This window comes from Stenotrophomonas lactitubi, assembly GCF_002803515.1.
Taxonomy (GTDB): Bacteria; Pseudomonadota; Gammaproteobacteria; order Xanthomonadales; family Xanthomonadaceae; genus Stenotrophomonas; species Stenotrophomonas lactitubi.
Genome location: NZ_PHQX01000002.1, coordinates 286,851 through 343,508, shown reverse-complemented (window position 1 = coordinate 343,508; position 56,658 = coordinate 286,851). Strand labels below are relative to the sequence as shown.

The following is a 56,658-nucleotide window of genomic DNA, read 5'->3' as shown; positions in this document are numbered from 1 at the left end:
GCGCGCCGTACTTGCGCAGCACGGGTTCATGCACGGCGATTGCAGCGCCGAATGACTCGGCCGTCGGCAGTCCCGCGCAGACCTTGTCTTCGATGTCGCGGATCAGGGTGTTGGCCTGGGCGCGACTGTCTGCCCAGACCGTCAGCTGCACGCGAGCGTGTTTCTGTCCGGGAATGGAACCTTCGTTGAACCACACGGACTGTCCACCCACCTGCTGGTAGACAGCACACGGGTAGATGACCGGTTCCGGCGGAACATCGGGATGCAGCCGGCCCTGCAGCAGGGGGCCCAGCAACGCATGCAGCTGTGCTTCGTAACTCATCGCAGTGTCCTGGTTGGCGTCACTCAGGCCGTGCCTGAAGACTGTTCGGTGAACAGCACCGTGGTCTGGCGCCGACTGAAGTCCGGGGCAACACCGGTGATGTCGAAGACCCTGCCGTCGTGCACGATGCGCATGCCAGCCTGGATGCCGGCCTGCCGCGCGGCCGCAAGGCGGACATGGAACCGCTGGCGGCGGATCGTTGCCGGCAGTCGGCTCTCAAGCGTCAGCCGCTGCACGCTGTCGGTGGCATCGGCGGTGATGGCGGTCCATAGTTCCGCCACCGCTTGCCAGGCATCCAGCGGCTGTCCCCACGCATCTACGCGCCCATCCTGGCGCTCGATGCGGATGCGACGGTTGAAGTGACCGGCGTTCATGGGGTCGCCGCCAGTCGGTAGGGATCGAGCAGCGCGGCGACGCCGAACGGCAGCGCCATCGCGATGGCGACACTGCCAATCGGCACGTCGATGGCGGATGTGGAAACCACCACCGCTTCCCGATGCGCATACAGGTGGCCCAGCAGCAGGCGCACTGCAGCGCGGATGCTGTCGTTGGCCGGCAGGCCCTGCAGCAACTTCGCGCTGCGCTCGGTGGCCACGGCCAAGCGGCGATCAGCAACGTCGCGCATGGCCTTTGCCTTGGCCGCGTTGGTCTCGGCATTGGCGGCGGCAACCGCGGCTTCATGCCCGGTCACCGCCGCCGCCATGTCCTGCGGCAACTGGTCAAGCGCCAGGTCCAGTGCCGGCTGGTCGGCAAACAGCGTCCGTCCCAGGTAGGCCGACGCCGCGTCGGTTGCGGCCGCCAGCAGGTCGCCCAGGATCGCGTCGTCGTAGTCGCCGTCGATACGGCAGTGCGTGCGGCACTGCTCAAGTGTCAGCAGGGGCATCGAATCCTCCTTCGTTGATGGATGTTGGATGCCCCGACCCTGCGCACGCGGCTACGCCGCACGCTGTCATCTAGGACGGCGCGAAAAGGGGCAGGGTCGGGGCGGAAACAGAAACGGCCCCACCAGGAATGGCAGGGCCGCAAGCACGATGACAAGGCGCCGCGGGCGGCATAAACGCAAAAAGCCCCCGGCGGTCGCCAGAGGCTTGTATGTCATCGTGGTTGAAAAGATACGCTGCAGGTGTGCACCCGTCAATCCGTAAACCGTCACCAGTCTGGTGACTTTTCCGGGGCCTGCGTCAGTGCGGTCACAGAGGCGTGCGGTCGTCTGGATAGAATGGTGTAGCGCCGCTTCCGCAGCGCGTTCACCGCTGGATTCCCGCATGCCTGCCACCACCGAACGCTATTTCGATACACGCACCGAACAGGGCGTGCTGCGCCTGTCCATCGTCGGCTCGCTGCTGTTGGCTGCAGCGGCGGTGGTGTTCGGCCTGCTGGCCAATTCTTCGCTGATCATCTTCGATGGCATCTACGGCCTGATCGACGTGGTGATGACCTGGCTGTCGCTGCTGGTCGCGCGGCTGATCGCGCTGTCCACCCAGACCGACGCCCTGCAGTCGCGCCTCAACCAGCGCTTCACCATGGGGTTCTGGCACCTGGAACCGATCGTGCTGGGAGTGAGCGGTACGTTGATGATTGGTGCAGCGCTGTATGCACTGGTCAATGCGATCGATGCGCTGATGTCCGGTGGGCGGCAGATCGCGCTTGGCCCCGCGATCATTTTCGCGGCGCTGTCGATCGTGGCCGAGAGCGCGCTGGCCTGGTTCGTGCTGCGTGCGAACCGGCGCATCGGCTCGGAGTTCATCGCGCTGGATGCGAAGAACTGGGTGATCGCCGCGAGCATGTCGGCCTGCTACCTGGCGGCCTTCCTCGGCGGTGTGCTGGTGCACGGCACGTCGTGGGCATGGGTCGGACCGTACATCGATCCGGCCATCCTGGCATTCGTCTGCGTGCTGGTGATGATCGCGCCGCTGGGCACGGTGCGGCGCGCGCTGGCCGGCATCCTGCTGGTCACGCCGCCGGAACTGCAGGCGCACGTGGATGCGGTGGCGCGGGCGATCGTTGCAAAGCACGGCTTCGTCGAACACCGCAGCTATGTGGCGCAGGTAGGCCGTGGTGAACAGATCGAGCTGTTCTTCGTGGTGCGCGAGGACGACCCACCGCGGCCCCTGCTGGAGTGGGACCACCTGCGCGACGAAATCGGTGATGCGCTGGGCGAATCGTCGCCGGACCGCTGGCTGACCATCATGTTCACCACTGACCGGGAATGGACGATCTAGGCTGGCAGGACGTTCAATCAAATTTTTCGGACTTGTTGTAACCCAACGTGTGCAGAATCCGGGCAAAGTAGCCTCCAACGCACCACCCACCCACTGACCAGGAGCATCCCGATGTCCATCGAAAAGGTTCTGTACACCGCCCAGGCCACCTCCACCGGCGGCCGCGAAGGCCGTTCCGTGTCCTCCGACAACGTGCTGGACATCCAGCTGTCGACCCCGCGCGAGCTGGGCGGCGCTGGCGGCCCCGGCACCAATCCGGAACAGCTGTTCGCTGCGGGCTATTCGGCCTGCTTCCTCGGCGCACTGAAGTTCGTCGCCGGCCAGGCCAAGGTCGCACTGCCGGCCGACACCACCGTGACCGGCAAGGTCGGCATCGGCCAGATCCCGACCGGTTTCGGCATCGAAGCCGAGCTGACCATCAACGTGCCGGGCGTGCCGCGCGAGCAGGTGGAAGAGCTGGTGCAGAAGGCGCACATCGTCTGCCCGTACTCCAACGCTACCCGCGGCAACATCGACGTGACGCTGATCGTTGCCTGATGCGGTGATGCCGGCCAGCGGCCGGCACTACCAAACGACTGGGCAAAAAAATGGGCGGATGCCGGTCGAAACCGTGCATCCGCCCATCCCACCTTCGCTGTCCCGCAAGGGGGCATGAGGTTGCCGGCCAGCGGCCGGTACTACCAGGTCACTTCTCGCTCGTAATGAGCTGCACGACGCTGGAGAAATCCAGCTTGCCGCGGCCGGCCTGGTGATTCATCGAATACAGATTGCGGGCCACTTCGCCCAGCGGGATCGAGGCGCCGACGCTCATCGCCGCTTCCACCGCCAGGCCCATGTCCTTCAGCATCAGGTCGCTGCCGAAGCCGCCGCTGTAGCCGCGCGACGCCGGTGCGTTTTCCAGCACGCCCGGCCAGGGGTTGCACACTTCGGTAGCCCAGCTGCGGCCAGTGCTGACCGCCATCATCTGCGACAGCACCTTGGGGTCCAGCCCGTGCGCCACGCCAAGCGCGATGGCTTCGCCGGTGACGGCCATGATCACACCCAACGCCATGTTGTTGCAAAGCTTGGCAACCTGGCCGGCGCCACTGGCGCCCACATGGAAGATGTTCTTGCCCATTGCCTGCAGCACCGGGCGGGCGCGTTCCAGCGCGTCCTCCTCACCACCGACGATGAAGGTCAGCGTGCCAGCCTGCGCGCCAGCAGTGCCGCCGGACACCGGCGCGTCGATCATCTGCAGGCCTCGTGCGGCGGCCGCTTCGGAAACCTTGCGCGCGCTGGCCGGGGCGATCGTGCTGCAGTCGATGACCAGCGCACCGGCGGGAATCGCGGCAAGGATGCCGTCGTCGCCCAGGTACACGCCTTCGACGTGGCGACTGGCCGGCAGCATCGAGATCACCACCTCGGCGTCAGCCAGGGTTTCGCGTGCCGATGCAGAAGCACTGGCGCCCGCGTCGACTGCGGCCTGTACAGCAGCCGGCACCAGATCGAACACGCGCACGGTGTGGCCGTTCTTGACCAGATTGGCGGCCATCGGGCCACCCATGTTGCCCAACCCAATGAATGCAATGCGGCTCATGCCAGGCTCCTTTCAGCGACAGGGGTACCCAGGTCGGCCAGCGGATGCGCGGCATCGGCCCAGGGAGAAGCGAAGAACGTATCGGCCCATGCGCGGCTGGCATCGACCAACGTGGCCGGGTTCCACGATGGAGTGCGGTCCTTGTCGATCAGCAGCGCGCGGATGCCTTCGGCAAAATTGCCATGCGCAGCACAATGCAGGGCCGTGATGTATTCCAGCCGGTACACGCTCGCCAGGTCCTGACCAGCACTGCGGCGCTGCAGTTCGAAGGCCAGCCGTGCCGAACCCGGCGCACCGGCAGCCAGCGTCTTCTGTGCGGCCTGCAACCAGGCGTCATCGGTCTGCAGGGTGCTGATGCGTTCGACGATGGCGGCGAGATCATCGCCTTCGCACAGCGCATCGACCTGCGCGGCATTGGCCAGCAGCGGGCCGGTAGCCGCGTCGCTGGCGAACGACAGCAGCAGCTGCGACAGGCGCTCGTGGTTGCGTGCGGCATCGGCCGACCACGCGACCTGCAGCAGCGCATCGAACACCGCGCTGCGGCGCTCCTCGGCCACATGCACGTCGGCCAAACCTGCATAGATCGCATCGCCGGGGTTGAGCAGCGCACCGGTCAGGGCCAGGAACAGGCCGCCGTTGCCCGGCACACGCGGCAGCAGCCAGCTGCCACCCACGTCAGGGAACAGGCCGACCGTGATTTCCGGGAAGGCCAGCTTGGAACGCTCGCTGACCACGCGATGGCTGGCGCCGGACATCAGGCCGATGCCGCCGCCCATCACGATGCCATGGCCCCAGCACAGGATCGGCTTGGCGTAGGTATGGATCAGGTAGTCGACGCGGTACTCGACGTCGAAGAACTCGGCGGCGTAGTCGTTCTCGCGGATGTCCGTGTGGCCGGCCTCGCGGTAGGCGAGCATGCTCTGGTACAGGCTGTGCAGATCACCGCCGGCACAGAATGCCTTTTCGCCCGCGCCCTGCAGCACCACCAGCGCGATGCCGTCGTCGTCGGCCCAGGCGTTGAGCTGCTTCAGCAGCAGGTGCGCCATCGGCAGCGAGAAGCCATTGAGCGTACGCGGTGCGTTGAGCGTGGCGATGCCGATGCGCGTGCCGTTGCCAGCGGCGCGTTCTTCGAACAGTACCGGTGCTTCGGCAACGTTCGTGTCAACCGCGGTCATGCGTTCTTCCACTGCGCGGCGCGCTTTTCAAGGAAGGCACTCACGCCCTCGACCTGATCGGCGGTGTCGAACAGATCGACGAAGGCCTCGCGCTCGGCCACCAGTGCTGAAGCATGGGTGCCGGTGCGGGTGGACTGCACCAGGGTCTTGCAGGCGGCGATGCTGGTCGGGCTCTGCTTGCCAGCCTTCTTCGCCCATTCCAGTGCCAGCGCCTTGGATTCGCCCTTGCCGACCTTTTCTTCGGCAAGACCAATCCGCACCGCTGTCTCAGCGTTGATGCGCTCGCCGAGCAGGATCATGCGCTTGGCCCAGCCCTCGCCGACCAGGCGCGGCAGGTTCTGGGTGCCACCGGCGCACGGCAGCAGGCCAACGGTGGCCTCCGGCAGCGCGACCTGGGCATGGTCTTCGATGATGCGCAGATCGCAGGCCAGCGCGCATTCCAGGCCGCCGCCCATGGCGTAGCCGTTGATCGCGGCAATCGATACGCCACGGAACGCGGACAGCGCCTCGAAGGCTTCACCGAAACGGCGCGCCGCTTCGCGTGCGGCCGCCTTGTCGCCGGAGGCAAACTGGTTGAGGTCGGCACCGGCGGAGAAGAACTTCTCGCCGTCACCGGTGATCACCAGCGCGTAGATGTCGCGGTCTGCGTTGAGCGCGCCCACCAGGTCGCGCAGCGCCGACAGGCTGTGCACGGTCCAGGTATGCGCTGGCGGGTTGTTCAGGGTGACCACGGCGGTGTGGCCATCGGCCTCGACCTTCAGGCCCACGTGCTCCTGGGTACGCCAATCCTTCATCGCAGTTCCTCTTCGGTGTTGAGCAGGTGACGGGCAACGATCACCCGCATGATCTCGTTGGTGCCTTCCAGGATCTGGTGCACGCGGCTGTCGCGCAGCAGGCGCTCGATCGGATATTCGCGGATGTAGCCATAGCCACCGTGGATCTGCAGGGCTTCGTTGCAGATGTTGAAGCCGGCATCGGTGGCGAAACGCTTGGCCATCGCGCACCACACGTTGGCATCGCTGGCACCGGCATCGAGCTTGCGCGCAGCGGTATGCACCATCTGCCGCGCCGCGACCAGCTCGATGGCCATGTCGGCCAGCTTGAACTGCAGTGCCTGGAATTCGGACAACGCCTTGCCGAACTGGCGGCGCTCGCCCATGTAGCGGCGCGCTGCATCCAGCGCACCCTGCGCAGCACCCAGCGAGCAGGCGGCGATGTTGATGCGGCCACCATCGAGCCCCTTCATCGCCAGCTTGAAGCCGCCGCCTTCCTCTCCCAGAAGATGGCTGACCGGCACGCGGACGTTTTCGAAGGTGATGCCGCGGGTGGGCTGGCTGTTCCAGCCCATCTTCTCTTCCTTGCGGCCGTAGCTGATGCCCGGCAGGTCGGCTGGCACGGCGATCGCGCTGACCCCGCCTGCACCAGCACCGCCGGTGCGTGCCATCACCACCAGCAGTTCGGTGGCACCGGCGCCGGAAATGAAGGCCTTGGAGCCATTCAACACGTAGAAATCGCCATCGCGCACGGCGCTGGTCTTCAGCGAGGCCGCATCCGAACCGGCACCCGGCTCGGTCAGGCAGTACGAGGCCAGCTTGCTGCCCGATGACAGGTCATTGCCCCATGCATCGCGCAGGGCCGGCTGGCCCCACTTGGACACCATCCACGAGGCCATGTTGTGGATGCTGATGTAGGCCGCGGTCGACGGATCGACGTTGGCGAGCTCCTCGATGACGACGGCGGCGTCCAGTCGGCTCAGGCCGCTGCCACCTACTTCCGGGTCCATGTACAGACCGCAGAAGCCCAGTTCACCGGCCTTGGCGATCGCCTCGCGCGGAAAGATGCCCTCCGCATCCCATCGCGCGGCGTGCGGCGCCAGTTCGGCCTGTGCGAAGTCGCGCGCCGCTTCGCGGTACGCCTGCTGCGCTTCTTCCTGTTCCGTCGTCATCGAGTGGCTCATGGCTGCTCCCTGCTGTTACTTCAGGCTGATCGTGGTGTTGACGCCGTGGCTCAGCGTCTCGTCGTCGAACCAGCGCGCGGTGACGGTCTTGGTCTGCGTGTAGAACAGCACCACCTGCTTGCCGTACGGGCCCAGGTCGCCGAGCTTGGAAGCGCGCGAACCGGTGAACGAGAACAGCGGCACCGGCACCGGGATCGGCACGTTGATGCCGACCTGGCCGACGTCGATGTCTTCCTGGAACCGGCGTGCGGCTGCACCGCTCTGGGTGAACAGCGCGGTGCCGTTGCCGTTCGGGTTGCTGTTGACCATGGCGATGGCCTCATCCAGCGTTTCCGCTTCGAGGATGACCAGCACCGGCCCGAAGATTTCATCCTGGTAGATGCGCATGTCGGTGGTGACACCGGCAAAGATGGTCGGGCCGACGAAGTTGCCCTTCTCGAACCCATCGACCTGCGGCTTGCGGCCATCGAGCACCAGCTTGGCGCCCTGCTCCACACCCGACGCGATCAGGCCTTCGACACGCTCACGGGCGCTGCAGGAAATGACCGGACCGACGTCGGTGCCGGCGACCGTGCCACCACTGACCTTCAGGGTCTTGGCCTTCTCGACCAGGTCCTGCACCCAACCGCGCGCTTCACCGACCAGCACCAGGGTCGAGGCGGCCATGCAGCGCTGGCCAGCCGCACCAAAAGCGGCGCCGACCATCGCGTTGAGGGTCTGCTCCTTGTTGGCGTCCGGCAAGACCACGGCGTGGTTCTTGGCGCCCATCATGCACTGCACGCGCTTGCCGGCCAGCGAGGCGCGGTTGTACACGTGGGTGCCGACGCGGGTGGAACCGACGAACGAAACGGCCTTGATGTCGGGGTGGTCGCAGATGGCGTTGACCACTTCTTCGCCACCGTGGACGACATTCAGCACGCCCTTCGGAATGCCCGCTTCCAAGGCAAGCTCGACCAGGCGCATGGTGACCATCGGGTCCTGCTCGGACGGCTTGAGGATGAAGGTGTTGCCGGTGGCGATGGCCATCGGGAACATCCACAGCGGGATCATCGCCGGGAAGTTGAACGGGGTGATGCCTGCGCACACGCCCAGCGGCTGCATGATCGAGTAGGTGTCCACGCCGTTGGCCACGTTGTTGGCCAGTTCGCCCAGCTGCAGGTTGCCGATGGCGGCTGCATGCTCGACCACTTCCAGTCCGCGGAACACATCGCCTTCGGCGTCCGGCAGGGTCTTGCCCTGTTCGGCGGTGAGGATGTGCGCCAGCTCGCTCATGTTTTCGCGGATCAGCTGCTGGTACTTCAGGAAGATGCGCGCGCGGGTACCGATCGGGGTCTTGCGCCAGGTCTTGAAGGCTTCCTTGGCGGCGGCCACGGCCGCGTCGACTTCACCCGTGGTGGCGAACGGCACCTGGGCCAGCACGTCCTGGGTGGCCGGATTGATCACGTCCTGCCAGTGGGAGGTGGCCGATTCTACGAACTGGCCATCGATCAGCATGCGGATACGGGGCGCTGCAACAGTCATGACGACAATCCACGGGGTGCGAAAGATGCTTGGCATTATTCACAGCACCCGCCTCGATTTCCGGGCTGAATCCGCTTAATCTGGCCAATGCCCGCCACGATTACTGTTAATTCTGTGAATTATTCAGCCCCCCAGCGCCAACTCGGTCTGCGTCTGCTGCGCCTGCGCGAGCAGCGCGGCTATAGCCAGGCCGACCTTGCCCGCGCACTGGGGCTGTCGGCCAGCTACCTGAACCAGATCGAGCGCAACAAGCGCCCGCTGACGCCTGCGGTGCAGAAGAAGCTGGGCGAGGTGTTGGGCGATGTTTCCGCCCTGTTCGACGACAATGAGCCCGCCGCGCTGCAGGAGTCGCTGGGTGAGACCCTGCGCGACCTGGGCCTGGCCGACGTCAGCGCCACCGAACTGCGGGCGCTGGCCGGCAACCTGCCGCAGGTCAGCCGCGCGTTGCTGGACCTGCACCGCCGCCACCTGGCGCTGCGCGAACATGCCGCCGCGCTGGAATTCCAGTTGGGCGAGCCAGGCGCCGGCAGCACGCTGCCGGCCGGTGACCAAGTGCGCGAGTTCTTCAACCGCATGCACAACCACATCCCCGAACTGGATGAACTGGCCGAGCAGCTGTTCGCCGAATGGGGGCTGGCGCCGGGACACGTGGCACCCCGGCTGCGCCAGTTGCTGGCCGATCGCCACGGTGTGCTGGTGGAAGTGGCCGCGCTGCAGGCCGGCCGGGAGAAGCGCCAGTACGATGCCGGCAGCCGCACGTTGTGGCTGCCCGATTACCTGGAGCCGGGCCAGCAGGCGTTCCAGATGGCGGTCGAGCTCGCACTGCGCGGTTATCTGCCGCAGATCGACGCGGTGATCGCGCGCACCGGCTTCACCGACGAGGCCCGCATCGCGCAGGCACGCGTCGGCCTGTCCAATTACTTCGCCGGCGCGCTGGTGATGCCGTACATGCGCTTTCTGCGCGCGGCCGAGGCCAGCAGCTATGACATCGAGCTGCTGGCGCACCAGTTCGGCGTGGGATTCGAGGCGGTCTGCCATCGCTTGAGCACGCTGGCACGCCGCAGCGCGCCGGGCCTGCCGTTCTTCTTCATCCGCGTGGACCGCGCCGGCAACGTGTCCAAGCGCCACTCGGCCACCGATTTCCACTTCTCGCAGGTGGGCGGTTCGTGCCCGTTGTGGATCGTCTACGAGGCGTTCAACCAGCCCGGACGCATCCTCACCCAGACCGCGCGCATGCCCGATGGCCGCCGTCATTTCTGGCTGGCACGGCAGGTCAGCAGCGGCCCGGTGGGCCACGGCCAGCCACGCAAGACCTTCGCGGTGGCACTGGGCTGTGACCTGCAGCATGCCGACAGGCTGGTGTATTCGCTGGGGCTGGACGTGCAGAGCCCGGGTAATTCAGTGTCGATCGGGCCGGGCTGCCGGGTGTGCCCGCGCGAGGACTGCATGCAGCGCGCGTTTACCCAGTTGCCGGGAAGGTAGGGGTTGGTTCGGCAGGGCTGCGCCCTGCACCCGCCGAAGCGGTAGTGCCGGCTGCTGGCCGGCAACCTCAACAGCAACAGCGGGGATTCCGTGGGATGGCGGGGTGGGTCCGGTTGCGGGGGACGCCGTAAACCCATCCCTGGGGGCTTGGCCGCGGCATCCATGCCGCGGACACCCCCGTAACCGGACCCGCCCCGCCTTCGACAGGTTCCCGCCGCTGTTGGTGGGTGTCGACCTTGGTCGACACAGTAGATCCACGCCATGCGTGGATGCTCTTCGATGAATTGTCGACTATTCGATTTCGATGGAGATTCATCCACGCATGGCGTGGATCTACTAATCCCAGAACACGGTCAGCACGCGATTGCCCGCAGACGGCACCGGTGCATCGATGTGCTGTCCATATGGCCAACCTTCGCCGACGCCATCGCATTCCAAGCCCTGCAGCCAACCTTCCACGGTTGCCGTGTCGGTGCTGGTCAGCACGTGCACGTTCTCCGCCGCAGGCCATTCGCTGTCGTCTTCCAGCGCACTGCCCCAATCCTGGTGCAAGCCCACGTAGACACCTTCCACTTCGGGCATTGCGGCAATCGCGGCCAGGCGTGCGTATAGCTCGGCGATCGGCGGGCGGCCGTAGCCCCACTGGTTAGGTGCGATGCACTCTTCGAAATCGTTGCCTTCGAAGTACGTGACCAGCGGCACCACCGGCAGGTGTTCCGGGTCACGGGCGTCGAGACGTTCGAGCAGATCCAGCAGTTGCTGACGGGCGGACATCGGGCGTTCCTTGCAGAGGGGCAGTGATTGTATCGATCGCACTCAATAGATCGGCGTCACCTTCATCTGCGGCAACGGCCGTGGCGAGCCGTCGGTGAGGTCGGGACCGAGGTCATCCCAACTGCGTCCCTGCTCCACCATCAACCCCCACAGCTGCTGCGACGCCAACCGCTTGTCTTCCGAGCCCAACTTGTAGGAGGGCGGCGGCGGCGCGCCGGTGGCCACCATCGCATAGGCCGCGCGATAGGCCAGCACCTGCTGCGCCGGATCGTCGGTGCGCGAAATCTCCAGCGTGTAGCGCTGGTAGGCCGAGGCCAGGTTGCGCCAACGGATCCAGTAATGGTTCTCGAACGAGAACGAACAGAAGCGTGCGCCGGCCAGGCTGCCCTTGTCGGCGATGCGGGTCAGCACCTCCTGTGGCATGTCCAGGTTCATGCCGCCCTCGTCGCCCTGCAGGCTCACATGCACGATGCGGTCGCGATAACCGGGCGCACGCGCCTGCAGCAGGTCGCGCCAGTTCTGCATGGTGGCCACCACCGCAAACAGGAAGCGCCCCAGTTCGCCGGCAGCCAGTGGCGTGGCAATGGACTGGTAATGCCGCTGCCATCCATGACGGTTCTCGGTGGGCAGGAATACCGAGCGTTCCAGCGCCTGGCGGCTGTCGCTCTCGCGCATCACCGGCTCGGGGCGTTGCGGGTAAACCAGGTTGATGGCGAAGGTCGGCCAGCGCGGCAGCGCCGCATCGAACAGGTGGATCGGGAAGTTGCTGCTGATGCCGCCATCGGAGAACCAGCACACCCGGAACGCGGTGATCACCGGACCGCAGGCCTGCCCGGCGCTGGTCAGGCCCTCCATGCTGTCGGCCACGTTGTGCCCGGCCTCACCTCCCGCAGTCGACGTCGGCTCGCAGCGACGCTCGCGACGCGAGGGCTCATGCAGCGGCACCGCGCTGATCAGCAGCGGGAAGCTGAGGCTCATCCGCGTGGCCACCAGTACCGGCAGCGACGCGCCCTGCGGCAGGTGGTAATAGCTGCGGCCTTCAACCTCGCGCGGTGGACCAGCATGGTCGACCATCCACTGCACCACGCTGGCCGGAAACAGCTGCTCGAATTCCTCGCGCAGGAACCAGAACTGCGCGCCGCCCAGCGGCAATGTACGCGGTTCATTGTGCGACACGCAGGTGGTGATCATCTGCAGCGTGATCGCATGCGGGCTGTCCGGCTCGCCCGCATAACGCGGCGCGTCGTGCAGATCGGCGAAGGTCAGCGGTGCATCCATCGGTTTGCCTGACAACTGCTGCAGGCTTTCATGCAGCCACTCGGTCAGCGCCGGCGTGCCTGTGTCCCGGCTCAGTCCACTGCACAGCCCCAGCAGGTTGCGTCGCGCCACCCGTGCCACGCGCAGCGCCGCCCCGGCTACACCTGCACCATAGGCACACAACAGCGACGGCAGCAGGGTCGCCGCCACGCCGCTCCAACCACCGCCCCACCAGCCCAGGCCAAGCAGCAGTGCAAGCGACACCAGCACTTCCAGCGGCGCGATCTGGAACACCGCGATAGCCAGGCACAGCAGCTTGCGCGGCCAGCCGGCGTTGCCGGTCAGCACCACCAGCAGCCGATACGCTGCGCGCGCGCCAGCGGCGGGTTGGAACAGGCTGTAGATGAATCCACGCCGCGACAGCTGTGCCGACACCGCCGACAGGCCGCCATATCCCGCATCGCCCGGCAGGTGTTCGCCCAGTTGCTGGCGGCGGTCGCCGTATGCCGCAGCGGCCGCCACGGCAGCGGCGATCGCACCGGCCGAGGTGCCGCCGATGCTCTTGAAACGGTATTCGCGGGCCAGTGCGAGCACCGCGTTGGGATACACGATGCCGCTGGTGATGCCGCCTTTCATGACCAGATCGCAGTACTTGTCTGCCACTACCCTTCCTCCGCTTGCCAACGGCGCGCCGCAGCGCGTACTGCCATCCCTGGACCGGTGAGACCTGCCTGTCATTGCCATAGCGCTTGGGCGCGGGGCACGGGAACGTGTGAAAGGCTCCCATCCAACGCCAGGAATGCAGTATGACGTGGAGCCCTCTCACCGCCTGAGACCACCGCCGCAGTTGTGCAGGCACGTCGCCGGCAGGCAGCCACCACACCGTGCTGGCAGCTGTCTGGCACCACTGGCGGATACTTGACCGGCGGCACCGAAGGCGTAGCATCTGCAGCAAGCCAAGGGACAGACCCTTCGCTGCCACAACGACATGAGGGATTCTCATGGAATTCGACTATCTCGTCTTCATCGGGCGTTTCGAGCCCTTCCACAACGGCCATGCCGCCGTTGCCCGCCTTGCCCTGAGCAGGGCCCGCAAGCTGATCTTCCTGGTCGGCTCTGCCGATACCCCCCGCAGCCTGCGCAATCCCTGGACCGTGGCCGAACGCGCCGTGATGATCCAGGCCGCCCTCGATGGCAACGCCGATCGCCTGCTGATCCAGCCACTGCGTGACCACCTGTACAACGAAGCCCAGTGGATCGCCAGCGTGCAGCGTCATGTGGCCGAAGCCCTGCGCAACGATGGTGCCGCACCCGATGCGAAGGTCGGCCTGATCGGCATGGACAAGGATGCTTCCAGCTACTACCTGCGGGAGTTCCCGCAATGGCCGCTGGTCGACGTGCAGCACACTGCTACCTTGTCGGCCACCGAGCTGCGTCGTTACCTGTTCGAAGCCGGCGACGTGGATTTCCACGGTGCACTGCTTATGCTGCGCGGTAATGTGCCGGCACCGGTGTACGAGATGCTCGAGGCGTTCCGCAGAAGCTCACCGGCCTACGCGCAGCTGGTGGCCGAGTACCGTTTCATCGAGCAGTACAAGGCCGCCTGGAAGGATGCGCCATATGCGCCTACCTTCGTCACCACCGATGCGGTGGTGGTGCACTCGGGCCACGTACTGCTGGTCCGCCGTCGTTCGGCACCGGGCAAGGGCCTGTGGGCGCTGCCCGGCGGCTTCGTCGGCCAGGAACAGAGCCTGCTCGACAGCTGCCTGCGCGAACTGCGCGAGGAAACCCGGCTGAAGATTCCACTGCCGGTGCTGAAAGGCTCGCTGAAGGGCCAGCAGGTGTTCGACCACCCCGAGCGCAGCCAGCGCGGTCGCACCATCACCCATGCCTTCCACTTCGAATTCCCCGCTGGCGAACTGCCGGCGGTGCGCGGTGGCGACGACGCCGACAAAGCGCGCTGGATTCCGGTCAGCGAGGCGCTGGACATGGGCCCGCAGCTGTTTGAAGACCACCTGCACATCCTGGAGTACTTCCTGGGCCGCGGCTGATACCACCGGGCCCTGCAGAACCCGTTTTCCCCACCGGCGGACAGACCGCCGGTGCCACTCGACGCGAAGGAGCTTCCGTCATGCATTACCTCGATAACCTTCTCCTCAACACCGACAGCTACAAGGCCAGCCACTGGCTGCAGTACCCGCCGGGTACAGACGCCACGTTCTTCTACGTGGAATCACGCGGCGGCCTGCACGATCGCACGGTGTTCTTCGGCCTGCAGGCGATCCTCAAGGATGCCCTGGCACGGCCCGTCACCCACGCCGACATCGATGACGCCGCAGCGCTGTTCGCCGCGCATGGCGAACCGTTCAACGAAGCCGGCTGGCGCGATATCGTCGACCGTCTCGGCGGCCATCTGCCGGTACGCATCCGCGCCGTACCCGAAGGCAGCGTGGTGCCCACGCACCAGGCACTGATGACCATCGAGTCGACCGACCCCGCCGCCTTCTGGGTGCCGTCCTACCTGGAAACCCTGCTGCTGCGCGTGTGGTACCCGGTCACCGTGGCGACCATCAGCTGGCATGCGCGGCAGACCATCGCCGGCTTCCTGCAGCAGACCAGCGATGACCCGCAGGGGCAGCTGCCGTTCAAGCTGCACGACTTCGGCGCACGCGGCGTCTCCAGCCTGGAATCTGCCGCACTTGGCGGTACCGCGCACCTGGTCAACTTCCTCGGCACCGATACGGTGTCGGCGCTGTGCCTTGCACGTGCGCACTACCACGCGCCGATGGCGGGCTATTCGATTCCGGCCGCCGAGCACAGCACCATCACCAGCTGGGGCCGCGAGCGCGAAGTGGATGCGTACCGCAACATGCTGCGCCAGTTCGGCACGCCCGGTGCGATCGTAGCGGTGGTGTCGGACAGCTATGACATCTACCGTGCCATCAGCGAACACTGGGGTACCGCCCTGCGCGAAGAAGTGATCGCTTCCGGCGCCACCCTGGTCATCCGCCCGGATTCTGGCGACCCGGTCGAGGTGGTCGCCGAGAGTCTGCTGCGGTTGGATGCCGCGTTCGGTCACACGATCAACGGCAAGGGCTACAAGGTGCTCAACCATGTCCGCGTCATCCAGGGCGATGGCATCAACCCGGATACGATCCGCGCGATCCTGCAGCGCACCACCGATGATGGCTACTCGACTGACAACGTGGCCTTCGGCATGGGCGGCGCCCTGCTGCAGCGGCTGGACCGTGATACCCAGAAGTTCGCGCTGAAGTGTTCGGCAGCGCGGGTGGATGGTGACTGGATCGACGTCTACAAGGAGCCGGTCACCGATGCCGGCAAGGCCAGCAAGCGCGGCCGTATGCGTCTGCTGCGCCGCCTGGGCGACGGCAGCCTGCACACGGTGCCGCTGCCGGCCGGTGGCGATGACACCCTTCCGGCCGGCTTCGAGGATGCGATGGTGACCGTGTGGGAGAACGGCCGCCTGCTGCATGACCAGCGGCTGGATGACATCCGCGCGCGGGCCGCTGCCCAGCATTGAGGATCCATCCGCGCATGGCGTGGATCCAGCTGGGGGTCAGAGCCCGTTGCGGGCAACGGGATCCGACCCCTGGGCCTTGACCGGCGCCGTCAACACGTCCACCGTGAGCGCGCCGAAGGTATCCCTGCCGTGGTCTGGATGACGACAGGGATTTAAACGGGAATCCGGTGAAGGCGCCTCGCGCGCCCATTCCGGAGCTGCCCCGCAGCGGTGAATGGAAACGAATCCTGCCAACAGCACTGGGCTCGCGCCTGGGAAGCGGCAGGTAGTAGGTGGGCTGCGGCCCGTGTCCATCAGCCCGAATACCGGCCCCGGCCGGGGGACTCGACTGTCCCCTGACTCGACCTGGAATCTCCGCGGGGAGGTTGCCGGGGCCGTCGTCGTCCTGCGCGTGCAGGCGGCGTGGCCGCGCGCGTCCTGTTCACGGTTTCCGGCCAGACCCGTTGCCCACGCCCAGACGCACCCGACGATGACCGAGCTCCAACGCCCCACCCTGACCCTTCCCGACGACGGCCAGCGCCTGCTGCTGCACTCGTGCTGCGCGCCATGCTCGGGCGAAGTGATGGAGGCGATCACCGCCTCCGGAATCGACTACGCGATCTTCTTCTACAACCCCAACATCCACCCGGTGAAGGAGTACGAGCTGCGCAAGCAGGAGAACATCCGCTTCGCCGAGCAGCACAACATTCCCTTCATCGACTGCGACTACGACACCGACAACTGGTTCAGCCGTGCGCGTGGCATGGAGAATGAACCCGAGCGCGGCATCCGCTGCACGATGTGCTTCGACATGCGTTTCGAGCGCACCGCGCTGTACGCACACGAACACGGCTACGACACCATCAGCTCCTCGCTGGGCATCTCGCGCTGGAAGAACATGGCGCAGATCAACGACTGCGGCGTGCGCGCCGCCTCGCACTACGAAGGCCTGCAGTACTGGGACTACAACTGGCGCAAGGGTGGTGGTGCCAGCCGCATGGTCGAGATCAGCAAACGCGAGCAGTTCTACCAGCAGGAATACTGTGGCTGCGTATATTCGCTGCGCGATGCCAACCGCCACCGGCGCGAGAACGGCCGCGAGCGCATCAAGATCGGCTTGCTGTATTACGGGCAGGACAACGACGCCGCCAGCGGCGATTGACGTGCGCGCGAGGGGCGGCCACGCTGGTCGCCCCTCTCCCGTTGTGCCGGACCTGCCATGACCGCCCTGCCCGCTGACGTCGCCCTGCTGGTGATCGACCTGCAGCCGGACTTCATGCCCGGTGGCGCCCTCGCCTGCGAAGAGGGCGATGCGCTGGTGGCGCCGATCACGGCACTGCTGGCCGAGCGCCGCTACCGCACCGTGGTCGCAACCCAGGACTGGCACCCGGCCGACCATGCCTCGTTTGCCAGCCAGCATCCGGGGCATCTGCCTTTTGAAGCCATCCTGCTGCACGCGCAGCCGCAGACGCTGTGGCCGGACCACTGCGTGCAGGGCAGCGCGGGCGCCGCACTGCACCCGGGAGTGGACTGGACCGTGGCCGACCTGATCCTGCGCAAAGGCACGCGCCAGCAGGTGGATTCGTACAGCGCCTTCCGCGAAAACCACGGCCCCGACGGCACGCGCCCGGCGACCGGACTGGCCGGCTGGCTGCACGAACGAGGGATCCGCGAGGTGCACGTGTGCGGCTTGGCGCGCGATTACTGTGTGCTGTGGAGCGCGCAGGACGCGGTGAAGTCCGGCTTCCGGGTGAAGTTCCTGTGGGAGCTGACCCGCCCGGTGACCGATGCCAACGACGGCATGGTGCGCGAGGCCCTGGCGAAAGCGAGGATTGCGGTCCTGTAAGCAGCATGTCGCCTCTGCCGCTTGTGTGCCTGATTCGCAACCTGCAGAATCGAGCCATCCAGCCCTCCCAGTACGCCCCCCAACAGATCGCGGGACGGCCGAACCGAGGGCTTTTCATTGGATGAAGCCAGGAGGGCAAAGGTATGCCGACGGCAGTTCTCATTGATGGCGGCTACTTCATCAAGCGCTTTCGCCGCATCGAGCCCCACAACGCTTACAACGCTCAACGCGCCGCCGAGGTCGCCCACCGATGGGCCATCGCCCATCTGAAGCATGCAAGTGGCGAGCGACGGGACCTCTATCGCATCTTCTTCTACGACTGCCCGCCGTTGCGCAAGAAGATGCACAACCCGATTTCCGGTTTGTGCATCGACTATTCGCGATCCGACGAAGCGCTGTTCAGAACCAGCCTGCACGAGGCACTGAAGCAGAAGCGGAAGGTCGCCCTGCGTCTTGGCCATCTCACCGACTTCAGTTCGTGGACGACCGGGTCACGAACCTTCGACGACCTGCTCAAGGGAAAGCGAACGTTCGGCGATCTTCAGGCCGACGAGCTGCAACCGAATGTGCGACAGAAAGGCGTGGATATGCGCATCGGCATCGATATCTCGTCACTCGCCCTCAAGCGTCAGGTCCGCCAGATCATTCTGATGGCGGGTGATGCTGACTTCGTGCCGGCCGCGAAGCTTGCCCGGCGTGAAGGAGTCGATTTCGTTCTGGATCCGATGTGGTCGTCCATTCCCAAAGGGCTGATGGAACACATTGATGGCGTGCGCTCTACCTGCCCCAGACCATTGGAGCAACAACGGGCGCATCGCGGGCAATTGCCTTGTGCCATCCCGGGAACCGCCAGCGCTACCTGAACACCACCGTGCGGTGCCCGTTGAGCAGGATTCGGTGCTCCACGTGCCGGCGTACCGCCCGCGCCAGCACCTGCGATTCGGTATCGCTGCCCAGCCGCACCAACTCGCGGGGAGTCATCGCGTGGTCCACGCGGGCCACGTCCTGTTCGATGATCGGACCTTCGTCCAGGTCTTCGGTGACGTAGTGCGCGGTGGCGCCGATGATCTTGACCCCGCGCGCGTGCGCCTGGTGGTAGGGTTGCGCGCCCTTGAAGCTGGGCAGGAAGCTGTGGTGGATGTTGATTGCCCTGCCCGCCAGCGCACGGCACAGCATGGGCGAGAGAATCTGCATGTAGCGCGCCAGCACCACCAGATCGATGCGCTCACGCTCGACCAGATCGATGATCTGCTGTTCCTGCGCCGCGCGCGTGTCGGCGTTCACCGGCAGGTGGTGGAACGGCACCTGGTAGGACGCCGCCAGCGCTGCGAAGTCCGCATGGTTGGATGCCACCGCAGCGATATCCACCTTCAGCTGGCCGCTGTGTGCACGGAACAGCAGGTCGTTCAGGCAATGGCCCTGCTTGCTGACCAGCACCAGCAGGCGTGGCCGGCGGCGCCCGTCGTGCAGCTGCCAGTCCATGCCGAAGTCCGCTGCCAGTGCAGCCATCGCGTTGTGCACGGTATCCAGCGGCAGGCCCGCATCGCGGTCGAAGTGCACGCGCAGGAAGAAGCGACCGCTCTCCTCGTCGCCGAACTGCTGGGCGTCGAGGATGTTGCAGCCGTGGTCGAACAACAGGCCCGACACGCGGTAGACGATGCCGGTGCGGTCGGGACAGGAGAGGGTGAGGATGGAATCGGGGCGCATTGCCCGAGTGTAGGACAGCATCGTTGCGCGGTGGACGATGGTCACCGATGCAACCGACTGCTTGGTACAGACCCAAGCGATACTTGGCCTTCCGCATGGCAAGCTGGTCGGTCATGAACCTGTTGCAGCTCATCCGCAGCTTCACCCGCACCGCAGAGACCGGCAGCATTGCCGCTGCGGCACGCACCCTTGGCATCAGCGCCACCGCCGTGGGCCAGAACATCAACCGTCTGGAAGCCCACCTGGGCGTGCGCCTGCTGAACCGGAGTACGCGCCAACTGGCGCTGAGCGAGGCCGGCACGGTGTACCTGGCACAGGTGCGGCATCTCGAAGCCGATCTGGCACGCGCGCAGGCCATGGTCACCGGCGACGTGGAACCGGCCGGGCCCCTGCGCATCGCCAGCAGCAGCGCGTTCGGCCGGCACGTGCTGGCACCGCTGCTGCCCTCACTGCAGCAGCGCTACCCGCAGTTGCAGCTGGAACTGCGCCTGACCGATCGCGCCGTGCAGCACGGTGCCGAGGCGGTGGATGCAAGCATCCGCATCGGCGCGCAGCTGGAGGACGGGCTGGTGGCGCGCCCTCTGGCACGTATTCCGTTCGTGTTCTGCGCATCGCCTGCGTACCTGCAGGCACACGGCATGCCGCTGGAGCCGGCGCAGCTGGCCGCCCATCGCGGCTTGCTGCACCGCTTCCCCACCGATGGCCGACCACTACGCTGGGGCTTGCTGAAAGACGGTCAACGCGTGGACGCAGCACTGCCGCCGAGCATGGTCTGCGATGACATCAATGCGCTGGCCGAACTGGCCGCTGCCGGAGCGGGCATTACCCGGCTGGCAGCGTTCGTGGCCGAACCGTACCTGCGCGACGGGCGCCTGCAGGCGGTGTTCGGTTGCGGCACCGACTGGAAGCCGGAGCCGATGGAGGTCTATTTCTGCGTGAGTGACCGCCGCGATTTCACCGCCAAGATCCGCGCGCTGTTCGAGCACCTGCAGGCCGGCCTGCCGCCGGCCTGGCAGGTGTAATGCTCAGCGCGGACTGAACACGCCGCGTGCGTCGCGCGGCTCGCAGCGCAGGTACTGCGGCGCCGGCACCACGCTGTCACCCAGCGCAGCAGCGGCGTGCCACGGCCAGCGCGGGTCGTACAGGATGCCGCGGGCCAGCGCGATGGCATCGGCCTGGTTGTGGCGCAGGATCGATTCGGCCTGCTCGGGCTCGGTGATCATGCCCACCGCGATCACCGGCATGCGCACCTTCTTGGCCTTGATCGCCGCCGCGAACGGCACCTGGTAGCCCGGGCCGACGCTGATCTTCTGGCGCTCGTGCAGGCCGCCGCTGGAAACATGCAGGAAATTGCAGCCACGCGCGTCCAGCACCTGTGCCAGCGCCTCGCTCTGCACGATGTCCCAGCCACCCTCGACCCAGTCGCTGGCGGAGATGCGCACGCCCACGGCGACCTTGTCCGACACCGCGGCACGCACCGCATCGAACACTTCCACCAGCATCCGCAGGCGGTTCGGCAGCGAGCCGCCGTAGCCATCGGTGCGGCGGTTGCTCAGCGGCGACAGGAACTGGTGCAGCAGGTAACCGTGCGCGGCATGGATCTCGATCAGCTCGAAGCCCAGGCGCTCGGCGCGCACCGCGCTGGCGGCGAAGGCGGCAACGATCTCGGCGATGCCGGCCTCGTCCAGTTCCTGCGGCGCCGGATCGGCTGCATGGAAGGGCAGCGGCGACGGCGCGACCGTGGTCCAACCGCGCACATCGTCGGCCGGCAACTGGCCACCGCCATCCCACGGGCGCGCCGTAGAGGCCTTGCGGCCGGCATGGGCCAACTGCACACCCAATGGCATCGGCGACCAGCGGCGTACGCTGGCCAGCACCTGTGCCAGTGCCGCTTCGGTGCCGTCGTCCCACAGGCCCAGATCGGCCCAGCTGATGCGGCCGCGCGCTTCGACCGCGGTGGCCTCCAGGATCAGCAGGCCCGCACCGGACTGCGCCAGGTTGCCCAGATGCATGGCGTGCCAGTCGCTGGCGCGGCCGTCTTCGGCGGAGTACTGGCACATCGGCGCGACGACGATGCGGTTGGACAGGGTCAGGGGGCCGAAGGAGATCGGCGAAAACAGCTGGCTCACGGCAGTGGGGGTGTATCAAAGGGGGTGCGTATTGCACCGCTGTACGGCCGATAGATCAACCGTGTGGGTAGATCGCTGTTTCGTGGGCAAGGCGCAGCCGATGTGTCAGCGCACCCAGCCGGCCAGCGCCTCGGCGCAATCGCGCTCGTCCTTGAACTGCAGCAGGTCGTCGGCACGGGTGCGGCCACGGTTCAGCGCGGCCACCGGCAAGCCAGCCTTGGCCGCCGCCTGCACGAAGCGGAAGCCGGAATAGACCATCAGCGAGGAGCCCACCACCAGTACCGCATCCGCCTGCTGCAGGTGGTCGTGCACGGCATCCACACGCTCACGCGGCACGTTCTCGCCGAAGAACACCACGTCCGGCTTCAGCAGGCCGCCGCAGTGCGGGCAGTCCGGCACCGCAAACGCGGAAAAGTCGGTTTCCAGGTCGGCGTCGCCGTCGGGCGCGATGCCGGCCTCCAGCGACTCCCAGCCGGGGTTGACCTGCAGCAGTTGCAGCTGGAAGTCCTCACGCTCGCTGCGACGTTCGCAGCCCATGCAGCGCACCAGGTCCAGGCGACCGTGCAGGTCGATCACGTTGCGGCTGCCGGCACGCTGGTGCAGGCCATCCACGTTCTGGGTCAGCAGCACCTGCAGCTTGCCGCTGTCCTCCAGTGCGGCCAGCGCCTGATGCGTGCCGTTGGGCCGGGCCTGGCCGAAGCGCGGCCAGCCCAGCAGGCTGCGCGCCCAGTAACGTTGGCGGGTGGCTGCCTCGCCCATGAACGCCTGGTAGGTCACCGGCGGCGTGCGCTTCCACTGGCCATCGGCATCGCGGTAATCGGGAATGCCCGAAGCGGTGCTGCAGCCGGCGCCGGTCAGCACGAACAGGCGTTGGGCGCGGTCGATGAAGTCGGTGAGCGGCAGGGTCATGGCAGCCAGATGGGGGCGCGCGGGCGCCCCCGCAAGCACGGGCTCAGGCCGCCGGCGCGCCGGGCAGCTGCGGCACGGTCACCGGGTGGCCATCCTCGCCCAGGGCGATCATCACGAAGTGGCCGCGCGTGCACAGCTTGCGCTCGCCGCTGTGCAGGTCCTCGGCGATCAGCTCCACCTCGACCTTCATCGAGCTGCGGCCGACCTCGACGATGCGGCCGATGGTCTCCACCATCTGGCCGATGCGGATCGGCAGCTTGAAATCGACCTGGTCGCTGCGCGCGGTCACCACGGTGCGGCGCGAGTAGCGGGCGGCGGCCAGGAAGGCGGCCTTGTCCATCCATGCCAGTGCCTGGCCACCGAACAGGGTGCCCATATGGTTGGTGTGGTTGGGGAAGACGATTTCGGCCATGCGCACTTCGGTCGGCGGCACGGTCTCGGGAATGGGGGTCATGGGGGCGGTTCGGGTGTGGGGTAAGACGGATTTTAAGGCAGGTGGCGTGCAGGCGGCGCTACACTTCGGCACCCCCACTGCGTGAACCCACCATGCCCGCCACGTCCGACCTGCTGGCCTTCGCCCTTGTCTCGCTGGCCATGGTGCTGACACCTGGGCCGAACATGATCTACGTGATCTCGCGTTCGATCTGCCAGGGCCGCGTGGCCGGGCTGATTTCGCTGGGCGGGGTGGCGATGGGCTTCGTGTTCTACATGCTGTGCGCGGCGCTGGGCATCACCGCGCTGCTGATGACCGTGCCGTTCGCCTACGACGCGCTGCGCATCGGTGGCGCGCTGTACCTGCTGTACCTGGCTTGGCAGGCATTGAAGCCGGGCGGGCGGTCGCCGTTCGCGGTGCGTGACCTGCCGGTGGACGGCCCGCGCAAGCTGTTCGCGATGGGCTTCCTGACCAATGTGCTGAATCCGAAGGTGGCGGTGATGTACCTGTCCCTGCTGCCGCAGTTCCTGCACCCGGACAGCGAAGGCGGCGTGTTGATGCAGTCGCTGGTGCTGGGTTCCACCCAGCTGCTGGTCAGCGTGAGCGTGAACGGCATCATCGCGATGATGGCCGGCAGCATTGCCGGCTTCCTGGCTGCGCGTCCCACCTGGCAGGCGGTGCAGCGGTGGTTCATGGGCATGGTGCTGGCCGGGTTGGCCGTGCGCATGGCGGTGGATGGGCGGCGGTGATGACCCTTCCGATGCTGCAGCGATACTCCTATCTCAAGATCGATGGGCCGTCCTGCGTATGAACATGCTGTGCCGGCTGTAGTTCAAGGATCGCTGCTTGCGATTGACTCAATGCATCAGCACGATGAAGCGACTCCGCTTCAGGCGCACGAAGCGCATCCATCGTATTCATGTGTCCTCGGCGATGGGCTGGATCATCCATTGCTCCCTCCACTATGAAGACCCTCTCACCCCGAGCCAGGCTTTCTGTCGGGCTGTTCAACACAACATGGTCAACCCGCGAAAGCCCCTGCTCCTTCGCCAGTACCAGCAGGCTTGCGGACATGCGCTGACTCGACTCGTCCCACGGCTTCCCATGCTCGGCGTCCAGGCGTTCCACACCAGCCCTGATCTGCATATAGAGAGCACGGTCTGCATCGCCAAGTTCAGCTGTTGAAGAAGACACTCGATGCAGCGACGGTGAGTCGTCGGCGGGAGTGCCAACTCTGTCCGCAACTGCGGTGCGTTCGGCGTCAAGTTCTGGCTCTGGCCTGCGTCGTCGCTGCCGCTGCGAGGGCGCTATGTGCTGGTCATAGAACGCGCCGTAGTAAAGCTCGTAATTCGCATGAGGACCAACAGATGGAGCCTCCGTCTTGAAAACCTCAGCGATCTGTTCAATCGCTTGGCTGCGGTTGATCCGTCCAGCCTGGAGTTCCGCCGCAATGGCTCCATATTGTTGTGGCCGGTTACCTGTGCCGGAAACGCCAATGTCCGGACCGCCAGCGGCGACAATTTCGCGCTGGACCTGGACATTGCTGAGAGTCGCAGCTGCTTCTCCTCGCAACTTGCTGTTTACATAGGATTGCTTAGTCGTCGGATCTGATGGTTCGGTGAAGAGATGGTGCCCAACTTCGTGAGAAAGAGAACGTGCGATTCTGGAGCCTTGCCCGATTGCGTTCTCGTCAATAACGATCTTCACACCGGGAATAAGATAGGTGCCGTCACCGGCTCGCCCCCATTCGACACCCAGGTTGTCGCGATCAGCCTGTGCGAGACCCGCTCGAAGTGTTGGGGATTTCGCCAGAAGCGGCGCCAGCGAGGGATCGGCCAATGGCGAAGCCGGACGACGTGTGGTTCCTGGTCGGCCACCCTCCTGCGGCTGAGACAGTGCAAGTTCTTCATTACGTTCCATGGTGCGGCTCCTTCGCAATGACAGGGGGTTAGCGCTGACTGATCGATACGAAGGTCAGCGTCTTGTAGTCAAGGGAGAGCCCGAGCACAACCTTGGCACTGTTCACCTGAGCAGACCAGTAAGGGCGGGAGCCAGGCGCATCGGGGTGAGGTGGCTCTATGGCGGAGTTCTCCCAGATGATTTCCTCGAGCGCGATGCTCGGTGGCGCGACCTCAAAGATCAGGGTCGCGTGCGTAGGATCGTCGGCAGGACTTCTCAGCGTGATGTTCCGGACCTCAAGGTCGCCCAACCTTCCGCGTTCTGCGGTCCGCTCGTCCCGCAGGCCCTGTCGCGTCGGTGCACCCAGGTGCGTGTGAAGTTGTTCATTCAATGCGTCGACATCATCAAAACGCACGCTAGCCAAACGCTCGATATCGTTCTTGAATCGCTCCATACCAATTTCACTCCCTGATTTGACGGACTGTCTTTGATTCAAATGATGCGAGGGGGTTGGGCGTGCACCGCTCGAACACGCTGACAGTACCAACGCTGCAATAGTGATTGTGAGGCAGCGATACCCTGCTACCCAGGGGCGGCGCCGAAGTCCATCTTTTGATGAAGAAGCGCATTTCTCGACCGATGCATTCATGAAAGTACCTCTCGCGGGAGTCCCATTTTCGCGAATCTAGCACGACGTCGGAGTCAAGCAGGTCACTGGCCGTGGGCACTCAGTCGCCGATGTGGCAAGTCGGCTCGGTAAATCGATCCACGGTCTTCACCGCTGGCGAAAGCGGTATGTGAATCCATCATCCACGCGCCCGGTGGCGACGGCTCGGAGATGGATGACCGACATCCGGGCCCGGTGCTGGCCGGGTTGGCGGTGCGCACGGCACCCTGAAAACCTTCCGCGCTGCGCGCTCGCCGGGCATGGCCCGGCGCTACCGCAAAAACGAAAAACCCCGGCGTTGGCCGGGGTTTCTCGTTGCGACAGACCTGACCGGTTCGATCAGAAGTTCATGTCGAAGGCGACTTCGCCCTTCACGCCCACCTGGTAGGCCGAGGCGCGGCGTTCGAAGAAGTTGGTCAGTTCCTGCACGTCCTGCAGTTCCATGAAGCTCAGCGGGTTGCGCACGTTGTACTTGCGCTCCATGCCCAGGCGATGGAAATGGTTGTCGGCGCAGTGCTGCAGGTACTGGCGCATGTCACGGGTGGAAATGCCCGCCACGCCACCGGACAGCACGTCCTCGGCAAACTGCACTTCACACTCGATGGCTTCGGCCAGCATGTCGTAGACATCCTGCTTCATCTTGTCGTCGAACAGATCCGGCTCTTCCTCGCGGATCACGTCCACGCACTCGAAGGCGAATTCCATGTGCGCGCTTTCGTCGCGGAACACCCAGTTGGTGCCCGAGGCCAGGCCGTTGAGCAGGCCGCGCGAACGGAAGTAGTACACGTAGGCGAACGCGGCGAAGAAGAACAGGCCTTCGATGCACGCAGCGAAACAGATCTGGTTGAGCAGGAACTGGCGGCGCTCTTCGCGGGTCTCGATGCGCTTCAGGTCCTGGATCGAGTCGATCCATTTGAAGCAGAAATCCGCCTTCTTCTTGATCGAGTCGATGTTCTCAACTGCGGCGAAGGCTTTGACGCGCTCGTCCGGATCCGGCAGGTAGTTGTCCAGCAGGGTCAGGTAGAACTGCACGTGCAGCGCTTCTTCGTACAGCTGGCGCGACAGGTACATGCGCGCTTCGGGCGCGTTCAAGTGCTGGTACAGGTTCAGCACCAGGTTGTTGGACACGATCGAATCGCCGGTGGCGAAGAACGCGACCAGACGGTGGATCAGGTGACGCTCGCCCGGCGACATCTTGCTGTGCAGGTCGCTGATGTCGATCTGGAAGTTGATCTCTTCCACCGTCCAGGTGTTCTTGATCGCATTCCGGTACATGTCATAGAACTGCGGGTAGCGCATCGGGCGCAGGGTCAGTTCAAAACCGGGATCGAGCAGCATCTGCTTGGGCTTGTCGGCCATGGGTGTTTCCTTGAATTCCTGGGTGAGCGGCCGGGCATGGCCCGGCGCTACCGTGGGTGTCTCTCTGCAGCCGAGCATGGCTCGGCTCTACAGGTATGAGGTGCCGGCGATCGCCGGCACGGCGCGTCTTACTGGCAGGCCTCGCAGGCTTCCGGGTTCTCCAGCGAGCAGGCGATGGCCTCTTCCGGGCTGAACACCTTTTCCGGTGCAACGCTGGCCACGTGGCTGACCGTGGTCTTGGCGATCTTGGTGGCCGGACGCGAACGCAGGTAGTAGGTGGTCTTGATGCCCTGCTTCCAGGCGTACATGTACATGGACGACATCGCGCCGATGCTCGGGCTTTCCATGAACAGGTTGAGCGAGGCGGACTGGTCGATGAAGGCGCCACGGTCGGCGGCCATGTCGATCAGCGAACGCATCGGCAGCTCCCACGCGGTGCGATAGACGTGGCGCAGCGTTTCGGGGATCTGGGTGATGGCCTGGATCGAGCCGTCGGCCAGCTTGATCGCATCGCGCATTTCCGGGGTCCAGTGGCCCAGCTTCTTCAGCTCGTTCACCAGGTAGCGGTTCACCTGCAGGAAGTCACCGGACAGGGTCTCGCGCTTGAACAGGTTGGACACCTGCGGTTCCACACACTCGTAGCAGCCGGCGATGGACGCGATGGTCGCGGTCGGGGCAATCGCGATCATCAGCGAGTTGCGCAGGCCGTGTTCCTTGATGCGCTCACGCAGGGCATCCCAGCGTGCGGCATCTTCCGGCACCACGTTCCAGGCATCGAACTGCAGCTCGCCGCTGGCCGCACGGGTGTCGGCGAAGGACGGATGCTTGCCACGTTCCTGGGCCAGTTCCACCGAGGTTTCCAGCGCGTGGAAGTAGATGGTCTCGGCAATCTTCTTCGACAGCGCGCGGGCTTCGGCGCCATCGAACGGCAGGCGCTTGCGGAAGAACACGTCCTGCAGGCCCATGCAGCCCAGGCCGACCGGACGCCAGCGCAGGTTGCCGCGACGTGCCGATTCGATCGGGTAGAAGTTCAGGTCGATCACGCGGTCCAGCTGGCGCACGGCCAGGCGCACGGTGTCGGCCAGCTTGTCGAAATCGAACTCGCCGTTGCCGTCGAAGTGATTGCCCAGGTTGATCGAACCCAGGTTGCACACCGCGGTCTCTTCAGCCGAGGTGACTTCCAGGATTTCGGTGCACAGGTTGGACAGGTGGATCACGTTGCCAGCGCGCAGGGTCTGGTTGCTGGCGCGGTTGCACTTGTCCTTGAAGGTCATCCAGCCGTTGCCGGTCTCGGCCAGGGTGCGCATCATCCGCGAGTACAGCTTGCGTGCGGAGATGGTGCGGTTGGCCTTGCCCTGTGCTTCGGCCTGCAGGTAGGCAGCCTCGAAGGCTTCGCCGAACAGGTCGGTGAACTCGGGCACCACGCGCGGATCGAACAGCGACCATTCCTGATCCGATTCGACACGCTTCATGAACAGGTCCGGGATCCAGTTGGCCAGGTTCAGGTTGTGCGCACGGCGCGATTCGTCGCCGGTGTTGTCACGCAGCTCGAGGAAGTCCTCGATGTCGGCGTGCCAGGTTTCCAGGTACACACAGGCCGCGCCCTTGCGCTTGCCGCCCTGGTTCACCGCAGCCACCGACGAATCCATGGTCTTCAGCCACGGCACGATGCCATTGGAATGGCCGTTGGTCGACTTGATCAGCGAGCCACGCGAACGCACGCGGGTGTAGCTGACGCCGATGCCGCCGGAGAACTTGGACAGCTGGGCGATGTCGCCGTACTTGGAATAGATCGATTCCAGCGAATCCTGCGGCGAGTCCAGCAGGAAGCACGAGGACAGCTGCTCGTGGGTGGTGCCGGAGTTGAACAGCGTCGGGCTGGACGGCAGGTAGTCCAGGTTGCCCATGCGCTTGTACAGCGCCAGGGTTTCCGGCACGTCTTCGCTCAGCGCGCTGGCGATGCGCAGGAAGAACTGCTGCGGGGTCTCGATCACCTTGCGGGTGTGCGGATGGCGCAGCAGGTAGCGGTCGTACAGGGTACGCAGGCCGAAGTAATCGAAGTTCAGGTCCAGCGAGATGTCGATGGCATCGTTGAGCTTGCGTGCGTTGGTCTGCACGAAGTTCAGCAGGCGGTCGTTGATCAGGCCCACTTCGTGGCCACGACCCACCGACTGCGAGAACGCGTGGATTTCCTGGTTGGACACTTCCTTGGCGATGAAGTTGGCCAGCAGGCGCGCGGCCAGGCGGCCGTACTCGGGTTCTTCGCCGATCAGCAGCGCCGCGGTGCGGATGGACAGTTCGTCCAGCTCCTGGGTGGTGGCGCCGTTGTACAGGCCGGAAATGGTGCGGGTGGCCACGCGCATCGGATCGACGGCGTGCAGGCCTTCAGAGGAACGCTGCACCGCGCGGACGATCTTGTTCAGATCCACCAGTTCGGTCGTGCCATTGCGCTTGGTCACACTCATCGCGTTGGACGTCGGCGGCGACGTCAACAGGAATTCGCTTTCCTTCTCGATGGTGGCGCTGGTCTCGGTGGTCACGGCGTGTGTCCTCTTGGCGTGATGGATGGTGGCTCGGTGCATCGGATGACGCGGCCCGGGACGTGACACCCCAGGGTGGCAGACCGGTGTCGCAGGAATTGAGACCTGCGCCTGTGGCTGCTGCTGGCAGTGCTGACCGGTGCCGCTGCGGGCATGGAGGGCGTATCACCGGAGGCTCCGGCGATCCCTTCCATGGACCCGGCGGCTTGGGGTCCCCACAACCGACAGCCACAAGATAGTGGGGGTAGTGAGGTCCGTCAACGCCAAATGTAGTGAAATTCGGCAATCCCTTGCGCCGCAAGGATCGTGCCATCGGCGCCCGGTTTGGACGCTTTGGACCTGCTGGATCGGGCTGCGCAGTCAAGCCCGAAAAGCGTCGTGGTGGCGGTAATCAGCGCCCCACCAGCGGAACAATGACAGCTTCACATGACAGGGCCATGCAGGCGAGGGACAAGTCTGTGGATAGGTGGTGGGCAGCCAGTGGGCAGCCGGTGGACGGGCAGCACCGGGTAGTGCCGGCCGCTGGCCGGCAGCCCAAGGGCCCGGAGGCATCGTGCAGATGCCGGCCAGCGGCCGGCACTACCCCTCATGCCCGGTGCGGGGTACCCAGGTACTCGGCGCTCTGCATTTCGATCAGGCGCGAGGCCGTACGCTCGAACGCGCCCTGCAGGCGGGTACCGGTGTACAGCTCGACCGGCGAGGTACTGGCGGTGCAGACCAGGTTGACGTGGCGGTCGTACAGTTCGTCGATCAGGTTGACGAAGCGGCGCGCGGCATCCTCGTTCAGGCGATCGAAGGCCGGAATGCCCCCCAGCAGCACGGTGTTGAACTCGTGCGCGATCTCGATGTAATCCGACGGCCCACGCGGGCCTTCACACAGGGCGGCAAAGTCGAACCAGGCAATGCTCTTGCCACGCGCGCGCACCGGGATCTTGCGACTCTCGATCTCGATGTTGCCGGCCTTCGCCGGTTGGCCACCACTCAGTTCGCCCCAGCGCGTGGCCAGCCAGCTGTCGCTGTCAGCGGCCAGCGGCGCGCGGTACACCGGCGAACGGGTCAGCGCGCGCATGCGGTAGTCCTCGGTGCCCTCGGCGTACAGCTCCACGCAGTAGCGCTGCAGCAGGCCGATGGCCGGCATGAAGCTCTCGCGCTGCAGGCCGTTGAGGTACAGGTTTTCAACCGCCGTGTTGGAGGTGGTGACCAAGGTCACGCCCTCGGCGAACATCCGCTCCAGCAGACGCGCCAGCAGCATGGCATCACCGATGTCGGTGACGAAGAATTCGTCCAGTACCAGCACGCGCAGGTTGCTGCGCCATTCCTGGGCGATCTTCGCCAGCGGGTCGCTCTGGCCCTGGTGCTCGCGCAGGCGCTCGTGGACGCTGCGCATGAAGCGATGGAAGTGGGTGCGGTACTTCTGCTTGATCGGCAGGCCGTCGTAGAACAGGTCGACCAGGAAGGTCTTGCCGCGGCCGACGCCGCCCCAGAAGTACAGGCCCTTGACCGGCTCGGGTTTCTTCCAGAACGAGGACAGGCGGTCCAGCCAGCCATCCTCGGCGCTGTCCACCAGGGCCAGGTGGATCCGGTCCAGCTCGGCCAGGGCCGCATGCTGGGCCGGGTCGTTCTGCCAATCGCCGCGTTCCACCCCGGCCGCGTAGCGCTGCGTCGGGGTCAGTTCCACCTCGCTCATGCCGCCGTGCCCAGCCAATGCTTGACGCCGTGGGTGAGCGCGCCGCGCAGGTCGATCAGCTTGCGGTGGAAGAAGTGGCTGGTGTCCGGCATGCGCACCAGCTCATGCGGCGCATCGAGGGTGTCCAGCCACTGGTAGACGGCCTGCGGGTCGACGATTTCATCCTGCTCGCCCTGGATCACCAGCCAGCGCGCCGGCGGTGTGATGCCGCCGAAGTCCCAACGGCCCGCCGGCGGCGCGATCGAGATCAGCGCTTCGGGCTGCAGTTCGGCAGCGGCCTTCAGCGAAACGAACGCGCCGAAGCTGAAGCCGGCCAGCCACAGGCGGTCGTCCGGGCGCTGCTGGCGGACCCAGGCGGTGACGGCCTTCAGGTCCTCCTGCTCGCCCACGCCATGATCGAATTCACCGGCAGAACCACCGACGCTGCGGAAGTTGAAGCGCACCGTGGCGATGCCCAGCTCGCGCAGGGTGGTGGCGGTCATGGTGACCACCTTGTTGTGCAGGGTGCCGCCTTCGGTGGACAGCGGATGGCAGATGACGGCCACGATCGGCTGCACCGGCACATCGGCCTTGGGCAGGTCGACGAGCACTTCCAGCGGGCCAACCGGGCCTTCCAGTGAGATGCAGGCGGTTTCGCCGGGGGCGACGGGGAACGAGGGCTTGTGCATGGCACCATGATAGCGTCCCCCGCCGCTGCCCTGTGCCCGCCCCATGCTCTACCTGTCCCTGGCCGTGATCTGCAGTGTGCTGGTTTCGGTATTGTTGAAGCTGGCTGGCCGTCGCCAGCTGGATGTTGCGCAGATGGTGACCTGGAACTATCTGGTCGCCGCGACGATGACGGCAGTGGTGCTGCAGCCGCCGCTGGACGCCTTGCGCGCACCGCATGCGCCGTGGGTTTCACTGCTGGCGCTGGCGCTGGTGCTGCCATCGATCTTCCTGGTGCTGGGCCGTGCCGTGGCGGTGGCCGGCATCGTCCGCAGCGACGTGGCACAGCGGTTGTCGCTGCTGCTGTCGCTGGCGGCGGCGTTCCTGTTCTTCGGCCAGACCGCCACGCCGTGGAAGCTGGTCGGGCTGGGCCTGGGCCTGCTGGCAATGGTGGCCATCAGCCTGCGTCCACGCGGCCCGGCAGTGGCCGCTTCCGCCGGTGGCTGGGGCTGGCTGCTGGGCGTGTGGGCCGGCTTTGCAGTCGTGGATGTGCTGCTGAAGCAGGTGGCGCTGTCCGGCACGCCGTCGATGGCGGCGGTGCTGGCCAGTTTCAGCGTGGCCTTCGTACTGATGCTGGTGCTGCAGCTGTGGCGGCATTTCAGTGGGCGCAGCCGTCTGGCCTGGCGCAACCTCGGTGCCGGCGCGCTGCTGGGCCTGCTCAACGGCGGCAATATCCTGTTCTACGTACATGCGCACCAGTCGATGCCGGAAAGCCCGGCCACCGTGTTCGCCGGCATGAACATCGGCGTGGTGGTGCTGGGTGCGCTGGTGGGCGTGTTCGCCTTCGGCGAGGCGACCACGCGCTGGAACCGTGCCGGCCTGGCGCTGGCGGTGCTGGCGATTGGTTTGATCGCCTGGGGGTAAGTGATGCCTGGGGTCAGAGCCCATTCCGTGGGAATGGGATCCGACCCCGGCGCCGGGTTATCTGTCGAAGCCCAGCAGCAGCGGGTCGTGGTCGGAGCTGCGCCATGGGCCCTGCACGTTGCGGCCCTGGTAGCCGCTGGCGTCCTGCTCGTCGGCGTTGCTGTGCCACTCGGCAGCGCCACGCAGGCGCTTGGCCATCGTCGGGCTGAGCAGCGCGTGATCGAGGCGGCCGCTATAGCCGTTGTAGACGTAGCTGTAGGGCTGTTCGACCTTCGCTACCTTGAAGGCATCCTGCCAGCCGAGGTCGTGCAGGGTGCGGATCGGATCTTCCATGGCGTAGGCGTTGAAGTCGCCCATCAGCACCACGTCCGTCACCTTCATGCGCGCGGCTTCGGCCTGCACCCAGGTGTTGAGCTGCCTGGCCGATTCCACACGCGTGGCGTTCCAGCAGCCCTGCCCGTCATTGCGGTCGGCGTCGGCGCCGCTGGCCTCGCGGCAGCCCTTGGACTTGAAGTGGTTGGCGACCACCATGAATGGCGCGCCCTTGCCCTGGAACGCCTGCGCCAGCGGTGCACGGCTGTGTTCGACGAAGGGACCGTCGAGCTTGGTCAGCGGCTTGCCGAGCGGCTTGAATTCGCTCCTGCGGTAGATGATGCCGACGCGGATCGGATTGCTGCCGGGGCCTTCACCGGCATCGACGAACGCCCACTGCTTGTCGGCCGCGAGACCGACATTAAGTGCGTTTACCAGTTCAGCGATGGCCGACTGCGGGCCGTAGCCGTCGTTCTCCAGCTCCATCAGTGCGGCAATGTCGGCGCCCAGCGCGTTGACGGTGGCGACCAGCTTGCCGACCTGCGCCTTGTGCTCGTCCAGCGTGCGCGCGCCGCGCAGGGTCGGGAATCCGCCGCCCTGGCCGTCACCATTGAAGAAGTTCTCCAGGTTGAAGGCGGCGATATGCAGGCTGCCGGGCACGCTCGGCACGGCCGGCCGCTGCAGTTCCGGCAGCTTCAACGTGCCGTCGACCTGCAGGCTGGGGCGGCCCTGCGCATCGACGCGCACGGTGCCTTCCACGTTGCGCAGCTGCATGCCGGTACGCAGCACCGGGTTGCTCGGCAGATAGGCCACGCTGGCCGGGTCACGTGCATCGCTGCCGTCGTCCAGCACCAAGCGGCGCCGCTGGTTGTCGGCCATCACCTGTTTGATACCGGCACTGCCGGGCACGGCTACTTCGGTCGGCTGCCAGAGGCGGCCATCGAAGGCGACGGTCAACTGGCCGAAGCGTTCCAGGCCATCGGTGCCGGCCAGGGTGAGCGGCGCGGCGATACGCACGTGCTGGCCCTCCAGTACACGCCAGTCGGCCGGCGCGGCGGCCAGGGTGACGGTGGCCGGGCTGCGCGGCGCGGTCGCCGGGGTCGGCGCAACCTGCGGCTGAGCCTGGGCGAAAGCGGATGCCGGCAGCAGCAGGGACAGGGCGAGAGCGAGGGAACGGCGGCGCATCGACAGACGACTCCACGGAAGAGGCGCACAGACTAACCCTGAAATGCGAAACCCCGCCTGCGCAGCGGGGTTTCGGCCTTGGTGGGCAAAGGGAGTGCCGGCCGCTGGCCGGCAACCTCATGACCTTTGTGCGATACGTGGTTGCCGGCCACCTGAGCGGGCACGCGTATCCGCAGTAGATCCACGCCATGCGTGGATGCGGCCGCGCGCTATTTCAGATTGCCCAGCATCCAGTCCACGGTGGCGTGGATCTGCTCCTCGGTGAGCGCCGGGTTGCCGCCCTTGGGCGGCATGATGCCGCCGTCAGGGCCGGTGTAGCCCTCGATGGCGTGCTTGTAGAGAGTGTCCTTGCCCTGCGCCAGGCGCTTGTCCCAGTGCGAGTGGTCCAGCGTCGGCGCCATGCCCACGCCAGTGGTGTGGCAGGCGGTGCACAGGTTGTCGAAGATCACCTTGCCGTCCTTGGTACCGCCGTAGGCCACCTGCGAGGCGGCCTTGGCCAGCGCGGCGGCATGCGCTGCAGCCTGCGCGGCCGCGCCGGTGCTGCCGGCGTACACCGCGCCGGTGGGCGAAATGCGCTGTTCGGTGCGTTTGGCGGCGGTAGGCGACACCTCGGGCGGAATCCGGGTGTGGATGAACGCGGCCAGGAGGATCAGACCGAGGGTGATGGCCATCAACAGCGCGATCACCATGGAGAAGCGTTTCAGGAACTCCAGATCGTAATTCCGCACTCTTCGTTACCCCTGGCTGATAGTCGTTGGACCACGGCTGAGCGACTGCGTGATGGGCCGAGTATAGAACGCACGCCGCGCCCGACAACAGGCGTCAGGGCTGGTGCGGCGCAGCATGCGGCCGTGGCCGCATGCGGGTAGCGCCGGGCCGCGCCCGGCGAGCGCGAAGCGCGGCAGAAGCCGCCCGGCACCCGCAACAGCGGCATCACCCTGCGCCAACAGCCCGCAGGCAGAAACTGCAGATGGCCTCGACCAGCGCGTCCTCGTCGCGGTGCGCTTCGCGGCTGGGCGCGGTGGGGCCGACCATCGCTTCGGTGAAGGCACCCACCAGGCAGGCGGCGGCAGCGTGCGCGTCCTGCGCCGGCAGTTCACCGGCCGCCACCCCCTCTTCCACCAGGCGCAGGAACACGTCGCCGAAGGCACGGCGGCCGCGCATGCGCTCGGCTTCCACGTCCGGGTCCACCGGCTCGACGATGAAGGCGTGGGCCAGGCCAGGGCCAGCCAGGGCTCGGCGGACAAAGGCGGTGATGGCCTGCCGCAGGCGCACGCTGGCCGGCTCCGGCGCACTGGCAATGCGCTCCATGATCGCCACCTCGTGGGCCACGGCGGCGTTGAGCACTTCCACGAACAGCTCGGCCTTGGACGGGAAGTGGCGGTAGATCAAGCCGGTGGAGACCCCAGCCTGGGTTGCCACGGCCGTTACCGGCGCGTTGCGCCAGCCGCCGGTGGCGACCAGTTCGCGGGTGGCCAGCAGGATCCGTTCACGGGCCCCGGCCAGGCGTTCTTCCATCAATGCTGAGCGTTTATAGGCCATGTTCTGAGTCTAGTTTCAATTTTTGAATTTGTATTCACTTCTTACCCGAACCCCGCTACGCTGGGGTCCAATCGCCCGCGCGGGCTGCTGCTGTGAACAGCTGCCCGCTTCCCCCTTCCGGGTGCGTCCATTCCCCACCTTCCCTCGTGGAGCCATCGCAATGCACGTGCCATCCCTGAACTTCGACCTCGGCGAAGATATCGACCTGCTGCGCCAGAGCGTGGCCCATTTTGCCGCTGCCGAGATCGCGCCGCTCGCGGCCGAGACCGATGCGACCAACCAGTTCCCGTTGGCACTATGGCCCAAGCTGGGCGAGCAGGGCCTGCTGGGCCTGACCGTGGAAGAAGAATACGGCGGCACCGGCATGGGCTACCTGGCCCATGTGGTGGCGATGGAAGAAGTCTCGCGTGCTTCCGGTGGCATCGGCCTGTCCTACGGCGCGCACTCGAACCTGTGCGTGAACCAGCTGCGCAAGAACGGCACCGAGGCGCAGAAGCAGCGCTTCCTGCCGGACCTGTGCAGCGGCGCAAAGATCGGTGCGCTGGCGATGAGCGAACCCGGCGCGGGTTCGGACGTGGTGTCGATGAAGCTGCGCGCGGACAAGCGCGGTGACCGCTACGTGCTCAACGGCAACAAGATGTGGATCACCAATGGCCCCGACGCCGACGTGCTGGTGGTGTACGCCAAGACCGATGTAGAGGCCGGTGCCAAGGGCATCACCGCCTTCCTGGTCGAGAAGGGCATGAAGGGTTTCTCCACCGCGCAGAAGCTGGACAAGCTGGGCATGCGCTCCTCGCCCACCTGCGAACTGGTGTTCCAGGACTGCGAGATTCCTGAAGAGAACGTGCTGGGCGCGGTCGGTGGCGGCGTGCGCGTGCTGATGTCCGGCCTGGACTACGAGCGCGTGGTGCTGTCCGGCGGCCCGCTGGGCCTGATGGCTGCAGCGATGGACGTGGTGATGCCGTACGTGCACGAACGCCACCAGTTCGGTGAACCGATCGGCAGCTTCCAGCTGATCCAGGCCAAGATCGCCGACATGTACGTGGGCCTGGGTGCCTGCCGCGCCTATGTGTATGCGGTGGCGCGCGCCTGCGACCAGGGCCGCACCACCCGCCAGGATGCGGCCGGCGCGATCCTGTACGCCGCCGAGAAGGCGACCTGGCTGACCGGCCAGGCGATCCAGATCCTCGGCGGCAACGGCTACATCAACGAATACCCGACCGGCCGTTTGTGGCGCGACGCCAAGCTGTATGAAATCGGCGCCGGCACTTCGGAGATCCGCCGCATGCTGATCGGCCGCGAACTGTTCCAGCGCACCCTGTAAGGCACCCCATGAGCATCCTAGGCAGCCAGCTGCAACCGGGCAGCGATACGTTTGAAAGCAACCGCGCGGCGATGCAGGCAGTAGTCGACGACCTGCACGCCACCCTCGCCCGCACCGCCCTTGGCGGCAGCGAAGCGGCGCGCGCCAAGCACACCGCACGCGGCAAGCTGCTGGTGCGCGACCGCATCGATGCCCTGCTCGATCCGGGCAGCGCCTTCCTGGAAATCGCGCCGCTGGCCGCGCACGGCATGTATGACGATGCCGTGCCCGCCGCTGGCGTGGTTGCCGGCATCGGCCGCGTGAGTGGCGTGGAGTGCGTGATCGTGGCCAACGATGCCACGGTCAAGGGCGGCACCTACTACCCGGTGACGGTGAAGAAGCATCTGCGCGCGCAGGAGATCGCCGAGCAGAACCACCTGCCGTGCATCTACCTGGTCGATTCCGGTGGCGCCTTCCTGCCGCTGCAGGATGAAGTGTTCCCCGACCGCGATCATTTCGGCCGCATCTTCTACAACCAGGCCAACCTGTCGGCGCAGGGCATTCCGCAGATCGCCTGCGTGATGGGCAGCTGCACCGCCGGTGGCGCCTATGTGCCGGCGATGAGCGACGAGACGGTGATCGTGCGCGAGCAGGGCACGATCTTCCTCGGTGGCCCGCCGCTGGTGAAGGCGGCTACCGGTGAAGTGGTGACGGCCGAAGAGCTGGGCGGTGCCGACGTGCACACGCGTATTTCCGGCGTGGCCGACCACATGGCCGACAACGACCTGCAGGCACTGGCACGGGTACGCGCGATCATCGCCCAGCTCAACTGGCGCAAGCCCGAAGCAGCGATGGCGCTGCAGCCGGTGGAAGAACCGCTGCTGCCGGCGCACGAACTGTACGGGGTGATCCCGGCCGATACGCGCAAGCCGTACGACGTGCGTGAGGTGATCGCGCGGCTGGTCGATGGTTCGCGTTTCGACGAGTTCAAGCCGCGCTATGGCGCCACCCTGGTGACCGGCTTCGCCCATCTGCATGGCTATCCGATCGGCATCATCGCCAACAACGGCATCCTGTTCTCCGAGTCCGCACTGAAGGGCGCGCACTTCATCGAGCTGTGCACCCAGCGCAACATTCCGCTGCTGTTCCTGCAGAACATCACCGGCTTCATGGTCGGTCGCAAGTACGAACAGGGCGGCATCGCCAAGGACGGCGCCAAGCTGGTGATGGCGGTGGCCTGCGCCAAGGTGCCCAAGTTCACCGTGGTGATCGGCGGCTCGTTCGGTGCCGGCAACTACGGCATGTGCGGCCGCGCGTACTCGCCCAACTTCCTGTGGATGTGGCCGAACGCACGCATCGGCGTGATGGGCGGCGAACAGGCGGCCAGCGTGCTGGCCACGGTCAAGCGTGATGGCATCGAAGCCAAGGGCGGGCAGTGGCCGGGCGAGGAAGAGGACGCGTTCAAGGCACCGATCCGCGACCAGTTCGAACAGCAGGGCCACCCGTATTACGCCAGTGCGCGGCTGTGGGACGACGGTGTGATCGATCCGGTCGATACCCGCCGGGTACTGGCCCTGGCCCTGTCGGCCAGCCTCAACGCTCCCCCGCAGCAGACGCGCTTCGGCGTGTTCCGCATGTGACCTGTGCCATGACCGAGTCTGTTGCCATGTTCAGCAAAGTCCTGATCGCCAACCGCGGCGAGATCGCCTGCCGCGTCATCGCCACCTGCCGCCGCCTCGGCATCGCCACCGTGGCGGTGTATTCCGATGCGGACCGCAATGCACGCCATGTGCGCCTGGCCGACGAGGCCATCCACATCGGCCCGGCCGCTGCGCGCGAGAGCTACCTGCGCAGCGATGCCATCCTCGACGCCGCACGCCGCACCGGCGCGCAGGCCATCCATCCCGGCTACGGCTTCCTGTCCGAGAACGCCGATTTCGCCGACGCCTGCGTCGCGGCGGGAATCACCTTCATCGGCCCGCCCGCCAGTGCGATCCGCGCGATGGGCGACAAGAGCGCGGCCAAGGCCTTGATGGCCAGGGCCGGCGTGCCGCTGACGCCGGGCTACCATGGCGACCAGCAGGCGCCGGAGTTCCTGCGCACCCAGGCCGATGGCATCGGCTACCCGGTGCTGATCAAGGCCAGCGCCGGCGGCGGCGGCAAGGGCATGCGCAAGGTCGAGCGCAGCGAGGACTTCGTCGATGCGCTGGCCAGCTGCCAGCGCGAGGCGGCCTCGGCGTTCGGCAACGACCACGTGCTGGTCGAGAAGTATGTCGAGCGCCCGCGCCACATCGAGATCCAGGTATTCGGCAGTGGTCATGGCGAGGCGGTGTATCTGTTCGAGCGCGACTGCTCGGTGCAGCGTCGCCACCAGAAGGTGCTGGAAGAAGCGCCGGCCCCGGGCATGAGTGCCGACCGCCGCGCCGCGATGGGCAAGGCCGCCGTCGATGCCGCGCGCGCGGTGGGCTACGTGGGTGCGGGCACGGTGGAGTTCATCGCCGGCCCGGACGGCGATTTCTACTTCATGGAAATGAACACCCGCCTGCAGGTCGAACATCCGGTCACCGAGTTCATCACCGGTACCGACCTGGTGGAATGGCAGCTGCGCGTTGCAGCCGGCCAGCCGCTGCCCAAGCGCCAGGACGAACTGACCATCCACGGCCATGCGCTCGAAGCGCGCTTGTACGCCGAAGATGCCGACCGTGGCTTCCTGCCGTCCACCGGCACCCTGCGCCGCCTGCGCCTGCCGACCCCGTCGGCGAACGTGCGGGTGGACACCGGTGTGGAGGAAGGCGACAGCATCACCCCGTACTACGATCCCATGATTGCCAAGCTGATCGTCTGGGACGTGGACCGCGACGCCGCGCTGCGGCGCATGAGCCAGGCCCTGGCCGACTGCCAGGTGGTGGGCGTGACCACCAATGCCGGCTTCCTGCGCCGCCTGCTGCACACCGATTCGTTCGCGAATGCAAAGCTGGATACCGCGCTGATCGAGCGTGAGCAGGCCGCACTGGCGGTGACCGGTGACGGTGAGCAGGCGCTGTGGGAACTGGCAGCGATCGCCGCGGTAGCAAGCACACCGGCCGCTGCCGCCGATGTGCGCGACCCGCATTCGCCGTGGCAGGCACAGGATGGCTGGCGGTTGGGCGCGCCTACCGCGCGTGTGGTGCCGCTGCAGCAGGGAGAGCGGGCGCACACGCTGAAGGTGTGGGTCACGGCCGATGGCTGGCGCGTGCAGTGCGATGACGCCGCACCGAAGCAGGTCGTCGGCCGTGCCGATGGCCACACCTTGTCGGTGCAGCTGGACGAGCGTCGCTGGCGTTTGCAGCTGCAGCGCGATGGCGATCAGCTGTACCTGTTCGGCGACGATGGCCAGCACCGCTTCACCCTGCACGATCCGGTGGGCGAATCTGAACAGGCCAGCGCCGACGCCGGCAGCCTGCTGGCACCGATGCCCGGCAGGATCGTGGCAACGCTGGTGGCGGCAGGCACGCAGGTGAAGCGCGGCACGCCGCTGGTGGTGCTGGAAGCGATGAAGATGGAGCACACCCTGCAGGCACCGGCCGATGGCACGGTGAAGGGTTATCGTGCCAAGGCCGGTGACCAGGTGGGTGATGGTGCGGTGCTGGTGGATTTCGAAGCGGTGTGATGAATGGTGAGCCGGGCGCAGCCCGGCTCACAAATCGTTGGGCGTCTTGCGCCTGCGGACCACAGACTGCCTTGCAGGGCGTCGCTTCGCGGACAACCTTCAACGCGCTGTCGTCGCGGCATATACAGTGCCTTGATCATTTCAGCACGTCGCCGCCTGCTGATAGTCTTCGTTTGCCGCTCTGCGGCGCATCCATCACTTCGGCTATCACAGGAGTCACCATGTACCGAAAGCCCCCGCTGTCCACCGACAACGCCGTACGCCTGCTCGATCTGCTGTGCGACGATGACGCGTTCCGCAACGAATTCTCCGTTGATCCCAGTGCAGCGTTGGTTCGACATGGCCTGCAGCCGATGGCGGGTGGCAGCCCGTGTGCAATCCATGGCGTGCTGGCCAGCAAGGAAGAGTTTTCCGCCGTCCGTTCCCAGCTGGTGGCATCGCTGATCTGCGGCGGCCCCTTCAATGTCCCCTTCATGTTCGAGTCGGAGCAGCTGGGTACGGTGCTGTCGCCGGCGGTGATGAAGCACGCGGCCTGACCCGGCTTCCGCAGTTCTGGCGGCTTACTCCCGCCAGACCTGCTGCAGCGGGTCGAATTCACTGGTGACCTGGGCGGCCGCGCGCCACCCCAGGCCACATATCATCACCGGGCTGGCGTCGATGCCATCCAGCCCCAGCGCCTTCTCCACGTTGATTTCGTTGATCGCCGCAGTCACGTACGCGGCCAGCCCAAGTTCGGTGGCTGACAGCATCCACTGTTGCGAAAGGTGCCCCGCATCAAGCAGCACGGCCCTGTAGGCCTTTGGATGGCTGCGGTATTTCCAGAAGCTGCGTGGGAAGCGTGCCACCTGGATGATGTGCAGCGGAGCGTCGGCGAACCAGTCCTGCCCGGAAACAAAACCCAGCACCATGCTGCGCAGGTCATCGGTGGCGACGGCGACCGATCGCAATGCGTGTTCCATCGGATGGTAGTGATAGACGCCTGGCGCAAGACCGTCGACAGCCAGGGCGACCACATAGGTTTCCAACGGATGCAGGCCGCCGCCGGAAGGAATGTTCTTCTTCAGGAATTCCATGCCGTCCCCCGGCCGCAGAGCAGCGTGTGCCTGCACGGTCCGCTTGAGCACCTGCGCCACCAGCGGAAGCGCCAGCGCACGCTGCGCATCGAAGTTGCGGCAGGTTGCACGCTTTCGCAGCAGCTGGTCACGCGCATCGTCAGGCGTATCGGGTAACACCAAGGGATCGGTATCGGGCGCGTCCACTGCGACGGGCGGCGCACCGAACCTGGCATGCAGATCCTGCGCCGTGACCAGCTTGTGTTCGCGCATCTCACGCGCGCTGTTGATATCTCCCCAGCGACCCATCCGGTGCTGCAGCGCCGACAGAGGCCACCAGTTGGCGTCGCGCACCCGCTGGTCGCGGTCCCGATGCGCCGCCCCACCAGGCTCCTGACTGATCACCAGACCGATCTCCAGCAGCCGTGCCAGCACGGCGCCTTCGATGCCGACCTGTGCAGGCTCCACCCAGTGATCAGACGCGATGCGGCCCAGTACGTCGACTTCCTCGATGCTCACCTCCACGGGTGCCTCCAGGTGGGCAGCAAGGGCCTGCCAATGCATGCGCGTGGCCAGGCCCGCCTGGCCCTGCAGCAGCAGGGAGAGGTCCAGCGAGACTTCGCTGCGGGGTTCGAACATCACGATCGCGCAACGTCGGATCTGCATCATTGGTCTTCCACCAGTTGAACCCATAGTATGCGGGTTGCCCACACCCGCCGCGGTACTGCGGCCGTGTTCGTGTGCAATGCACACGTCGCCCTAAATGCCGAGCGCTGGTGGCCGATACCGTAGGTTCTACTCTGGATGATCGACATGGCTACCGACCCCCGCCTTTCCGCTGAAGACGCCGGCGTACTGCTGGACAACCTCATCAACGATGCCGCGTTCCGCGAACGATTCGCCGAATCACCGGCTCAGGCCCTCTCCAGCATCGGCCTGGACGCCGCCTTGGGTGAGAAGGACTGCATGAAGATCGACTCGCTCGCCTCGGTGGAAGAACTCACCCGCGTTCGTGACGGCCTGCAGAAGTACCTGGCCAGCTCGCTGACCGCGATGAATGTGGTGTTCTGCTTCGAAGCCGGCAAAGTCGACGAGCGCATCGGCGGCTGATTACTGCCTCAGGGCGCGCCGACCGCTTTGGACGGTGCGGCCCAGGTCGATACATCGTGCACGTTCAGCGGCTGCCAGACCTGCATCGCCGTGACTTCGGCTATGGCCTGACCACGGTGACGGGCCAGCCATTCCTGTTCGCGGTGCACGCCGGCGTCATCGCTCTGCGCCCGTAGCGCATGCAGCAGTACCACGTGCGCCTGCACCGGTTCACTGCCATCGAGCATCGGCTCGATCAGCGCGCGCGCGGCGTCAGGCCGTTGTCCCTGCAGTTCGCCCATCGCTGCAACCACGCGCATCCATTTACCGACCATCGGGCTGCGCTGGGCGCGCAGCAGCGCCTCGTTGGCATGCAGCCAGCCTTCGGCGACATCGGTCTGTCCCTGCCGCTGAGCCAGATAGACAAGGGCCAGCCACTGCAGGCTGCGGGCCTGCTGCATGGGATCGTCGCGATCTTCCAGCAGCGGCTGCAGCTGCGCTGCGATGGCCTGCAGCTCGGCTTTGTCGCCCGCCGCGCACAACGTGGTCACACTGGCGTGCTGCAATCGCTGTTGCACCTGCATGTCCGCAAGCTCAGGTGCCGGCGCGTCCTCGCGCACGGCCGCCTGCATCGACGCGCAATCACCCTGGTCAGCGGCCAGCAGCAGCTGTGCACGCAGCCGCATACGCTGCGCCAGCGCATCACCGGTGCGCAGCTTCACCAGCAGCTGTCCGGCCTGCACATAACGGCGCTGCGCCACCAACACATCGACCCCCGTGTCATCGGGATCATCGCGGCCGCGCAGCCCTTGTGCCTGCACCAGCGTTTCGGCGGCGAGCTGCGGTTGGTTGTGCGCGATCTGGATGCGTGCCAGCTGCACCATCGGATACAGCCGCAGCGGATCCTGCGGTACGGACGCCGCATGGGCGTAGGATTCGGCTTCGCTGAAACGATTGTCCTGCAGCAGCAGCCAGGTCGTGTTGGACAACCCGGCAAAGGAATCGGGATAGACCTTGGCCAGGGTCCGCCATTGTTCAAGGGCCCAGCCACCCGGCTCCAGCTCCGCCTGCCAGGCCTTCAGGTACAGGCGCTCGCGCGGTGGCAGGCGCTCCTGCTGGGCGAGCGCGTGCTGCATCGCCTCGCGGGCTTGCCGCCCCTCTTCAGTACGGGCCAGCAGCTTGGCCACGCCCATGTAAGCCAGCGCGAAACCGGGATCGATGTCGATCGCCGCCTGGTAAAGATTGCGTGCTTCCTCGAAGCGGCGCTGGCCCAGGGCATTCTCGGCCAGGGCATAGGCGCGCAGGGCGCGCAGGTCGCGGGTGGAGGCCTTCGGCAGCGGCAGGGACTGTTCCAGGCTGGCAACCGATTCGCCGAGGCCGCGGCGCAGACGACCGACGACATCGTCCACCGCGAACATCATCTGGTCAGGGCCGTCGGCGGCGACGGTGAAGCTGCGCACCACCTGCCCGCTGCCGGGCGCCACCACATCGATTCCCAGCTGATAGCCCCCTGCTTTGGGGCGAACAGTGGGTAACAGCACCGCCCGTGCACCTTCGCGCATGGCCACATCGATGGCTGCACCGCGGTTCAAGCGGGTATCCCCGGACAAGCGCGCCATTTCCAGGCTTTCGCGGATCTTGCCTTCGGACAGCACATTCACGTAGCGCGATTGTTCCAGTGCGATCAGGATCGCGTGGCGTGTCGATTCATCGAACACCGGCTCACCTGTGAAATTCTCAAGATCGGCCAGCACCACCCAATCGCGCTCTGAAAATGCAATTGCCGGCTCCGGGCGCAGCAGGAACCATCCCCCCACCACGACAGACGCCAGGATCAGGCTTTCCGCCAGCAGCACCACCGGCTGCCGCCACAACGGCAGATCACGCCGTGCCTTGGCGTTGGCGCGCGGCAGGCGCAGCGGAGCAAAGCCGATCTCGCCAACTTCAATCACTTCCTGGACGGTCGGCATGCCTTTGAACCGCCAACGCCCGTGCGACTTCCACAGCAGGCGTTCGCCGCGCTCGCCCAGGGCATCCGTGGCACGTCGGGTCAGCGACTCGGCAACCGCCGACATCAGGATCTGGCCAGGACGCGCCAGGGTCATCAGGCGCGCGGCCATCGGCTTGGCCAGGCCTTCGACTTCCATCGACTTGGCGCCGACCTTGACCGCTTCGGGACTGTTTTCCCAGGTCAGCACATCACCCACATGCAGGCCCGCCCGTGCACGCAGTTCAACCCTGCGCTGTTCGCCAAGTGCCTGCAGGTCGCGTTGGTAATCCAGTGCAAACCCGAGTGCATCCACCGGGCGTTCGAACAGCAGGAACAGACCATCCGAACGGTCGATCAGCTGCCCGTTCCAGCGATGCTGCAACACCAGCACCAGACGGTCGTGTTCCTGGAACAGGGTGGCTGCGGCGGCGTCACCGATACGCTCCACCAACTGCAGCGAATCGCACAGGTCGGTGAACAGCAGCGCCCGCAGTTGGGCGTTATGCGGGGTCGACGTTCCGTTGTCGCCATTCATCGCCTGGATCTCCGCTCATTGTCCATCCGGACCATCGGTCCACCGCAGGCAGTTGCCGCCTGCGCGCTTGGCTTGGTACAGCGCACGATCGGCGCGAGCGTACCACTCGCTCCAGTCCGCGTCAGGGGCCAGCAGGCTGGCCCCGATGCTGGCCAGACTCACGTGCGGGGTGCCATGGCTGCGCTCGAGCAGGCCGTGCACCGCGCTGAGGATGAACTCGGCGGCGTGCTGCACGATCTCGGTGTTGCCCCGGCGCAGGATCAGGCAGAACTCGTCGCCGCCCAGACGGCAGGCCAGGTCATGTTCACCGGCCATCGAGCGCAGGATGTTGCCCATGCTCTGCAGCACCCGGTCACCGGCCTGGTGGCCATGGCGGTCGTTGATCTGCTTGAACCGGTCGCAGTCGATCAGCAGCAATGCCTGCGGAGGCCCTTCTTCCTGCGTGTGGCATTCCTGCAGGTACAGGGCCAGGCCGCGGCGGTTGTGCAGGCCGGTCAGTTCGTCGGTGCGCACCAGCTCACGCGTGTGGGTCAGCTGGTGGGTGGTGATGTACAGGTTGTCCAGCGCGGCTTCCAGGTCATGGTTGCGCCGCCGCAGCTGGCTGATCAGGGCCTGCTCGTTGGTCAGCACGCGCAGGATCGTGCGTCGCAGGAAGTAGGCCACCAGGCCCGGGTCGGACTCGACCAGGCGATGGAAATCCGCCGGCCCCAGTTCCAGCACGTGGCAGTCGGCCATCACCCGCGCGCTGGCGCTGCGCAGATGGTCGCCCATCAACAGGCCGAGCTCACCGAAAAATTCATGCCGGCCGAGCGTCTTGAGCACCAGGTCCTCGCCGAAATCCAGCTCGATCAGGCCTTCGAGGATGATGTACATGCACTCGCCGCGGTGGCCGCGATGGAACAGCCACTGGCCCGCCTGCAGCCTGCAGGGCTGGGCGAACCGGGCGAACAGGGCAACCTCTTCTTCGGAGAGCAGCGCGTGCACGATCTCGGCCATCGCCACCTTGGCGATACCGGTTGTCGTGTCGATGTTCTCGGCCGCACCCCTGCCGGTCATTCCCTGCACCCGCCGCCAGCGTCCCCTGGTGAGCCGCGGAGCATATCAGTGAATCAAACTGTGCGCCGCTTCTCATTTTTGTGAAGACGCAGCGCTCTGCCTCATCCACAGGGAAATGCCCCATTCACGCGTATTGGTGGCAGAGGGAAAGCAAGCCATTTCAATATCTTGGCGTGGCCGCGACGCCGATTGTCGCAGCGGCCACAGATACAACGACGCCGGCAGATCCCCCGATCTGCCGGCGTCGTCTGGCCCTTCCCTGGCCACCCTGATCGGATCCGCAGCCCCGGTAGAGCCGGCCGCTGGCCGGCTGCCACGCAGCGCCCGGAGCATCGTGTGGTTGCCGGCCAGCGGCCGGCACCACCGGATCACGCGGCGCGTTCGCTGCGCTCGCCGTGGAACTGCTCTTCCTCGGTCGAGCCGGTCAGCGCGGTGGTCGAGGACTGCCCCTGCTGGATGGCCTGGGTCACCGCATCGAAGTAGCCGGTGCCGACCTCGCGCTGGTGCTTGACCGCGGTGAAGCCACGCTCGGCCGCTTCGAACTCGGCTTCCTGCAGCTCCACGAAGGCGCTCATCTGCCGGCGCGCATAGCCATGGGCCAGGTTGAACATGCCGTAGTTCAGCGCATGGAAACCGGCCAGGGTGATGAACTGGAACTTGTAGCCGTAGCTGCCCAGCTCCTTCTGGAACTTGGCGATGGTGGCGTCGTCCAGGTTCTTCTTCCAGTTGAAGCTGGGCGAGCAGTTGTAGGCCAGCAGCTTGCCCGGGAACTTCGCATGGATCGCCTCAGCGAATTTCCGCGCGAATTCCAGGTCCGGCTTGCCGGTCTCGCACCACACCAGATCGGCATAGGGCGCGTACGCCAGGCCACGGCTGATGGCCTGGTCCAGGCCGTTGCGGGTCTTGTAGAAGCCTTCCACGGTGCGCTCGCCGGTAGCGAACGGCGTGTCGTTGCCATCGATGTCGCTGGTCAGCAGGTCGGCGGCTTCCGCATCGGTACGCGCCACCAGCAGGGTCGGCACGCCCAGCACGTCGGCGGCCAGGCGCGCGGCGTTGAGCTTCTCGATCGCCTCGCGGGTCGGCACCAGCACCTTGCCGCCCATGTGGCCGCACTTCTTCACCGAGGCCAGCTGGTCTTCGAAGTGCACGCCGGCAGCACCGGCTTCGATCATCGCCTTCATCAGTTCGAAGGCGTTGAGCACGCCGCCGAAACCGGCTTCGGCGTCGGCCACGATCGGCTGCAGGAAGTCGATGTCATCCTTGCCTTCGGCATGGTGCAGCTGGTCGGCACGCAGCAGCGTGTTGTTGATGCGCTTGACCACCGCCGGCACCGAATCGGCCGGATACAGCGACTGGTCCGGGTACATCTGACCGGCCAGGTTGGCATCGGCCGCCACCTGCCAACCGGACAGGTAGATCGCCTTCAGCCCGGCCTTCACCTGCTGCATGGCCTGGTTGCCGGTCAGCGCGCCGAGCGCGTTGACGAAGTCGCGCTCATGCAGCGATTTCCACAGCTTTTCCGCACCCAGCCGGGCCAGCGAATGCTCGATATGGACGGTGCCGCGCAGGCGCACCACGTCGGCGGCGCTGTAGTTGCGCTGGATGCCTTCCCAGCGCGGATTGGTGTCCCAGTCGTGCTGGATCTGTTCGGCAGTGGGCAGCGTGCTCATGTCTATCTCCAGTTCGGTTCGTGCGGATGCAGCGGGGAAGGAAGCGGCGAGGAAAGTGGCGTGCAGCGATCAGTCGATGCGCGCGTACGCCGGCAGGGTCAGGAAATCGGTCAGTTCGTTGCTGCGGCTCAGCTCGGCCAGCAGGGTGATGGCTTCTTCGATGCGGCCGCCACCGGGCAGCGCCGAGGTATCGCCAAGGCGCGCGGGCAGCTGCGCCAGGGTGGTATCGAGCAGTGCCAGATCAATCGCGGTGCCGTCGTCCAGCTGCTGGCCCGGCGTGTGCAGCCACTGCCACAGCTGGCTGCGGCTGATCTCGGCGGTCGCTGCGTCCTCCATCAGGTGGTGGATCGGCACGCAGCCGTTGCCGTCCAGCCACGCGGCCAGGTAGCGCACGCAGACTTCGACATTGCCTTCGAAGCCGGCGCGGGTGATCGTGCCCGGCGGACGCGCAATCAGTTCATCGCGGCCCACGCGCACGTCCTGGCGCAGCACGTGGTGCTGGTTGGGCGTGGGCATGTGTTCGTCGAAGATCGCCATCGCCACCGGAATCAGCGCGGGGTGCGCGACCCACGTGCCATCGTGGCCGGCGGTCACTTCGCGCAGCTTGTCGGCACGCACCCGCGCCATCGCCTGCTCGTTGGCGGCCGCATCGTTGTTGATCGGAATCTGCGCGGCCATGCCACCCATCGCATGTGCGCCGCGGCGATGGCAGGTCTGGATCAGCAGTTCCGAATAGGCCTTCAGGAACGGCTGGGTCATGGTCACCTGGCCACGCTCGGGCAGCACGCGGTCAGCGTGGCGGCGGAAGGTCTTCAGGTACGAGAAGATGTAATCCCAGCGCCCACAGTTGAGGCCGACGATGCGATCGCGCAGGGCATGCAGGATCTCGTCCATCTCGAACACTGCCGGCAGCGTTTCGATCAGCACGGTCACCTTGATCTGCCCGTGCGGCAGGCCGAGCATGCCTTCGATGTGCGACAGCGCGGTCTCCCACAGCGCCGCCTCTTCCATGCTCTGCAGCTTGGGCAGATAGAAGTACGGGCCGCGATCCCTGGACTGCAGCGCGCGCGCATTGTGGAAGGCGAACACCGCCGCATCGAACAGGCCGCCGGCGAGGAACTGGCCATCGACGCGCACATGCTTTTCGTCCAGGTGCCAGCCGCGCGGACGCACGATCAGCACCGCCTGCTCGTCGTAGGGGCGCAGCGCGTAGTGCTTGCCCGCCTTGCCGTTGGACGCCGGTGCGGTGTACTGCAGGTCGCCGCGCACCGCGGCAGCCAGCGATTGCTGACCGGCCAGCAGGTTGCGCCAGGTCGGCGAGGTCGAATCCTCGAAGTCGGCCATGAACACCTTGGCGCCGGAGTTCAGCGCGTTGATGACCATCTTCGGGTCGGTCGGCCCGGTAATCTCGACGCGGCGGTCCTGCAGCGCGGCCGGCAGCGGCGCCACGACCCAGTCACCGCTGCGGATCGCGGTGGTGTCCTGGCGGAAGTCCGGCAGGCCACCCTGGTCGAAGAACGCCTGACGCTCGCGGCGGGCCTGCAGCCGCGCCTGCCGGCCGGGTTCCACTGCCCGGTGCAGGGACACCAGCAGGGCCAGCAACGGCGCCGGCAGCACGGTGGCCTGGCCCGCCACCTGGGTCGCCAGGGCGATGCCCGGCGTGGCCTTGGCGGCGGTGGAGGGAACAGCGGAAGCGACGGCGGACATGGGAGGACTCCAGCGTGGGGGAACGACTCCACCGTGCCGCCGCAGCCCTGTATTTGGCAAAACAGTTTTTGCAATGCTTTACATAAATTGTGCTAATACTTGTGACGCCATGACCACGCGTCCCTCGCCAAGCCCCCGTTTTTCCTACAAATCCGATCGGCTGAAGCCGCTGCGCGCGTTCTGTCAGACCGTGCGTCTGGGCTCGGTCTCACGGGCGGCTGAGGCGCTTTTCGTCAGCCAACCGGCCATCAGCCTGCAGTTGCAGGCGCTGGAGCGCGAACTGGGGGTGCCGCTGTTCGAGCGCAGCGGCCGGCGCCTGGTGCCCAGCCGCGAGGGCCAGCTGCTGTATGAAATGGCACAGCCGCTGGTGGAGAGCCTGGACGGCCTGGAAGCGCGCTTCCGCGACAAGGTGCGCGGACTGGACGCGGGCGAACTGAACATCGCCGCCAACAGCTCGACCATCCTGTACCTGCTGCCGAAGATCGTCGAACGCTTCCGCCAGCATTACCCCGACGTACGCCTGACCCTGCACAACGCCATCAGCGCCGACGGCACCGACCTGCTGCGCGAGGATGCCGCCGATCTGGCGATCGGCTCGATGACCGATGTGCCGGCCGACCTCAGCTACGCCCCGGCCTACCGTTTCGAACAGGTGCTGATCGCCCCGCATGACCATCCGCTGGCCAGCGGTGGCGAGCTGGAACTGGCCGACATCGCCCGTTACCCGCTGGTGCTGCCGCCGAAGCGGCAGATCACTTACCGGCTGGTCGACCAGGTGTTCCAGCGCCACCGCATCGCCTACACGGTTGCGCTGGAAGTGGGCGGCTGGGAAGTGATCAAGCAGTACGTGGCGATGGGCATGGGCATTTCCATCGTGCCGGCGCTGTGCCTGAACGATGCCGACCACGAGCGGTTGGCCGCACGCTCGATGAAGCGTTGGTTCCCCGAACGCAGTTACGGGGTGATCGTGCGCCGCGGCAAGGCGCTGTCGGCGCAGGCGCGGGCGTTTGTCGAGCTGATCCAGCCGGAGTTGTTCAGTCCGCGCGATTACGACCAGAGCGGGCATTCGGAACGGTGAGGGGTGTTCGGCAGGGCTGCGCCCTGCACCTGCCGAAGCAACGGCAACGGCAACAGCCTGCATTCCGTGGATGGCGGGTCGGTGTGGGTGGGCAGGACACGCCGTAAACCCGTCCATGGGGGCTCGATGGCGCCATCCATGGCGCCAACGGTCCTGCCCACCCACACCGCCCCGCCTCTGACAGATTTGCGCGATCTGTCGGGGGTCGGATCCCGTTGCTGCGCAACGGGCGCTGACCCCTGCATCGTTCTGTGCTGCTGTTGGTAGGTGTCGACCTTGGTCGACACGGTAGATCCACGCCATGCGTGGATGACGTACGAATGATCTGGGCCCATTTGTGGCTGGCGATGCATAGACTGGGCGCATGTCCATCGAACTCCGCCATCTGCGTTACTTCCTCGCCGTTGCCGATACGCTGCACTTTGGCCAGGCGGCCGAGCGGTTGGGGATGTCGCAGCCGCCGCTCAGCCAGCAGATCCGGCAGCTGGAGGAGCTGATCGGTGCGCGGTTGTTCGTGCGCAGCCATCGACGTGTGCAGCTGACGGCTGCGGGGGAACTGCTGCAGGAACGTGCGCGCGGCATCGTGCAGCAGGTGGAATCGGCGGTGGATGAAGTGCAGCGCGCGCAGCGTGGCGAGCAGGGTGAGCTGCGTATCGGCCTGACCCGGGCTACGCCGTTGTCGCCACAGATTCCACGTTCGATCCTGCAGTACCGTCAGCAGTACCCGCAGGTGCGGTTGCAGCTGAGCGAGATGAATACCCTGCAACAGATCGATGCGCTGCTAGATGGTTCACTGGACGTGGGCATCATCCGCAAGCGCACGCTGCCGGCCGAGCTGGTGGCGCACAGCCTGTTCGTCGATCCACTGGCGTTGATCGTGCATGCCGGCCACCCTGCCCTGCGCCGACTGTCGAAAGGCGGCACGCTGGCGTTGCGTGACTTGGCGCAGGAACCATTCGTGGCATTCCGCCGCAGCGCCGGGGCGGGCATCCATGACCACATGATCGCGCTGTGTGCGGCGGCGGGCTTCACTCCACGCATCGTGCAGGAGGCCGGTGAGGCGTCGACGCTGATCAGCCTGGCTGCAGCGGGACTGGGTGCGGCGATCCTGCCTTCGTCGTGCGACCACATCCGGGTGGAAGGTGCGCGCTTCGTGCCGCTGGCCGATGCCGGCGCGCATTCGGAAGTGCAGCTGGCGTGGCGCCGCGAGGGTGTGACGCCGTTGATCCGCAATTTCGCCGGGCTGCTGCGCGAGGCGTTTGCCGAAGAATGAGGTGCATCGCACCCGGTAGTGGCCAACCGTGGTTGGCCCAGGGGCACAACGCCGACCAAGGTCGGCATCTACCGGAGCAGGATCAGGCCGTCACCGGCTGCGGCGCGCGCTGCTGCAGCGCCCAGACGATGCCACCGCCGATCAGGGTCAGCAGCGCGGCGAACGCGCACACGCCCAGCCAGTCCCACGCGGCATAGGCCAGGCCGCCCACGCCGCCCAGCACGCTGGAACCCAGGTAATAAGCGAACAGGTACAGCGCCGACGCTTCCGCTCGCATCGAACCGGCGCGGCTGCCGACCCAGCTGCTGGCCACCGAATGGCCACCGAAGAAACCGAACGTCACCAGCGCGATGCCCACGGCCATCGCCGACAGCCACGGCATCGCCAGCAGCACGATGCCGGCGGCGATCAGGCCGAAGGAGATCGACAGGATGCGGCCGCGCCCATAGCGCGTCGCCTGCTGGCCCATCCACGCCGAACTGAAGGTACCGACGAGGTACACGCTGAAGATCAACCCGACCACGGTCTGGCTGAGGTGGTACGGCGGCGCCAGCAGGTGGTAACCGAGGTAGTTGTAGAGGGTGACGAACACGCCCATAAGCACGAACGAGGTGGCGAACAACCACGGCAGGCCAGGATCGGCGAACAGCGTGCGCCAGCGCGCGGGCAACTGGCGCAGGCCACTGCGGCTCGCCTGGAAGTGGCGCGACGGCGGCAGCTGCAGCCACAGCAGCACGGTGCTGGCCACGGCGATGATCGAGACCACGCCGATGCCCCAGCGCCAGCCCCAATGGTCGGCGATGATGCCCGCCAGCAGGCGCCCGCTCATGCCACCGATGGCATTGCCGCCGATGTACAGGCCCATCGCCAGGCCCAGCGCGCGGCTGTCCATCTCTTCGACCAGATAGGTCATCGCCACTGCCGGTACGCCGCTCAGCGCCAGCCCCAGCAGGGTGCGCAGCACCAGCAGGGTGGCCCAGTCATCGACCAGGGCCGTGCAAAGCGACAACGTGGCCGAGGCCAGCAATGCAACGATCATCAGCGGGCGCCGGCCAACCGCATCGGACAGCAGGCCGGCCAGCAGCATGGCCACGGCCAGGGTGCCGGTGGTCAGCGACAGCGACATCGCGCTGCCCGCAGCGGACACGCCGAAGTGGCGGCTGAACTCGGGCAGCAGCGGCTGCACCGTGTACAGCAGGCCGAAGGTCGAAAAGCCGGCCAGGAACAGTGCCAGCGCGGTGCGGCGGAAGGCCGGCGTTCCCTGCTGGATGCGGGTGTCGGCGGCAGCGTGGTCAGTACGGAAACGGTCGGCAAGGGCCGCCGGGGATTCGCCAGTCATGGGGGGCGGTGGGCCGTGGGGGCGGCCGGAATGGAGGGGACGGGCCTCAGACTAGGCCCGTCCATCCAGTCGATCCATAACCTGCTAGGTCAGGATTGATACTTCTGGCATATCGATTCAGCTTACAGCCGCTGCCATTCGAAGCCGTCACCACGGCGGTAATAGACCGCCACCGCACGGCCGTAGATCTTGTCCGCATCGACGAAGCCGAAGAAGCGGCCATCGAAGCTGTTGCCGCGATGGTCGCCCAGCACCAGCACCTTGCCGGCGGGCACCTGCAGATCCGCGATGTCCGGGCCACCGCCCCTGTCCAGGTCGAGGCTGGCGCGGCGCTCACCAAAGGCTTCGGTATCGGCCAGGTCGGCGATCTGCAGCGGCTGGCCGTTGATGCTCAGGTGACCATCGTGCAGTTGCACGTGGTCGCCGGCCACGGCGGCGACGCGCTTGATCAGGCGGGTGCCGTCGGCCGGTGAATCGAACACCGCCACTTCACCGCGCTGCGGCGTGCCGGTACCCAGCAGCTCCTTGCTGGTGAACGGCAGGCGCAGGCCATAAGCGCGCATGTCCACCACCACCCGGTCGCCCGGTTGCAGCGTCGGCTGCATCGAGCCGCTGGGCACGACGTAGTGGTTGGCGAGGGTGTCGCGGGCGGCCGCGAGCAGGCCCAACATCACCAGCAGGGGCAGCGCTTCTTTCTTCAGCCAGGCAAGCGTGCGCTGCGAAAACGGGGGGCGGGCAACAGCATCCATGACAGGCTCCGGGTGGGTGGTATCGGCATCAGACCACATCAGGCCCGAAGAGGTTCCCGCGCCCGCATCCTGTAGAGCCGAGCCCATGCTCGGCTGCTGTTCCGTAGCGTCGAGCAAGCCGAGCATGGGCTCGGCGCTACAGGAGGGGTTACGCAGGTTTTACGCCTGGGCCGGGCACCGGGCATCGCACCTTTACGGCCACCACGCGCATCGTGTGCCTACCGCGCCGTACGGCGCTTTGCGCAAGGTGTTGTATGACCCTCCTGGTGATCCGGCATGCGTCGCCGTCGGTGCCGCGTCCGCTGCTGCCGGCCGAGTTGTCCGGCCATCCGGTGCTGTGCACCGACTGCGCCAGCCTGGCCGATGTGCGCCAGTGCCTGTGCCAGCCGCAGGCGCGCAGCGCGGACTGGGTGCTGCTTGATGTCGGCGCGGCCGACGAGGCGCAATGGTGTGCCGAGGGCGGTGCGCTGCAGGCGGCACTGGACGGTCTGCCTGCGGAGTACATCGAACTGCAGTCACCCCATCAGCCTGGTCTGGAAGCGCGCCTGCGCCTGCAGCATGGTCCGGCCGCCGTGGTGGTCGACCAGCGCAGCCAGCAGGCGGGTTATCCGCTGTCATTGGCCATCGTCGGCCGCCGCCTGGCACGGGAGGGCTGAGTCATGTCGATCTTCATCATCCGTGGCCCGGAAGCGGCTGGCGCGCTGATCCGTACCGCCGCGCCGCTGCCGGCGCCGGTGCTGAAATCACTGGTGCATCGTGCGATCGATGCGGGCACCAGCGTGGCGATCCGCGCCTGCGGTTCGGAACAGGAACTGCTGGACGCGCTGCGCGTGGCCGACCACAGCCGTGGCGAGGTGACGCTGCTCGATCCGGGCGCATGTGCCGACAGCCTGCGCCTGCAGCGGCTGCTGCCGTACCTGCACAACGCGTACGTGGAAGTGCATGACGACGGTGCGGTGGCCGAGCCGTGCCTGCCGGCGGGCGTGGGTCAGCGATTGGGGATCGCGGCCGGGTATGGGGCGCAGAGCTATGTGCTGGCGCTGGACATCGCGCTGGATCACCTGGGGTTGGCCGAGCAGGCGAACCGGGTGCACGTAGGGACCTGATGGCCGGGCTGCGCCCGGCACCCGGTAGTGCCGGCCGCTGGCCGGCAACCTCAACAGCAACAGCAGAGGCTGGATTTCCGTGGGATGGCGGGGTGGATCCGGTTGCGGGGGACGCTGCAAGTACGTCCCTGTAAGCTCGGTCGCGCCATCCATGGCGCTCACGCCCCCGCAACCGGACCCACCCCGCCTTCGACAGATTTCCGCGAACTGTCGGAATGGCATGGCCTGCTCTTGGTAGGTGTCGACCTTGGTCGACACATGGATCCACGCCATGCGTGGATGAGCGACAAACTGCGGAATCCGTCGATGGCATCGACGCAAAGAAAAACGGCGGGGTTGCCCCCGCCGTTTTTTCTTTCGTACTTCAGGCCGCGCTTACTTCAGCCCGCGGAACTTCAGCAGCGGTTCCACCGACGGGTCCTTGCCGCGGAAATCGCGGTACAGGGTCGACAGCTCCACGCTGTTGCCGCGCGAAAGGATCTTGTCGCGGAATTCCTGGCCGTTGGCGGCGGTCAGGCCACCGTGTTCGGTGAACCACTGGTAGGCGTCATGGTCCAGCACTTCCGCCCAGAAGTAGGCGTAGTAGCCGGCCGAATAGCCGCCACCCCAGATGTGGTCGAAGTAGGTGGTGCGGTAACGCGGCGGCACCTGCGGCAGGTCGACCTTGAACTTTTTCAGCGCGCTGGCTTCGAAGGCGCCGACATCCTGCAGCGGGGCATCGGCCTTCTGCGTGTGCCAGGCCAGGTCGAGCAGCGCGGCCGACAGGTACTCGGTGGTCGCATAGCCCTGGTTGAAGCTGCGCGCCTTGAGGATCTTGTCGACCAGTTCCTGCGGCATCGCTTCGCCGGTCTTGTAGTGCTTGGCGTAGTTGGCGAACACCTTCGGGTCCAGCGCCCAGTGTTCGTTGAACTGCGACGGGAACTCGACGAAGTCGCGCGAGGTGGCGGTGCCGGCGATCGACGGGTACTTCACGTTCGAGAACATGCCGTGCAGTGCATGGCCGAACTCATGGAACAGGGTGGTGACGTCGTCGAAGCTGATCAGCGCAGGCTGGCCAGCGGCCGGCTTGGTGAAGTTGCAGACGTTGTAGACCACCGGCTTGGCACCGGTCAGGCCGTCCTGTTCGACGAACACGTCCATCCAGGCGCCACCGGACTTGCTGTCACGCTTGAAGTAGTCGGTGTAGAACAGGGCCAGCGAGGTGCCGTCCTTGTCGAACACTTCGTACACCTTCATGTCCGGGTTGTAGGTCGGAATGTCGGTACGCGGCTTGAAGGTGATGCCGTACAGCTGGGTGGCGGCGTAGAAGACGCCGTTCTGCAGCACGTTGTCCAGCTCGAAGTACGGCTTGATCTGCGACTCGTCCAGATCGTACTTGGCCTTGCGCACCTGCTCGGCGTAGAAGTCCCAATCCGAGGCAGCCACCTGGAAACCACCCTTCTGGGCGTCGATCACCTTCTGGATCTCGCCGG

General features: G+C 66.1%; 51 protein-coding genes and 1 riboswitch (2 of these 52 running past the window's edge). Of the genes, 20 read left to right on the top strand and 31 right to left on the bottom strand.

The window, feature by feature from the left end; genetic code table 11:
* The 3 genes in view from gp17 to CR156_RS21030 are tightly spaced (at most 23 nt apart) and all read right to left on the bottom strand, a layout consistent with a single transcriptional unit that may run on beyond the window.
* On the bottom strand, positions 1-322 hold the 5' portion of the coding sequence (gene gp17 / locus CR156_RS21040) for a tail completion protein gp17 (protein WP_100554438.1). The gene continues 35 nt to the left of window position 1, outside the view; the window shows 322 of its 357 coding nt (coding positions 1-322); it begins with the start codon at positions 320-322; the stop codon falls past the left edge of the window.
* 23 nt (positions 323-345) lie between these two features.
* Positions 346-696 (bottom strand): head-tail adaptor protein, encoded by a 351-nt coding sequence (locus CR156_RS21035; protein ID WP_100554437.1) that lies wholly within the window; start codon positions 694-696, stop codon positions 346-348.
* Complete coding sequence (locus CR156_RS21030) at positions 693-1,205, bottom strand: head-tail connector protein (protein WP_100554436.1); 513 nt, start codon at positions 1,203-1,205, stop codon at positions 693-695. The genes CR156_RS21035 and CR156_RS21030 overlap by 4 nt, the downstream gene beginning before the upstream one ends.
* A gap of 382 nt (positions 1,206-1,587) precedes the next feature.
* Between CR156_RS21030 and CR156_RS21025 the strand changes: the two genes are divergently transcribed.
* Together CR156_RS21025 and CR156_RS21020 are read left to right on the top strand one after the other, a co-directional pair.
* Positions 1,588-2,544, top strand: coding sequence for a cation diffusion facilitator family transporter (locus CR156_RS21025; protein ID WP_100554435.1), 957 nt, complete (start codon positions 1,588-1,590; stop codon positions 2,542-2,544).
* A gap of 111 nt (positions 2,545-2,655) precedes the next feature.
* Positions 2,656-3,081 carry an organic hydroperoxide resistance protein gene (locus tag CR156_RS21020; protein WP_004153735.1) on the top strand — a complete coding sequence of 142 codons (426 nt, stop codon included), beginning with the start codon at positions 2,656-2,658 and terminating at the stop codon, positions 3,079-3,081.
* 148 nt (positions 3,082-3,229) lie between these two features.
* Here the strand turns inward: CR156_RS21020 and mmsB are convergent, their stop codons facing one another.
* Genes mmsB through CR156_RS20995 form a run of 5 tightly spaced genes read right to left on the bottom strand, consistent with a single transcriptional unit; the run spans position 3,230 to position 8,773 of the window.
* Complete coding sequence (gene mmsB / locus CR156_RS21015) at positions 3,230-4,120, bottom strand: 3-hydroxyisobutyrate dehydrogenase (protein WP_089241468.1); 891 nt, start codon at positions 4,118-4,120, stop codon at positions 3,230-3,232.
* Entirely contained in the window at positions 4,117-5,295 is a 1,179-nt protein-coding gene (locus CR156_RS21010; RefSeq protein ID WP_100554434.1) for an enoyl-CoA hydratase/isomerase family protein, read from the bottom strand. The genes mmsB and CR156_RS21010 overlap by 4 nt, the downstream gene beginning before the upstream one ends.
* Positions 5,292-6,089, bottom strand: coding sequence for an enoyl-CoA hydratase (locus CR156_RS21005; protein WP_100554433.1), 798 nt, complete (start codon positions 6,087-6,089; stop codon positions 5,292-5,294). The genes CR156_RS21010 and CR156_RS21005 overlap by 4 nt, the downstream gene beginning before the upstream one ends.
* Positions 6,086-7,252 (bottom strand): acyl-CoA dehydrogenase family protein, encoded by a 1,167-nt coding sequence (locus CR156_RS21000; RefSeq protein ID WP_100554432.1) that lies wholly within the window; start codon positions 7,250-7,252, stop codon positions 6,086-6,088. Before CR156_RS21000 ends, CR156_RS21005 begins: the two co-directional genes overlap by 4 nt.
* A gap of 15 nt (positions 7,253-7,267) precedes the next feature.
* A complete protein-coding gene (locus CR156_RS20995; protein WP_100554431.1) occupies positions 7,268-8,773 on the bottom strand; it encodes a CoA-acylating methylmalonate-semialdehyde dehydrogenase in 1,506 nt (501 codons plus the stop codon).
* Between the two features lie 114 nt (positions 8,774-8,887).
* Here CR156_RS20995 and CR156_RS20990 point away from each other — a divergent pair, with 114 nt between their 5' ends.
* A complete protein-coding gene (locus CR156_RS20990) occupies positions 8,888-10,255 on the top strand; it encodes a helix-turn-helix domain-containing protein (protein ID WP_100554430.1) in 1,368 nt (455 codons plus the stop codon).
* Positions 10,256-10,591: 336 nt separating this feature from the next.
* Here CR156_RS20990 and CR156_RS20980 read toward each other — a convergent pair whose 3' ends face one another.
* Positions 10,592-11,029, bottom strand: coding sequence for a hypothetical protein (locus CR156_RS20980; RefSeq protein WP_100554428.1), 438 nt, complete (start codon positions 11,027-11,029; stop codon positions 10,592-10,594).
* Between the two features lie 42 nt (positions 11,030-11,071).
* Positions 11,072-12,949, bottom strand: a complete 1,878-nt coding sequence (locus CR156_RS20975; RefSeq protein WP_100554427.1) for a patatin-like phospholipase family protein — start codon at positions 12,947-12,949, stop codon at positions 11,072-11,074.
* 338 nt (positions 12,950-13,287) lie between these two features.
* Here CR156_RS20975 and CR156_RS20970 point away from each other — a divergent pair, with 338 nt between their 5' ends.
* From CR156_RS20970 to CR156_RS20950, 5 genes are all read left to right on the top strand, one after another.
* Positions 13,288-14,337: a bifunctional nicotinamide-nucleotide adenylyltransferase/Nudix hydroxylase gene (locus CR156_RS20970; RefSeq protein WP_409349575.1), complete on the top strand. Its 1,050-nt coding sequence runs from the start codon at positions 13,288-13,290 to the stop codon at positions 14,335-14,337.
* A gap of 80 nt (positions 14,338-14,417) precedes the next feature.
* The gene (locus tag CR156_RS20965) at positions 14,418-15,827 is read left to right on the top strand and encodes a nicotinate phosphoribosyltransferase (protein ID WP_100554425.1); all 1,410 of its coding nucleotides are present in this window, start codon (positions 14,418-14,420) and stop codon (positions 15,825-15,827) included.
* A 113-nt stretch (positions 15,828-15,940) separates the two neighbouring features.
* Positions 15,941-16,155, top strand: a riboswitch (cobalamin riboswitch).
* 141 nt (positions 16,156-16,296) lie between these two features.
* Entirely contained in the window at positions 16,297-16,968 is a 672-nt protein-coding gene (locus tag CR156_RS20960) for an epoxyqueuosine reductase QueH (RefSeq protein WP_100554424.1), read from the top strand.
* 57 nt (positions 16,969-17,025) lie between these two features.
* A complete protein-coding gene (pncA, locus tag CR156_RS20955) occupies positions 17,026-17,652 on the top strand; it encodes a bifunctional nicotinamidase/pyrazinamidase (RefSeq protein WP_100554423.1) in 627 nt (208 codons plus the stop codon).
* Positions 17,653-17,795: 143 nt separating this feature from the next.
* The gene (locus CR156_RS20950) at positions 17,796-18,515 is read left to right on the top strand and encodes an NYN domain-containing protein (RefSeq protein ID WP_100554422.1); all 720 of its coding nucleotides are present in this window, start codon (positions 17,796-17,798) and stop codon (positions 18,513-18,515) included.
* Here the strand turns inward: CR156_RS20950 and purU are convergent.
* Positions 18,508-19,359, bottom strand: coding sequence for a formyltetrahydrofolate deformylase (gene purU, locus CR156_RS20945; protein ID WP_100554421.1), 852 nt, complete (start codon positions 19,357-19,359; stop codon positions 18,508-18,510). The two genes, CR156_RS20950 and purU, sit on opposite strands and share 8 nt — an antisense overlap.
* A gap of 113 nt (positions 19,360-19,472) precedes the next feature.
* Here purU and CR156_RS20940 point away from each other — a divergent pair, with 113 nt between their 5' ends.
* Positions 19,473-20,381: a LysR family transcriptional regulator gene (locus CR156_RS20940; RefSeq protein WP_100554420.1), complete on the top strand. Its 909-nt coding sequence runs from the start codon at positions 19,473-19,475 to the stop codon at positions 20,379-20,381.
* A 3-nt stretch (positions 20,382-20,384) separates the two neighbouring features.
* On the opposite strand, the gene CR156_RS20935 is transcribed toward CR156_RS20940, so the two are convergent.
* The 3 genes from CR156_RS20935 to CR156_RS20925 form a co-directional block, all read right to left on the bottom strand.
* Entirely contained in the window at positions 20,385-21,488 is a 1,104-nt protein-coding gene (locus CR156_RS20935; RefSeq protein WP_100554419.1) for an NADH:flavin oxidoreductase/NADH oxidase, read from the bottom strand.
* 105 nt (positions 21,489-21,593) lie between these two features.
* Complete coding sequence (locus CR156_RS20930) at positions 21,594-22,397, bottom strand: NAD-dependent protein deacetylase (protein ID WP_100554418.1); 804 nt, start codon at positions 22,395-22,397, stop codon at positions 21,594-21,596.
* A 43-nt stretch (positions 22,398-22,440) separates the two neighbouring features.
* Complete coding sequence (locus CR156_RS20925) at positions 22,441-22,851, bottom strand: acyl-CoA thioesterase (RefSeq protein WP_089241503.1); 411 nt, start codon at positions 22,849-22,851, stop codon at positions 22,441-22,443.
* A gap of 92 nt (positions 22,852-22,943) precedes the next feature.
* On the opposite strand from CR156_RS20925, the gene CR156_RS20920 reads away from it, so the two are divergent.
* Complete coding sequence (locus CR156_RS20920) at positions 22,944-23,579, top strand: LysE family translocator (RefSeq protein WP_100554417.1); 636 nt, start codon at positions 22,944-22,946, stop codon at positions 23,577-23,579.
* A gap of 28 nt (positions 23,580-23,607) precedes the next feature.
* Here the strand turns inward: CR156_RS20920 and CR156_RS20915 are convergent, their stop codons facing one another.
* From CR156_RS20915 to CR156_RS20890, 6 genes are all read right to left on the bottom strand, one after another.
* Positions 23,608-24,750 carry an XVIPCD domain-containing protein gene (locus CR156_RS20915; protein WP_100554416.1) on the bottom strand — a complete coding sequence of 381 codons (1,143 nt, stop codon included), beginning with the start codon at positions 24,748-24,750 and terminating at the stop codon, positions 23,608-23,610.
* A gap of 28 nt (positions 24,751-24,778) precedes the next feature.
* Positions 24,779-25,183, bottom strand: coding sequence for a hypothetical protein (locus CR156_RS20910; protein ID WP_100554415.1), 405 nt, complete (start codon positions 25,181-25,183; stop codon positions 24,779-24,781).
* A gap of 552 nt (positions 25,184-25,735) precedes the next feature.
* Entirely contained in the window at positions 25,736-26,755 is a 1,020-nt protein-coding gene (locus CR156_RS20905; RefSeq protein WP_025875781.1) for a ribonucleotide-diphosphate reductase subunit beta, read from the bottom strand.
* Between the two features lie 128 nt (positions 26,756-26,883).
* Positions 26,884-29,295: a ribonucleoside-diphosphate reductase subunit alpha gene (locus tag CR156_RS20900; RefSeq protein WP_100554414.1), complete on the bottom strand. Its 2,412-nt coding sequence runs from the start codon at positions 29,293-29,295 to the stop codon at positions 26,884-26,886.
* A gap of 586 nt (positions 29,296-29,881) precedes the next feature.
* On the bottom strand, positions 29,882-30,982 hold the full coding sequence (zapE, locus tag CR156_RS20895) for a cell division protein ZapE (RefSeq protein ID WP_089241515.1): 1,101 nt from the start codon (positions 30,980-30,982) through the stop codon (positions 29,882-29,884).
* Positions 30,979-31,650 carry an alpha/beta hydrolase gene (locus CR156_RS20890; RefSeq protein ID WP_100554413.1) on the bottom strand — a complete coding sequence of 224 codons (672 nt, stop codon included), beginning with the start codon at positions 31,648-31,650 and terminating at the stop codon, positions 30,979-30,981. The genes zapE and CR156_RS20890 overlap by 4 nt, the downstream gene beginning before the upstream one ends.
* A 43-nt stretch (positions 31,651-31,693) precedes the next feature.
* Here CR156_RS20890 and CR156_RS20885 point away from each other — a divergent pair, with 43 nt between their 5' ends.
* A complete protein-coding gene (locus CR156_RS20885) occupies positions 31,694-32,551 on the top strand; it encodes an EamA family transporter (RefSeq protein ID WP_100554412.1) in 858 nt (285 codons plus the stop codon).
* A gap of 57 nt (positions 32,552-32,608) precedes the next feature.
* Here the strand turns inward: CR156_RS20885 and CR156_RS20880 are convergent, their stop codons facing one another.
* From CR156_RS20880 to CR156_RS20870, 3 genes are all read right to left on the bottom strand, one after another.
* Positions 32,609-34,048, bottom strand: coding sequence for an ExeM/NucH family extracellular endonuclease (locus tag CR156_RS20880; RefSeq protein ID WP_100554411.1), 1,440 nt, complete (start codon positions 34,046-34,048; stop codon positions 32,609-32,611).
* Between the two features lie 209 nt (positions 34,049-34,257).
* Positions 34,258-34,776 carry a c-type cytochrome gene (locus tag CR156_RS20875; RefSeq protein WP_088100772.1) on the bottom strand — a complete coding sequence of 173 codons (519 nt, stop codon included), beginning with the start codon at positions 34,774-34,776 and terminating at the stop codon, positions 34,258-34,260.
* 205 nt (positions 34,777-34,981) lie between these two features.
* Positions 34,982-35,590 (bottom strand): TetR/AcrR family transcriptional regulator, encoded by a 609-nt coding sequence (locus tag CR156_RS20870; protein WP_089241525.1) that lies wholly within the window; start codon positions 35,588-35,590, stop codon positions 34,982-34,984.
* A gap of 160 nt (positions 35,591-35,750) precedes the next feature.
* Between CR156_RS20870 and CR156_RS20865 the strand changes: the two genes are divergently transcribed.
* From CR156_RS20865 to CR156_RS23030, 4 genes are all read left to right on the top strand, one after another.
* Positions 35,751-36,914 (top strand): isovaleryl-CoA dehydrogenase, encoded by a 1,164-nt coding sequence (locus CR156_RS20865; RefSeq protein WP_089241527.1) that lies wholly within the window; start codon positions 35,751-35,753, stop codon positions 36,912-36,914.
* Between the two features lie 8 nt (positions 36,915-36,922).
* Positions 36,923-38,533: a carboxyl transferase domain-containing protein gene (locus CR156_RS20860; RefSeq protein WP_100554410.1), complete on the top strand. Its 1,611-nt coding sequence runs from the start codon at positions 36,923-36,925 to the stop codon at positions 38,531-38,533.
* Positions 38,534-38,559: 26 nt separating this feature from the next.
* Positions 38,560-40,542, top strand: a complete 1,983-nt coding sequence (locus tag CR156_RS20855; RefSeq protein WP_100554409.1) for an acetyl/propionyl/methylcrotonyl-CoA carboxylase subunit alpha — start codon at positions 38,560-38,562, stop codon at positions 40,540-40,542.
* A 221-nt stretch (positions 40,543-40,763) separates the two neighbouring features.
* Complete coding sequence (locus CR156_RS23030) at positions 40,764-41,078, top strand: NHLP-related RiPP peptide (RefSeq protein ID WP_165781032.1); 315 nt, start codon at positions 40,764-40,766, stop codon at positions 41,076-41,078.
* 24 nt (positions 41,079-41,102) lie between these two features.
* Here the strand turns inward: CR156_RS23030 and CR156_RS20845 are convergent, their stop codons facing one another.
* On the bottom strand, positions 41,103-42,260 hold the full coding sequence (locus CR156_RS20845) for a putative peptide maturation dehydrogenase (protein WP_165781031.1): 1,158 nt from the start codon (positions 42,258-42,260) through the stop codon (positions 41,103-41,105).
* 147 nt (positions 42,261-42,407) lie between these two features.
* Between CR156_RS20845 and CR156_RS20840 the strand changes: the two genes are divergently transcribed.
* On the top strand, positions 42,408-42,704 hold the full coding sequence (locus CR156_RS20840) for an NHLP-related RiPP peptide (RefSeq protein ID WP_100554406.1): 297 nt from the start codon (positions 42,408-42,410) through the stop codon (positions 42,702-42,704).
* An 8-nt stretch (positions 42,705-42,712) separates the two neighbouring features.
* Here the strand turns inward: CR156_RS20840 and CR156_RS20835 are convergent, their stop codons facing one another.
* The 4 genes from CR156_RS20835 to aceB form a co-directional block, all read right to left on the bottom strand.
* Positions 42,713-45,208: a putative peptide modification system cyclase gene (locus CR156_RS20835; RefSeq protein WP_207764225.1), complete on the bottom strand. Its 2,496-nt coding sequence runs from the start codon at positions 45,206-45,208 to the stop codon at positions 42,713-42,715.
* A 15-nt stretch (positions 45,209-45,223) separates the two neighbouring features.
* The gene (locus tag CR156_RS20830; protein ID WP_100554404.1) at positions 45,224-46,264 is read right to left on the bottom strand and encodes a GGDEF domain-containing protein; all 1,041 of its coding nucleotides are present in this window, start codon (positions 46,262-46,264) and stop codon (positions 45,224-45,226) included.
* A gap of 368 nt (positions 46,265-46,632) precedes the next feature.
* Entirely contained in the window at positions 46,633-47,934 is a 1,302-nt protein-coding gene (aceA, locus tag CR156_RS20825) for an isocitrate lyase (protein WP_100554403.1), read from the bottom strand.
* A 69-nt stretch (positions 47,935-48,003) separates the two neighbouring features.
* A complete protein-coding gene (gene aceB / locus CR156_RS20820) occupies positions 48,004-49,641 on the bottom strand; it encodes a malate synthase A (RefSeq protein ID WP_100554402.1) in 1,638 nt (545 codons plus the stop codon).
* Between the two features lie 109 nt (positions 49,642-49,750).
* Here aceB and CR156_RS20815 point away from each other — a divergent pair, with 109 nt between their 5' ends.
* The gene (locus CR156_RS20815) at positions 49,751-50,719 is read left to right on the top strand and encodes a LysR family transcriptional regulator (RefSeq protein WP_089241546.1); all 969 of its coding nucleotides are present in this window, start codon (positions 49,751-49,753) and stop codon (positions 50,717-50,719) included.
* 364 nt (positions 50,720-51,083) lie between these two features.
* Complete coding sequence (locus CR156_RS20805) at positions 51,084-51,992, top strand: LysR family transcriptional regulator (RefSeq protein ID WP_100554401.1); 909 nt, start codon at positions 51,084-51,086, stop codon at positions 51,990-51,992.
* Between the two features lie 82 nt (positions 51,993-52,074).
* On the opposite strand, the gene CR156_RS20800 is transcribed toward CR156_RS20805, so the two are convergent.
* The gene (locus CR156_RS20800) at positions 52,075-53,331 is read right to left on the bottom strand and encodes an MFS transporter (RefSeq protein WP_100554400.1); all 1,257 of its coding nucleotides are present in this window, start codon (positions 53,329-53,331) and stop codon (positions 52,075-52,077) included.
* 122 nt (positions 53,332-53,453) lie between these two features.
* Positions 53,454-54,080 carry a signal peptidase I gene (lepB, locus tag CR156_RS20795; RefSeq protein WP_099819572.1) on the bottom strand — a complete coding sequence of 209 codons (627 nt, stop codon included), beginning with the start codon at positions 54,078-54,080 and terminating at the stop codon, positions 53,454-53,456.
* A 254-nt stretch (positions 54,081-54,334) separates the two neighbouring features.
* Here lepB and CR156_RS20790 point away from each other — a divergent pair, with 254 nt between their 5' ends.
* Positions 54,335-54,736 carry a hypothetical protein gene (locus CR156_RS20790; protein WP_100554399.1) on the top strand — a complete coding sequence of 134 codons (402 nt, stop codon included), beginning with the start codon at positions 54,335-54,337 and terminating at the stop codon, positions 54,734-54,736.
* A gap of 3 nt (positions 54,737-54,739) precedes the next feature.
* The gene (locus CR156_RS20785) at positions 54,740-55,186 is read left to right on the top strand and encodes a hypothetical protein (protein WP_025875822.1); all 447 of its coding nucleotides are present in this window, start codon (positions 54,740-54,742) and stop codon (positions 55,184-55,186) included.
* A gap of 375 nt (positions 55,187-55,561) precedes the next feature.
* Here CR156_RS20785 and dcp read toward each other — a convergent pair whose 3' ends face one another.
* Positions 55,562-56,658, bottom strand: partial view of a peptidyl-dipeptidase Dcp gene (gene dcp, locus CR156_RS20780; RefSeq protein ID WP_100554398.1) — the 3' portion only. 1,060 nt of this gene lie beyond the right edge of the window; only the last 1,097 of its 2,157 coding nucleotides appear in the window; its start codon lies off the right edge, out of view — the gene reads right to left on this strand; it ends in the stop codon at positions 55,562-55,564.

Coding starts and splice junctions, on each gene's coding strand:
- CR156_RS21010 (WP_100554434.1), bottom strand. CDS start 5,295: ATGACCGCGGTTGACACGAACGTTGCCGAAGCACCGGTACTGTTCGAA.
- CR156_RS20995 (WP_100554431.1), bottom strand. CDS start 8,773: ATGACTGTTGCAGCGCCCCGTATCCGCATGCTGATCGATGGCCAGTTC.
- CR156_RS21025 (WP_100554435.1), top strand. CDS start 1,588: ATGCCTGCCACCACCGAACGCTATTTCGATACACGCACCGAACAGGGC.
- purU (WP_100554421.1), bottom strand. CDS start 19,359: ATGCGCCCCGATTCCATCCTCACCCTCTCCTGTCCCGACCGCACCGGC.
- CR156_RS21005 (WP_100554433.1), bottom strand. CDS start 6,089: ATGAAGGATTGGCGTACCCAGGAGCACGTGGGCCTGAAGGTCGAGGCC.
- CR156_RS20965 (WP_100554425.1), top strand. CDS start 14,418: ATGCATTACCTCGATAACCTTCTCCTCAACACCGACAGCTACAAGGCC.
- CR156_RS20870 (WP_089241525.1), bottom strand. CDS start 35,590: ATGGCCTATAAACGCTCAGCATTGATGGAAGAACGCCTGGCCGGGGCC.
- CR156_RS20890 (WP_100554413.1), bottom strand. CDS start 31,650: ATGCACAAGCCCTCGTTCCCCGTCGCCCCCGGCGAAACCGCCTGCATC.
- CR156_RS20885 (WP_100554412.1), top strand. CDS start 31,694: ATGCTCTACCTGTCCCTGGCCGTGATCTGCAGTGTGCTGGTTTCGGTA.
- CR156_RS20930 (WP_100554418.1), bottom strand. CDS start 22,397: ATGACCCTGCCGCTCACCGACTTCATCGACCGCGCCCAACGCCTGTTC.
- CR156_RS20960 (WP_100554424.1), top strand. CDS start 16,297: ATGACCGAGCTCCAACGCCCCACCCTGACCCTTCCCGACGACGGCCAG.
- CR156_RS20910 (WP_100554415.1), bottom strand. CDS start 25,183: ATGGAGCGATTCAAGAACGATATCGAGCGTTTGGCTAGCGTGCGTTTT.
- lepB (WP_099819572.1), bottom strand. CDS start 54,080: ATGGATGCTGTTGCCCGCCCCCCGTTTTCGCAGCGCACGCTTGCCTGG.
- CR156_RS20845 (WP_165781031.1), bottom strand. CDS start 42,260: ATGCAGATCCGACGTTGCGCGATCGTGATGTTCGAACCCCGCAGCGAA.
- aceB (WP_100554402.1), bottom strand. CDS start 49,641: ATGTCCGCCGTCGCTTCCGCTGTTCCCTCCACCGCCGCCAAGGCCACG.
- CR156_RS21030 (WP_100554436.1), bottom strand. CDS start 1,205: ATGCCCCTGCTGACACTTGAGCAGTGCCGCACGCACTGCCGTATCGAC.
- CR156_RS21020 (WP_004153735.1), top strand. CDS start 2,656: ATGTCCATCGAAAAGGTTCTGTACACCGCCCAGGCCACCTCCACCGGC.
- CR156_RS23030 (WP_165781032.1), top strand. CDS start 40,764: ATGTACCGAAAGCCCCCGCTGTCCACCGACAACGCCGTACGCCTGCTC.
- CR156_RS20840 (WP_100554406.1), top strand. CDS start 42,408: ATGGCTACCGACCCCCGCCTTTCCGCTGAAGACGCCGGCGTACTGCTG.
- CR156_RS20880 (WP_100554411.1), bottom strand. CDS start 34,048: ATGCGCCGCCGTTCCCTCGCTCTCGCCCTGTCCCTGCTGCTGCCGGCA.
- mmsB (WP_089241468.1), bottom strand. CDS start 4,120: ATGAGCCGCATTGCATTCATTGGGTTGGGCAACATGGGTGGCCCGATG.
- CR156_RS20915 (WP_100554416.1), bottom strand. CDS start 24,750: ATGGAACGTAATGAAGAACTTGCACTGTCTCAGCCGCAGGAGGGTGGC.
- pncA (WP_100554423.1), top strand. CDS start 17,026: ATGACCGCCCTGCCCGCTGACGTCGCCCTGCTGGTGATCGACCTGCAG.
- CR156_RS20950 (WP_100554422.1), top strand. CDS start 17,796: ATGCCGACGGCAGTTCTCATTGATGGCGGCTACTTCATCAAGCGCTTT.
- CR156_RS20835 (WP_207764225.1), bottom strand. CDS start 45,208: ATGAATGGCGACAACGGAACGTCGACCCCGCATAACGCCCAACTGCGG.
- aceA (WP_100554403.1), bottom strand. CDS start 47,934: ATGAGCACGCTGCCCACTGCCGAACAGATCCAGCACGACTGGGACACC.
- CR156_RS20815 (WP_089241546.1), top strand. CDS start 49,751: ATGACCACGCGTCCCTCGCCAAGCCCCCGTTTTTCCTACAAATCCGAT.
- CR156_RS20920 (WP_100554417.1), top strand. CDS start 22,944: ATGCCCGCCACGTCCGACCTGCTGGCCTTCGCCCTTGTCTCGCTGGCC.
- zapE (WP_089241515.1), bottom strand. CDS start 30,982: ATGAGCGAGGTGGAACTGACCCCGACGCAGCGCTACGCGGCCGGGGTG.
- CR156_RS20855 (WP_100554409.1), top strand. CDS start 38,560: ATGTTCAGCAAAGTCCTGATCGCCAACCGCGGCGAGATCGCCTGCCGC.
- CR156_RS20925 (WP_089241503.1), bottom strand. CDS start 22,851: ATGACCCCCATTCCCGAGACCGTGCCGCCGACCGAAGTGCGCATGGCC.
- CR156_RS21035 (WP_100554437.1), bottom strand. CDS start 696: ATGAACGCCGGTCACTTCAACCGTCGCATCCGCATCGAGCGCCAGGAT.
- CR156_RS20905 (WP_025875781.1), bottom strand. CDS start 26,755: ATGGCCGACAAGCCCAAGCAGATGCTGCTCGATCCCGGTTTTGAACTG.
- CR156_RS20860 (WP_100554410.1), top strand. CDS start 36,923: ATGAGCATCCTAGGCAGCCAGCTGCAACCGGGCAGCGATACGTTTGAA.
- CR156_RS20865 (WP_089241527.1), top strand. CDS start 35,751: ATGCACGTGCCATCCCTGAACTTCGACCTCGGCGAAGATATCGACCTG.
- CR156_RS20830 (WP_100554404.1), bottom strand. CDS start 46,264: ATGACCGGCAGGGGTGCGGCCGAGAACATCGACACGACAACCGGTATC.
- CR156_RS20970 (WP_409349575.1), top strand. CDS start 13,288: ATGGAATTCGACTATCTCGTCTTCATCGGGCGTTTCGAGCCCTTCCAC.
- CR156_RS20790 (WP_100554399.1), top strand. CDS start 54,335: ATGACCCTCCTGGTGATCCGGCATGCGTCGCCGTCGGTGCCGCGTCCG.
- CR156_RS20785 (WP_025875822.1), top strand. CDS start 54,740: ATGTCGATCTTCATCATCCGTGGCCCGGAAGCGGCTGGCGCGCTGATC.
- CR156_RS21000 (WP_100554432.1), bottom strand. CDS start 7,252: ATGAGCCACTCGATGACGACGGAACAGGAAGAAGCGCAGCAGGCGTAC.
- CR156_RS20980 (WP_100554428.1), bottom strand. CDS start 11,029: ATGTCCGCCCGTCAGCAACTGCTGGATCTGCTCGAACGTCTCGACGCC.
- CR156_RS20940 (WP_100554420.1), top strand. CDS start 19,473: ATGAACCTGTTGCAGCTCATCCGCAGCTTCACCCGCACCGCAGAGACC.
- CR156_RS20805 (WP_100554401.1), top strand. CDS start 51,084: ATGTCCATCGAACTCCGCCATCTGCGTTACTTCCTCGCCGTTGCCGAT.
- CR156_RS20800 (WP_100554400.1), bottom strand. CDS start 53,331: ATGACTGGCGAATCCCCGGCGGCCCTTGCCGACCGTTTCCGTACTGAC.